This window comes from Roseomonas sp. CECT 9278 (assembly GCF_918698155.1).
Classification (GTDB): Bacteria; Pseudomonadota; Alphaproteobacteria; order Acetobacterales; family Acetobacteraceae; genus Neoroseomonas.
The window spans coordinates 56,538-112,519 of the sequence record NZ_CAKKLX010000005.1; the positions used below are offsets into that span (position 1 = coordinate 56,538).

54 protein-coding genes and 1 pseudogene (2 of these 55 cut by a window edge) are annotated in these 55,982 nt (G+C 68.5%); 22 read left to right on the forward strand and 33 right to left on the reverse strand.

Annotation, left to right across the window (positions count from 1 at the left end; genetic code table 11):
* Both LQ222_RS04870 and LQ222_RS04875 read right to left on the reverse strand, forming a co-directional pair.
* A pseudogene (locus tag LQ222_RS04870) lies at positions 1–559 on the reverse strand (tripartite tricarboxylate transporter substrate binding protein) (it extends 394 nt beyond the left edge of the window).
* Positions 560–1,113: 554 nt separating this feature from the next.
* Positions 1,114–2,052, reverse strand: a complete 939-nt coding sequence (locus LQ222_RS04875; RefSeq protein ID WP_308071556.1) for a LysR substrate-binding domain-containing protein — start codon at positions 2,050–2,052, stop codon at positions 1,114–1,116.
* A gap of 97 nt (positions 2,053–2,149) precedes the next feature.
* On the opposite strand from LQ222_RS04875, the gene LQ222_RS04880 reads away from it, so the two are divergent.
* The 17 genes from LQ222_RS04880 (at position 2,150) to LQ222_RS04965 (ending at position 18,208) form a co-directional block, all read left to right on the forward strand.
* On the forward strand, positions 2,150–3,178 hold the full coding sequence (locus LQ222_RS04880) for an ABC transporter substrate-binding protein (protein ID WP_230164871.1): 1,029 nt from the start codon (positions 2,150–2,152) through the stop codon (positions 3,176–3,178).
* Positions 3,179–3,181: 3 nt separating this feature from the next.
* Positions 3,182–4,174: an ABC transporter ATP-binding protein gene (locus LQ222_RS04885; protein ID WP_230164872.1), complete on the forward strand. Its 993-nt coding sequence runs from the start codon at positions 3,182–3,184 to the stop codon at positions 4,172–4,174.
* Entirely contained in the window at positions 4,171–5,025 is an 855-nt protein-coding gene (locus LQ222_RS04890; RefSeq protein ID WP_230164873.1) for an ABC transporter permease, read from the forward strand. Before LQ222_RS04885 ends, LQ222_RS04890 begins: the two co-directional genes overlap by 4 nt.
* On the forward strand, positions 5,022–5,819 hold the full coding sequence (locus LQ222_RS04895) for an ABC transporter permease (protein WP_230164874.1): 798 nt from the start codon (positions 5,022–5,024) through the stop codon (positions 5,817–5,819). Before LQ222_RS04890 ends, LQ222_RS04895 begins: the two co-directional genes overlap by 4 nt.
* Before the next feature lie 2 nt (positions 5,820–5,821).
* Complete coding sequence (locus tag LQ222_RS04900; RefSeq protein WP_230164876.1) at positions 5,822–6,112, forward strand: (2Fe-2S)-binding protein; 291 nt, start codon at positions 5,822–5,824, stop codon at positions 6,110–6,112.
* Positions 6,109–7,476 carry an NAD(P)/FAD-dependent oxidoreductase gene (locus tag LQ222_RS26185; RefSeq protein ID WP_256443995.1) on the forward strand — a complete coding sequence of 456 codons (1,368 nt, stop codon included), beginning with the start codon at positions 6,109–6,111 and terminating at the stop codon, positions 7,474–7,476. The genes LQ222_RS04900 and LQ222_RS26185 overlap by 4 nt, the downstream gene beginning before the upstream one ends.
* Positions 7,473–8,600: an FAD-binding oxidoreductase gene (locus tag LQ222_RS04915; protein ID WP_230164878.1), complete on the forward strand. Its 1,128-nt coding sequence runs from the start codon at positions 7,473–7,475 to the stop codon at positions 8,598–8,600. The genes LQ222_RS26185 and LQ222_RS04915 overlap by 4 nt, the downstream gene beginning before the upstream one ends.
* Positions 8,601–8,680: 80 nt before the next feature.
* Positions 8,681–9,166, forward strand: coding sequence for a restriction endonuclease (locus tag LQ222_RS04920; protein WP_256444003.1), 486 nt, complete (start codon positions 8,681–8,683; stop codon positions 9,164–9,166).
* Positions 9,114–10,514 carry a phage integrase central domain-containing protein gene (locus LQ222_RS04925; protein WP_230164880.1) on the forward strand — a complete coding sequence of 467 codons (1,401 nt, stop codon included), beginning with the start codon at positions 9,114–9,116 and terminating at the stop codon, positions 10,512–10,514. The genes LQ222_RS04920 and LQ222_RS04925 overlap by 53 nt, the downstream gene beginning before the upstream one ends.
* A complete protein-coding gene (locus LQ222_RS04930; RefSeq protein WP_230164881.1) occupies positions 10,511–11,191 on the forward strand; it encodes a hypothetical protein in 681 nt (226 codons plus the stop codon). The genes LQ222_RS04925 and LQ222_RS04930 overlap by 4 nt, the downstream gene beginning before the upstream one ends.
* A gap of 90 nt (positions 11,192–11,281) precedes the next feature.
* Entirely contained in the window at positions 11,282–11,488 is a 207-nt protein-coding gene (locus LQ222_RS04935) for an excisionase family DNA-binding protein (RefSeq protein ID WP_230164882.1), read from the forward strand.
* 126 nt (positions 11,489–11,614) lie between these two features.
* Positions 11,615–13,945: a phage/plasmid primase, P4 family gene (locus LQ222_RS04940; RefSeq protein ID WP_230164883.1), complete on the forward strand. Its 2,331-nt coding sequence runs from the start codon at positions 11,615–11,617 to the stop codon at positions 13,943–13,945.
* A 432-nt stretch (positions 13,946–14,377) separates the two neighbouring features.
* Positions 14,378–14,782, forward strand: coding sequence for a hypothetical protein (locus tag LQ222_RS04945; protein ID WP_230164884.1), 405 nt, complete (start codon positions 14,378–14,380; stop codon positions 14,780–14,782).
* 154 nt (positions 14,783–14,936) lie between these two features.
* On the forward strand, positions 14,937–15,686 hold the full coding sequence (locus LQ222_RS04950) for a hypothetical protein (protein ID WP_230164886.1): 750 nt from the start codon (positions 14,937–14,939) through the stop codon (positions 15,684–15,686).
* 110 nt (positions 15,687–15,796) lie between these two features.
* On the forward strand, positions 15,797–16,306 hold the full coding sequence (locus tag LQ222_RS04955; protein ID WP_230164887.1) for a hypothetical protein: 510 nt from the start codon (positions 15,797–15,799) through the stop codon (positions 16,304–16,306).
* A gap of 273 nt (positions 16,307–16,579) precedes the next feature.
* Positions 16,580–17,263 carry a hypothetical protein gene (locus LQ222_RS04960; protein ID WP_230164888.1) on the forward strand — a complete coding sequence of 228 codons (684 nt, stop codon included), beginning with the start codon at positions 16,580–16,582 and terminating at the stop codon, positions 17,261–17,263.
* Between the two features lie 204 nt (positions 17,264–17,467).
* Positions 17,468–18,208: a hypothetical protein gene (locus LQ222_RS04965; protein ID WP_230164889.1), complete on the forward strand. Its 741-nt coding sequence runs from the start codon at positions 17,468–17,470 to the stop codon at positions 18,206–18,208.
* Between the two features lie 25 nt (positions 18,209–18,233).
* Here the strand turns inward: LQ222_RS04965 and LQ222_RS04970 are convergent, their stop codons facing one another.
* The 3 genes from LQ222_RS04970 to LQ222_RS04980 all read right to left on the reverse strand — a co-directional run bounded on the left by LQ222_RS04970 (position 18,234) and on the right by LQ222_RS04980 (position 22,561).
* A complete protein-coding gene (locus tag LQ222_RS04970; RefSeq protein WP_230164890.1) occupies positions 18,234–18,668 on the reverse strand; it encodes a hypothetical protein in 435 nt (144 codons plus the stop codon).
* A 42-nt stretch (positions 18,669–18,710) separates the two neighbouring features.
* Positions 18,711–19,997: a hypothetical protein gene (locus LQ222_RS04975; RefSeq protein ID WP_230164891.1), complete on the reverse strand. Its 1,287-nt coding sequence runs from the start codon at positions 19,995–19,997 to the stop codon at positions 18,711–18,713.
* 74 nt (positions 19,998–20,071) lie between these two features.
* Positions 20,072–22,561, reverse strand: a complete 2,490-nt coding sequence (locus tag LQ222_RS04980; protein WP_230164892.1) for an N-6 DNA methylase — start codon at positions 22,559–22,561, stop codon at positions 20,072–20,074.
* Between the two features lie 444 nt (positions 22,562–23,005).
* On the opposite strand from LQ222_RS04980, the gene LQ222_RS04985 reads away from it, so the two are divergent.
* The 3 genes from LQ222_RS04985 to LQ222_RS04995 all read left to right on the forward strand — a co-directional run bounded on the left by LQ222_RS04985 (position 23,006) and on the right by LQ222_RS04995 (position 28,220).
* Complete coding sequence (locus LQ222_RS04985) at positions 23,006–23,302, forward strand: hypothetical protein (RefSeq protein WP_230164893.1); 297 nt, start codon at positions 23,006–23,008, stop codon at positions 23,300–23,302.
* A complete protein-coding gene (locus LQ222_RS04990; RefSeq protein WP_230164895.1) occupies positions 23,299–23,721 on the forward strand; it encodes a type II toxin-antitoxin system VapC family toxin in 423 nt (140 codons plus the stop codon). The genes LQ222_RS04985 and LQ222_RS04990 overlap by 4 nt, the downstream gene beginning before the upstream one ends.
* 104 nt (positions 23,722–23,825) lie before the next feature.
* Entirely contained in the window at positions 23,826–28,220 is a 4,395-nt protein-coding gene (locus LQ222_RS04995; RefSeq protein ID WP_230164897.1) for a hypothetical protein, read from the forward strand.
* A gap of 261 nt (positions 28,221–28,481) precedes the next feature.
* On the opposite strand, the gene LQ222_RS05000 is transcribed toward LQ222_RS04995, so the two are convergent.
* The 9 genes from LQ222_RS05000 to LQ222_RS05040 form a co-directional block, all read right to left on the reverse strand.
* Complete coding sequence (locus tag LQ222_RS05000) at positions 28,482–29,216, reverse strand: hypothetical protein (RefSeq protein WP_230164898.1); 735 nt, start codon at positions 29,214–29,216, stop codon at positions 28,482–28,484.
* 219 nt (positions 29,217–29,435) lie between these two features.
* A complete protein-coding gene (locus tag LQ222_RS05005) occupies positions 29,436–31,265 on the reverse strand; it encodes a glycoside hydrolase family 55 protein (protein WP_230164899.1) in 1,830 nt (609 codons plus the stop codon).
* 12 nt (positions 31,266–31,277) lie between these two features.
* Positions 31,278–33,299 carry a phage tail protein gene (locus tag LQ222_RS05010; protein WP_230164900.1) on the reverse strand — a complete coding sequence of 674 codons (2,022 nt, stop codon included), beginning with the start codon at positions 33,297–33,299 and terminating at the stop codon, positions 31,278–31,280.
* 14 nt (positions 33,300–33,313) lie between these two features.
* On the reverse strand, positions 33,314–33,670 hold the full coding sequence (locus tag LQ222_RS05015) for a DUF6950 family protein (RefSeq protein WP_230164901.1): 357 nt from the start codon (positions 33,668–33,670) through the stop codon (positions 33,314–33,316).
* Positions 33,667–34,233: a hypothetical protein gene (locus tag LQ222_RS05020; protein ID WP_230164902.1), complete on the reverse strand. Its 567-nt coding sequence runs from the start codon at positions 34,231–34,233 to the stop codon at positions 33,667–33,669. Before LQ222_RS05020 ends, LQ222_RS05015 begins: the two co-directional genes overlap by 4 nt.
* 2 nt (positions 34,234–34,235) lie before the next feature.
* Entirely contained in the window at positions 34,236–34,922 is a 687-nt protein-coding gene (locus tag LQ222_RS05025) for a hypothetical protein (protein ID WP_230164903.1), read from the reverse strand.
* A 4-nt stretch (positions 34,923–34,926) separates the two neighbouring features.
* A complete protein-coding gene (locus LQ222_RS05030; RefSeq protein ID WP_230164904.1) occupies positions 34,927–37,083 on the reverse strand; it encodes a tape measure protein in 2,157 nt (718 codons plus the stop codon).
* A gap of 29 nt (positions 37,084–37,112) precedes the next feature.
* A complete protein-coding gene (locus LQ222_RS05035) occupies positions 37,113–37,265 on the reverse strand; it encodes a hypothetical protein (protein ID WP_230164905.1) in 153 nt (50 codons plus the stop codon).
* Between the two features lie 164 nt (positions 37,266–37,429).
* Positions 37,430–37,807: a hypothetical protein gene (locus LQ222_RS05040; protein ID WP_186773480.1), complete on the reverse strand. Its 378-nt coding sequence runs from the start codon at positions 37,805–37,807 to the stop codon at positions 37,430–37,432.
* 124 nt (positions 37,808–37,931) lie between these two features.
* Here LQ222_RS05040 and LQ222_RS05045 point away from each other — a divergent pair, with 124 nt between their 5' ends.
* Positions 37,932–39,452 carry an ATP-binding protein gene (locus LQ222_RS05045; RefSeq protein ID WP_230164906.1) on the forward strand — a complete coding sequence of 507 codons (1,521 nt, stop codon included), beginning with the start codon at positions 37,932–37,934 and terminating at the stop codon, positions 39,450–39,452.
* Positions 39,439–40,140: an HNH endonuclease gene (locus LQ222_RS05050; RefSeq protein ID WP_230164907.1), complete on the forward strand. Its 702-nt coding sequence runs from the start codon at positions 39,439–39,441 to the stop codon at positions 40,138–40,140. Before LQ222_RS05045 ends, LQ222_RS05050 begins: the two co-directional genes overlap by 14 nt.
* A gap of 89 nt (positions 40,141–40,229) precedes the next feature.
* Here the strand turns inward: LQ222_RS05050 and LQ222_RS05055 are convergent, their stop codons facing one another.
* The 19 genes from LQ222_RS05055 to LQ222_RS05145 all read right to left on the reverse strand — a co-directional run.
* Positions 40,230–41,183, reverse strand: coding sequence for a phage tail tube protein (locus LQ222_RS05055; RefSeq protein WP_230164908.1), 954 nt, complete (start codon positions 41,181–41,183; stop codon positions 40,230–40,232).
* A gap of 21 nt (positions 41,184–41,204) precedes the next feature.
* The gene (locus LQ222_RS05060) at positions 41,205–41,651 is read right to left on the reverse strand and encodes a hypothetical protein (RefSeq protein WP_230164909.1); all 447 of its coding nucleotides are present in this window, start codon (positions 41,649–41,651) and stop codon (positions 41,205–41,207) included.
* Complete coding sequence (locus LQ222_RS05065; RefSeq protein ID WP_230164910.1) at positions 41,648–42,373, reverse strand: DUF6441 family protein; 726 nt, start codon at positions 42,371–42,373, stop codon at positions 41,648–41,650. The genes LQ222_RS05060 and LQ222_RS05065 overlap by 4 nt, the downstream gene beginning before the upstream one ends.
* Positions 42,374–42,376: 3 nt before the next feature.
* Positions 42,377–42,676 (reverse strand): hypothetical protein, encoded by a 300-nt coding sequence (locus LQ222_RS05070; RefSeq protein WP_092963389.1) that lies wholly within the window; start codon positions 42,674–42,676, stop codon positions 42,377–42,379.
* Positions 42,677–42,687: 11 nt separating this feature from the next.
* Positions 42,688–42,996 (reverse strand): hypothetical protein, encoded by a 309-nt coding sequence (locus tag LQ222_RS05075; RefSeq protein ID WP_230164912.1) that lies wholly within the window; start codon positions 42,994–42,996, stop codon positions 42,688–42,690.
* Complete coding sequence (locus LQ222_RS05080; protein WP_230164913.1) at positions 42,993–43,631, reverse strand: structural protein; 639 nt, start codon at positions 43,629–43,631, stop codon at positions 42,993–42,995. The genes LQ222_RS05075 and LQ222_RS05080 overlap by 4 nt, the downstream gene beginning before the upstream one ends.
* Positions 43,628–43,975, reverse strand: a complete 348-nt coding sequence (locus LQ222_RS05085; RefSeq protein WP_216840513.1) for a DUF2190 family protein — start codon at positions 43,973–43,975, stop codon at positions 43,628–43,630. The genes LQ222_RS05080 and LQ222_RS05085 overlap by 4 nt, the downstream gene beginning before the upstream one ends.
* A gap of 81 nt (positions 43,976–44,056) precedes the next feature.
* Positions 44,057–46,162: a prohead protease/major capsid protein fusion protein gene (locus tag LQ222_RS05090; RefSeq protein WP_230164915.1), complete on the reverse strand. Its 2,106-nt coding sequence runs from the start codon at positions 46,160–46,162 to the stop codon at positions 44,057–44,059.
* A gap of 22 nt (positions 46,163–46,184) precedes the next feature.
* The gene (locus LQ222_RS05095; protein WP_230164916.1) at positions 46,185–47,678 is read right to left on the reverse strand and encodes a ubiquitin-activating E1 FCCH domain-containing protein; all 1,494 of its coding nucleotides are present in this window, start codon (positions 47,676–47,678) and stop codon (positions 46,185–46,187) included.
* The gene (locus tag LQ222_RS05100) at positions 47,675–49,168 is read right to left on the reverse strand and encodes a phage portal protein (protein WP_230164918.1); all 1,494 of its coding nucleotides are present in this window, start codon (positions 49,166–49,168) and stop codon (positions 47,675–47,677) included. Before LQ222_RS05100 ends, LQ222_RS05095 begins: the two co-directional genes overlap by 4 nt.
* Complete coding sequence (locus LQ222_RS05105) at positions 49,168–49,404, reverse strand: phage head-tail joining protein (RefSeq protein WP_230164919.1); 237 nt, start codon at positions 49,402–49,404, stop codon at positions 49,168–49,170. The genes LQ222_RS05100 and LQ222_RS05105 overlap by 1 nt, the downstream gene beginning before the upstream one ends.
* Positions 49,405–49,417: 13 nt before the next feature.
* Positions 49,418–51,331, reverse strand: a complete 1,914-nt coding sequence (locus tag LQ222_RS05110; protein ID WP_230164920.1) for a phage terminase large subunit family protein — start codon at positions 51,329–51,331, stop codon at positions 49,418–49,420.
* Between the two features lie 25 nt (positions 51,332–51,356).
* On the reverse strand, positions 51,357–51,872 hold the full coding sequence (locus LQ222_RS05115) for a hypothetical protein (RefSeq protein WP_230164921.1): 516 nt from the start codon (positions 51,870–51,872) through the stop codon (positions 51,357–51,359).
* A gap of 42 nt (positions 51,873–51,914) precedes the next feature.
* A complete protein-coding gene (locus LQ222_RS05120; protein WP_230164922.1) occupies positions 51,915–52,196 on the reverse strand; it encodes a hypothetical protein in 282 nt (93 codons plus the stop codon).
* A complete protein-coding gene (locus LQ222_RS05125; RefSeq protein ID WP_230164923.1) occupies positions 52,196–52,396 on the reverse strand; it encodes a hypothetical protein in 201 nt (66 codons plus the stop codon). The genes LQ222_RS05120 and LQ222_RS05125 overlap by 1 nt, the downstream gene beginning before the upstream one ends.
* A gap of 145 nt (positions 52,397–52,541) precedes the next feature.
* Positions 52,542–53,399, reverse strand: a complete 858-nt coding sequence (locus LQ222_RS05130; protein WP_230164924.1) for a DUF3489 domain-containing protein — start codon at positions 53,397–53,399, stop codon at positions 52,542–52,544.
* Between the two features lie 95 nt (positions 53,400–53,494).
* A complete protein-coding gene (locus tag LQ222_RS05135) occupies positions 53,495–53,731 on the reverse strand; it encodes a hypothetical protein (protein ID WP_230164926.1) in 237 nt (78 codons plus the stop codon).
* A gap of 100 nt (positions 53,732–53,831) precedes the next feature.
* Positions 53,832–55,100, reverse strand: coding sequence for a site-specific DNA-methyltransferase (locus LQ222_RS05140; protein WP_230164928.1), 1,269 nt, complete (start codon positions 55,098–55,100; stop codon positions 53,832–53,834).
* Positions 55,090–55,982, reverse strand: partial view of a site-specific DNA-methyltransferase gene (locus LQ222_RS05145; RefSeq protein WP_230164929.1) — the 3' portion only. It continues 574 nt past the right edge of the window; 893 of the gene's 1,467 nt are visible here — the last part of the coding sequence; its start codon lies beyond the right edge, outside the window; it ends in the stop codon at positions 55,090–55,092. The genes LQ222_RS05140 and LQ222_RS05145 overlap by 11 nt, the downstream gene beginning before the upstream one ends.

Here is a 55,982-nt window from a genome sequence, read left to right on the forward strand (position 1 = left end):
GCAGCGTCTGCCCCGCGCCCTGGAACGGCACCGCGGTCAGGTCGAGCCCGAGCCGCTGCCAGACGCGCTGGACGCCGAGATGCATGACGCCGCCCATGCCCTCGTTGCCCCAGGTGTATTGGCCGGGATTGGCGCGAATGCGCTCCACCATCTCGGTCAGGTTCGAGGCCGGGAAATCCGGGCGGGCGCAGATCGCGAAGGGCGAATAGCCCACGCGCAGCACCGGCGTGTAGCTGTCGAGCCGGTAGCGCGCGCCCAGCGTGTGCGGCGCCGCGGTCAGCGGGGTGTTCCAGACGAAGCCGAGCGTATGGCCGTCAGGCCTGGAATCGATGACGAACTGCGTGCCGATCGTGCCGCTGCCGCCGGGGCGGTTCTCGACGATGATCGGCTGGCCGAGCGACGAGCCGATGAGCTCGACCAGCTTTCGCGCGAAGATGTCGGTGCCGCCGCCAGGATTGACCGGGACGATGATGCGGATGGGACGATCCGGGAAGGTCTGCGCGGCTGCGGGCAAGGCCGCGAGCGCGAACAGGCAGGCGATGACGGTGCGGATGAGCATCTGGACCCCCTTGCGTTCAACCGTGCCGTGGCGTCGGCGGATTTAAATTCCGCCTGTAAGCAACCATACGAGCGCGGCGCGCGGTTGGAAAGGGGCGGCCTCGGGCGCGGCCTGCCAGCATCCCCGCACCGCGGTGCTCCGTTGCCCAGTACGGACTTCGGGCAATGGGGAGTGTCGCGCCAAGGCGAGCGACGGCCGCGGTGAACCACCGCCTTGTACCTGAGGCCTTCGTTATCCGTAGGAAAACGCCCAGGCCAGGAGCTCCGGCGAATACCGCCGCTGGAGAACGATGGTTCGCCTTCTTCGCGTCCGGCCAGTCAACAGGTCCGCCCCGAAAACCCCAGGAACCCTGCCACTCAGCGCGGCGGTCAGTCAGGCGGAGAGTGCGGTTCGCATGGGAACTGGCGGCGGGAGTGCTGCCGGATTCAAACCGTCGCGGGCTTTCTCGGGGTCTGCCAGGCGGCAGCCTGCTCGGTGCGGGAACGGGACAGGCACCAGGCCCCGCGGTCATCCACCTGCGCGACGTCCGGCGCGACCGGAGAACATCGTCCCCATCATCGTCGCCGCCAGCTGCTGCTCGCGGCCTCGGCAGCGGCGTGCGCCGGCATCGCGGCGCTGATCGCCGCACTTATCCGCTTGGCCCATCGCCAGGCATTGTCATGTGCGGCCGCATAGACGGCGAAGGCGAAGGGCAGGCCTGGCTCGAAGCCGATCGTGGCGCCCCCTGCCCGACGATGCGCGCTGGCGGTCATGGGGTCCGCCACCGCCACGCCAAGCCCGCGCAGCACCAGCTGCGACGCGGAGAGCGATTGCTGGGTCTCCGCCACCAGCCGCGGTTCCACGCCCGCATCGGCGAAGGTGCGATCCGTTCCCAGCCGCGTCATTGACCCCGCGCCGAGGGCGATGAACGGAACCGCCTCGCACTCCGCAGCCTGCACCGGCCTCGCGCGTCCTGCCCAGGGATGTCCCGCCGGCAGCAGCAATTCGCAGACTGCCTCAAACCGTGCGACCTCCCGGCCGACCGCCATGGCGGCAGGGATCATCGCGATCGCAATGTCGCATTGCCGCTCCAGCAACTGTCCAAGGACATGCTGCGAGGCGCCGATCTGCAGGCGCAGGACGGGCGCACCCTTCGCCGCGGCCAGCCCTGCGAGGGCATCCGGCAGCAATGTGAGGCCCAATGCCGGGATCGCCGCGATGGTCACGGCGCCGGCCTGGCTCGCCGCGATCTGCCGCGCTCGGCGTACCACCTCATCGAGGCCGCGGAAGGAGCGCTCGACCTCGCCGAACAACTCCAAGGCCTCGGGCCTCGCGGTCAATCGGGGGCCGCGCCGCTCGAACAGGGCGATGCCGAGCCGGCCTTCCATCTCCGCCACCAGCCGGCTCACCGAGGGCTGCGCCACGTTCAGCATCGCCGCGGCGCGGGAAATGCTGCCGGTCAGGATCACCGCGCGGAAGGCTTCCACCATGCGGTGCGTGAGGGTGCCGGCCATGCCTTAATATAGAAATTTCGTATGATAGGCACAATTGATGATAGTTTTTTTATGCATTCGCGTCTGCTTTCCTCGGGCCTCCTGACGAGAGGCATCGATGAAGACCCTTGCAGCGCTCCTTCTCACGGTCCTGATCGCCGGCCAGGCCCAGGCGCAACAGCGCATCCTGTATTTCGCAGGCTATGGCGGCAGCACCGAAGGCACCCTGCGCCAGCGCATCCTGCCGTCCTTCGAGCGCGCCCATGGCGTGGAGATCCGCTATGTCGCCGGTGCCTCGGCCGCGAACCTCGCGCGGTTGCAGGCGCAGCGCGGCAATCCCGAGATCGATGTCGCGCTGCTCGATGACGGACCGATGGAACAGGCTGCGGCGCTTGGCCTGTGCACGGATGTCGAGCCATCGATCGAACGCGACAGCCTCTATCCGCTCGCCCGCCTCGCCGGGGGCCGCGCTGTCGGGCTGGGCCTGGTGTCGACCGGCATCGCCTACAACACGCAGGTCTTCGCGCGCGAAGGCTGGCCTGCGCCCACATCCTGGAACGACCTGGGCGATGCACGCTTCCGCCGGCGCCTGCTGGTGCCATCGATCACCAACACCTACGGGCTGCACACGCTGCTGATGCTGGCGCGCGCGGCCGGCGGCGACGAGGGGCGTATCGAGCCCGGCTTCACCGCGATGACGCGCACGGTCGCGCCCAATGTGCTGTCCTTCGAGACGTCGTCGGCCAAGATCTCCGAACTGTTCCAGACTGGCGCGGTCAGCATCGGCGTCTGGGGCAACGGGCGCGTGCACGCCTTGGCCGGCGCCGGCTTCCCCATCGCCTTCGTCGTGCCGGCCGAGGGCGCGGTCGCCCTGCAGACCGCGCTCTGCCCTGTCAGCGGCAGCGACGTGCCGGACCTGGCGCAGGCGCTGATCCGACACCTGCTCTCGCCGGCATCGCAGGCCATCCTGGCGGCGGAAGCCGGCTGGGGCCCCACCAACCGCGCCACGACCCTCACGCCGCCGATCGCCGGGCAGGTCATCTATGGCCCCGAGGCGGTGCAGCGGCTGATCGCGCCGGACTGGGCCGCCATCAACGCGGCGCGCGCAGAATGGACCCGGCGCTGGACGCGCACGGTGGAGCGCTGACCCATGCCTGAGGTCGCGCTGGAGAACCTCACGCGCCGCTATGGCGCGCAACTCGTGGTGGACCGGGTGAACCTGCTGGTCGCCGAAGGCGAGTTTCTTTGCCTGCTCGGCCCGAGCGGCTGCGGCAAGACCACCACCCTGCAGATGGTCGCGGGCTTCGTGGAACCGACCCTGGGCACGGTTCGGCTGGCCGGGCGTGACGTCTCGCAGGTGCCCCCGGCGCGCCGCGGCCTTGGCGTCGTGTTCCAGTCCTATGCCCTGTTCCCGCACATGAGCGTGGCGGAGAACGTCGCCTTCGGACTGGCGATGCGCCGCGTGCCGCGCGCTGAAGCCGCTTCGCGCGTCGCCGATGCCCTGGCCATGGTTCGCCTGTCCGGCATGGAGCAGCGCTATCCGCGCCAGCTTTCAGGCGGGCAGCAGCAGCGGGTGGCCCTGGCCCGCGCGCTGGTGATCCGCCCGCAGGCGCTGTTGCTGGATGAACCGCTGTCCAACCTCGACGCCAAGCTGCGCGACGAGATGCAGCTCGAGTTGCGGCGCATCCATCGGGACGCCGGCATCACGGCCATCATGGTCACCCACGACCAGGGCGAAGCGATGGCCCTTGCCGACCGCATCGCCATCATGAATGCCGGGGTGATCGAGCAGGTCGGACCGCCCGAGGCGGTCTATGACCAACCCGCCACCGCCTTTGTCGCCGGCTTCCTCGGCCGCACCAACCTGCTGGACGCGGCGATGCTGCGCGGCATCGCGCCGGCCGGCACGGCGCCGCGCTGGTCGTTGCGGCCGGAGCGGCTTCGCATCACCGCGCCCGGTGAAGGGCAGCTCGCCGGGCGGGTGAGCACGCGTGTCTTCCAGGGCAGCCAGACGCTGTACGAACTCGACACGCCGTTGGGTGCGCTGTTCTGCGTGCAGGGCGCGGGCAGCGGCGGCGCGAGCGAAGGCCAGGCGGTCGGCATCGCTTTCGACGCCGCCGATCTGCGGCCGCTCGCGGCATGACCACGACGTGGCGGTTCTGGTTGCTCAGCGGCCCGGCACTGACCTTCTATGCGCTGGTGCTGCTGGTGCCGCTCGGGCTGACCGCGCTGCTCAGCCTGCAGACGGCGGACCCCGCGACCGGCGCCGGCGCACCGCTCGGCCTGCACAACTATGCCGAGGTCCTGAGCGACTCCTACTTTCTCGAGATCTTCGTGCGGACCCTCGCGCTCGCGCTCGTGACGACGATCGCGTGCCTGCTGCTGGGGGTGCCGGAGGCGATCATCCTGCACCGGATGCGCGCGCCCTGGCGCGGACTGTTCCTGCTGGTGATCCTGGGCCCGCTGCTCATTGCGGTGGTGGTGCGCACGCTGGGCTGGGCGCTGGTGTTCGGCCCGCAGGGCGTGCTCGGCGCCGCCGGCGTCGCCCTGGGCTGGAGCCGCGAACCGGTCTCGCTGATGTACACCAGCGCCGGCGTGACCATCGCGCTGGTGCATGTGCTGGTGCCGTTCATGGTGGTCGCGGTCTGGGCCGCGCTGCAACGCGGCGACGCGCAGGCGGAACACGCCGCAGCCTCGCTCGGCGCGGGCGGCTTCACGATCTTTCGGCGCATCCTGCTGCCGCGGATCGTGCCGGGCATCGCCTCGGGCTCGGTTGTCGTGTTCTCGCTCGCGGCGACGGCCTTCGCCACGCCCGCAATCATCGGCGGTCGCCGCCTGAAGGTGGCGGCCACGGCCGCGCAGGATGAATTCCTCGCGACGCTGAACTGGCCGCTCGGGGCCGCCATCGCCGTCATCCTGCTGGTCGGCAATCTCGGCATCCTGCTGGCCTACGACCGCCTGGTCAAACGCCGCTTCGCGGAGAGCTTCCGATGATCCGCAACGGCCCCGTCGCGCTCCTGTTCCACGCGGTGTTCATCGGCTTCATGCTTGCGCCGCTTGTGCTGGTCTGCGTGGTTTCCTTCACCGACCGGGCGTTTCTCTCGCTGCCATCCTGGCCGCCATCGCTGCGCTGGTACCATGCGCTGGCGGAGAATGCCGACTTCATCCGCGCCTTCCGGACCAGCCTGTGGCTGGGCCTGGCCTCAGCAACGCTGGCGGTGGTGCTCAGCGTGCCGGCGGCGATGGCCATCGCGCGGCATCCGGCGCGCGGCGCCGAGCCGGTGCGCGCATTCCTGCTCTCGCCGCTGCTGGTGCCGCATGTCGTGCTGGGCGTCGCCTTCCTGCGCTTCTTCAGCGGCGCCGGCATCAACGGAACATTCGTCGCGCTTCTGGTGGCGCATGTGCTGATCATCCTGCCCTACGCGCTGCAACTCGTCCTCGCGGCCGCGTATGGCGTCGATCCGCGGCTGGGGCAGGCGGCGGTGTCGCTGGGCGCCCAACCGCTGCAGGTGTTCCGGCGCGTGACCCTGCCGCTACTCATGCCGGGCATCGCCAGCGGCTGGCTGCTCGCCTTCCTGCATTCCTTCGATGAGCTGACGATGACCGTCTTCCTGGCTGACCCTGGCACGACCACCCTGCCGGTGCGGCTGTATCTGCACATCGAGGAGACGATCGACCCGCTGGTCACGGCGGCATCGAGCCTTCTCATCATCGGCGCGCTGGTGCTGATGGCGCTGCTGGACCGGCTCTATGGGCTCGACCGGCTGCTCGCCGGCAAGGGGCGCTAGGGATGGCCTTCAGGCTTGCCGCCGGCGCCGATGCCCAGCCGATGATCGAAGTCACGCTGGACGGCGCCCCATGCCAGGCGCGCGCCACCTGGACCGTCGCCGACCTGCTGCTCGCGGCGGGCGTCACACCGTACCGGCGCAGCGCCGTCTCCGGCGCGGCGCGCGCGCCCTTCTGCATGATGGGCAGCTGCTTCGACTGCCTCGTGACGATCGATGGCGTGCCTGACAGCCAGGGCTGCCTGCGCCGCCTCGCGCCCGGCATGCGCATCGAACGGCAGGCGGGACCGGCATGAGACGGCACGATGTCATCGTCATCGGCGCCGGGCCGGCGGGGCTGGCGGCGGCGGCGAGCGCCGCGAACCGCGGCCTCGATGTGCTGGTGCTGGACGAGCAGCCCGGGCCTGGCGGCCAGGTGCACCGGGCGGCGCTGTCCAGCCCTTTGCCATGGCTTGCGGCGAAGGCCGCGCCGGCGCGCGCCCTGCGCGACGAAGCCGAGGCGGCCGGGGCGCATTTCGTGCACGGCGCTTCCGTCTGGGCCGCTACCGCCGACTTCCGGATCGGCTGGGAGACGCCGGAAGGCCACGGCCAGGCATCGGCCGGCGCGATCGTGCTGGCCTGTGGCGCCTATGAACGACCATGGCCGTTTCCTGGCTGGACCTTGCCCGGCGTAATGGGCGCCGGCGCGGCGCAGGCGACCCTGAAGCAGGCGGGCCTCGGCGCGGATGGCGCGGTGCTGGCCGGGAGTGGCCCGCTGCTCCACCTGCTGGCCGCACAGTACCTGCGCGCCGGGTTCCGCCCCGCGGCGCTGCTGGACACGGCGCCGTCGGGCCGTTGGCGCGCCAGCCTGCGGCATTTGGGCAGGGCATTGCTGGCCGGTGGCGCGCCGTTGCTGGCCGAGGGCCTGGGTCTGCTGGCGGCGGCGTCGCGGCGCCGCGTGCCGTGGCTGCGAGGCGTCAGCGACCTGCGCGCCGAGGGCAACGGGCGGTTGGAATGGGTGCGGTTTCGCCATGGCGGCGGGGCGCGATCGCTGCCGGCGTCGCACCTCTTCGTGAATCAGGGGGTCGTGCCGCAGACCGGCCTGGCGGAGCTGTTGGGCTGCCCGATGCAATGGGACTCCGGTGATCAGGCCTGGCGACCGCAGGTGGATGAATGGGGCGCGAGCCCGCTGCCCGGCGTGTTCGTCGCGGGCGACGCGGCGGGCATTGGTGGTGCCGATGCTGCGGTGCCACGCGGCCGGCTGGCTGGCCTCGCGGTGGCCGCGCGGCTGGGGCGGGGCGACCCGCCGGCGGAGCCGACGCACCGGCTGCGCCGGCAGTTGCGCGCAGCGATGGCCGCGCGTCCCTTCCTGAATGCATGGTTCGCACCCATCGCCGAGGCACCGCCCGACGAGACGCTGTTGTGCCGCTGCGAGGAGGTCAGGCTGGCGGAATTGCGCGCCGCACTGCACGCACAGCCGCACCCGCCCAAGGATGCGAATGCGCTGAAGAGCCTGACGCGCTGCGGCATGGGCCGGTGCCAGGGGCGCGGCTGCGGCGCCGCGCTGGCGGCGGTGATGGCGCAGGTCGCGGCGGTCGGGCCTGACGACATCGTGCCGCTTCGCCGGCGGCTGCCATTGAAGCCGGTGCGGGCGAGTACGCTGATGGCCTGGCCATCATGAGCACGACGGCGGATGTCGCAATCGTGGGCGGCGGCATCCAGGGCTGCGCCACCGCTTTCTTCCTGGCGCGGATGGGTGTGCGCGCCGCGGTGCTGGAGAAGGACTATGTCGGCCGGCACGCCTCGGGCGTGAATGCGGGCGGCGTTCGCACGCTGGGCCGGCATATGGCGGAAGTGCCCCTGGCGCTGGCGTCACGCCGCCTGTGGGAAGAGTTGCCGGCGCTGCTGGAGGACGACCTCGGTTTCCAGGTCACCGGACAGTTGCGCGTGGCCGAGACGCCGGCCGAACTGCACGCCCTGCGCGCGCGCGTGCAGGCCCTCCATGAAGCGGGCTACCAGCATGAGACGCTGGTCGATGCCGCAGCCCTGCGCGAATTGGCGCCGGCCCTGGCGCCGCATTGCCTGGGCGCCATTCATGTGCCGACCGATGGCCATGCCGAGCCCTACCGCACGACGCGCGCATTCCGGCTGCGTGCGGAGGCGCTCGGGGCGCGCATCATGGAGGGCGTGGCGGTCATCGGCATGCGGCGGGCGGCGGGTTGCTGGCGTATCACGCTGGGCGACGGCCGCCGCCTCGAGGCGCCGATGGTCCTGAACTGCGCCGGTGCCTGGGCGGACCAGGTGGGCACGATGCTGGGCGATGCGCTGCCGATCGAGGCGAATGGCTCGATGCAGATGGTCTCGGCACGGATGCCGCGCTTCCTCGGGCCGGTGGTGGGTTTCGCCGGTCGTTCGCTCTCGGCCAAGCAATTCGCCAACGGCACCGTGGTGATGGGTGGCGGGCGGCGCAGCCCGGTGCTGCGCGACACCAACGAGAGCACGCTCGACCTCGGCGGCCTTGCCACGGCCATGCGCGATGCGGCGGCGGTGATCCCGCCGATGGCACAGGCCAGCATCGTCCGCTTCTGGTCGGGCATCGAGGGCTTCACCCCGGACCGCATCCCCATCATCGGGCCAGGCTCGCAGGAGGGCGTATTCCATGCCGCCGGGTTTTCCGCGCACGGGTTCCAACTGGGGCCGATCATCGGGCAGATCATGGCCGACAGCCTGACCGGACGCGGCAGCAACCTGCCGATCGCGCCCTTCGCGCTGGCGCGCTTCAGCGGCGCCGCAGCCGATGGGTGACAATGTCGGCGAACGCGACCGGCGCGCTTAGCGCGTGGCCTGCTGCCGGTTTGGTGGCCATGGGCTAAGGCGGATCACGTCTGAATGCTGCCGAGCAACTCGGAAGGTCCGGTGACGGCGGCGTCGATGGCGTGATCAATGAGGACGTCCTCGGCCTCGATCGGGTCTATGTCCCGGCCAAGCGGCACGCGCCTGGCAGCACCATCGGGCGCTGGAGAGCGATTTGCGGCCGTCTCCGCATCCGGCCAGTCAACAGGTCTGTCGCAAAAGCGCCAGGAAACCTGCCACTCAGCGGGGCGTCCGGTCAGGCGGAGAGCGCGGCTCGTATGGGAACTGGCGGACAGGGTGTCTTTAGAAGTCACGTTCGTCCCCACACGCGCAGCTTCGCTATACGCAAGGTTTTCCTTGCCTTTTGCCCGCCGGCCGTTCGAGACTCTCCGCCATGGTTCGCCACAAGCCAACCCCATTTGTGGGGACGACTGTGGGGACGAACGAGTATGGCGGAGGGTTTTCATGGGCAATCTGACAGCGAAGGACGTCGAGCACGCCAAGCCCGGCAGGCATAGCGACGGGGGCGGGCTGATACTCGACGTGAAGGACAGCGGCCGGGCCTATTGGACGCTGCGATACCAGCGCGACGGAAAGCGGCGCGATCTGGTGCTCGGCATTGCCGACCGTGGCGGCAAGGCGAAGGCGAAAGCCGGCGCTGATCCGAATGCCGGCGGTAAGGCAATCGGCACACGCCAAGTCCTGACGCTCGGGGCAGCGCGTGCAGCGGCGGCGGTTGAACGCGAACGGGCCAAGGACAGGGCCGCGCCTGATCCTGTGGACGCCCGGAAAGCCGAGCGCGCCGCGAAGGACACCCCCGCGCCGGACACGTCCGCTGCGCCGGAGGATCACACCTTCCGTGCCGTCGCGGAAGCGTTCCTCGCAACGAAGGCGAAGGGCTGGAAGGGCGGCGAGGAAAGCAAGCACGGCGCGCAATGGGCAACGACACTCGAAACCTACGCTTACCCGGTGATCGGCGCGAAGGACGTGGCGGACATCACCGATGAAGACGTTCGCCGCATCCTCGATCCCATCTGGCACACCATCCCCGAGACTGCCTCGCGCGTCCGCGGCCGAATGGAAAACGTGCTCGATGTGGCGCGGGCCAAGAAGTGGCGCCTAGGTGACAACCCCGCTGCATGGAAGCATCTAAAGGCGCTCGGCATGACCGCAGCGCGGAACGGGAAGGCGGCAGGGCACTTCCCGTCGCTGCCATGGCAACAGATGCCGGCCTTCGTCCATGCGCTGCGCCAGCGCGAAGGGGTATCTGCACAAGCGGTGCTCTTCGCGATCCTGACCGCAGCGCGATCCGGGGAAGTGCGCGGTATGCGCTGGTCCGAAGTGCGCACGATCCACGTGGACGAACTCGGCCGCGATTGCGTGGTGTGGCATGTGCCGGCGGATCGCATGAAGGCGAAGAAGACGCATCGTGTCGCGCTGTCCGCCGCCGCGCTCGTGCTCTTGGACGAAATGCGGAAGATCAGCGACGATCCGAAGGCCCTCGTATTCCCTGGCAAGCGCGAAAGCGCGGCGCTCTCGGATATGTCTCTGTCCATGCTGGCCCGCGGCATGTGCAGCGACGGCTTGAAGGAAGGCGAACCGCCGCGCTGGCGTGATCCGAACACCGATGAAGCGATTACTGTGCATGGGATGCGCAGCAGCTTCCGCGTTTGGGCCGCCGAGACTGAAAAGAGCGATGCCGCCGCCGAGGCAGCACTCGCACATACGATCCGCGACAAGGTGGTGGCTGCCTACAAGCGCACTGATTACCTCGCGCAGCGTGTCGCACTCATGGACGCATGGGCCGCGCATTGCATGGGCGCGCCGAGCGCAGCGACGGCGACCACGCGGCGGCAGGCGGCATGAAGATGGACGCAGCGTCGAGTGAACAACGGGATGCGGAAGTTCGCGCCCTGTGCGGCGCCTATGGCGAGCTTCTGGACAACCTCACGGCCGCGGCCCGTGACATGGAAGGCAGCGACAGGCTTGCCGCCGCGGCCCGCGCCTTGGCCGCTGTTGCGCGCTTCGTCCAGGGTGACAAAACCGCGTTCGCTGTCGGCGCGCATCTTCCCCTGATAGAACTGGTAAAGGCATTGCACGATCTGCGACACGGATCGCAGCCGGCGCTGTTCGCAGCGAAGCCTATAGTGGAGAACCGACCAGCCGACACGGTTTCTGCGCTCGTGCGGGGCCAATCCGCCGCCGCCATGATGATCCTTGAGGATGCAGGATTGGCGGCAGGCCGCGCCGCTGCATTCGTCGCCAGCGAACTCGCGCATCATCGGATCATGCAGCCGGACGGCAAGCGAACAGGGGAAGCGATTGCTGCCTCTCTGGTGCGGCGCTGGCGCGATGACGTGAAGCAGGGGAAGGCAAGCCGGCTTGTCGTTCAATCTGCCCATGCGGTCCTAGATGCCGAAGCGCGCCGTCAGGATGGCGAAGGACGCGGCGAGCCGGGTAAGCCGGCGACAATCGAACGCGCCGAGATGCGTGCAAAGGTGCTGATCGCATCGCTTGCCACGTGGTTCGCGCCTTCCCGTTAACCCCCGCTACCCACGGGAAGGCTTGCACGCAGAACTTCGCCGGCATCCGAAGCCGGTCGCCGCGATGCGGGGCCATCCATGGAGGTAGCCATGCACACCGCCCAATATGCGGCCCTCAAGGAACCGCTCACGCTCACGGTGAAGCAGACGCGCGGAACCCTGAACGTGGGCAACACGACCGTCTGGAAGCTGATCAAGGAAGGCAAGCTGACCGCGGTGAAGGTCGCCGGGCGGACGCTGATCACCTATGCCAGCGTCAAGGCCCTGGTGACGCCGCAGCACGCCGACGCTGCCTGAAAAGAAACGCCGGCCCGCTGCGAACGGGACCGGCGAGGTAGGCAGTAGTCTCTTCCGGAACAGAGATAGCGCGCCCTCGCCCCCGCTTCAACGCGCGGCTGGCCCTGCATGAAGGGGGCCTTGCCCGTGACCGACGATATCGAAACCGTGCGCGTGCTGCGCGCGAACCTTTGGCGGCAGGGGTTCCGGCCCGTCGCCGTGTGCAATCCTGACGATCCGGGGAACTCGCCTGGAAAGCGGCCGGTGGGCCGCGCGTGGCAGGAACGCGCGCGACAGGTTCCTCCCGAGGCCGCAGTCGTGCCGCCCGCGCCCGATGCGCTCAATACCGGCATCCTGTGCGACGGACTGCGCGCCATCGACATTGATTGCGACGATGCGGCGATAGCCGCCGCGATCCGCGCCGAAGCCGAGCGGCGGTTCGGCGGGACACTGACGCGCACAAGGTCGAGCAGCCCGCGCGTGCTCCTGCTGTATCGAGCCGACGAAGGCGAGCCGAGCAAGCGCATTCTGGACGGTGTGCGCGGCAAGGTGGAAGTGCTCGGCCACGGCAACCAGTTCGTGACATTCGGACGGCACGCCACGGGCGCCGTGCTGGAATGGGAACCACTCGGCCCGGACCTGTTGCCCACAACGGCACTTCCTTCCGTGTCGGAAGAGGCACTGACGGGCTTCCTCGCGGCCGTCGCGTCCCTGATCGGCGCTGATCCCGCAATGGCTGCGCCGCGAGCGCAGCGGGAGCGCGCAGAGAACGCCCGCGAGATGCTTGTTGAACCCGACACCCCCGGCGCAATCGAGGCAGCGCGCGAGCGAATTACCCGCACCCCTGGCGCCGTCCAGGGCACACAAAGCGATGCCGCTTACAAGCTAGCCTGTGCGGTGCGGGAGCTTGGCGTCAGTCTGCACACGACGTGGCAACTCATGGTCGAAGGATGGGCGGACCGATGCTCCCCGCCGATCATGCCGGACGATCTTCTACAGCGTGTCGAGAATGCCTTTGCGCACGCGCAGAACCCCGGCGGATCGAAGCACCCGACCGTCATGTATGCAGGCGTCCATGTTGACCCGCCGCCCCCTCCGCCTGCCGTGCCTCCGGCGCCCGAGATGCACAATCCTGCCACGACCGAGGAAGCCCTCGCACGGCGCTTCACCGAACAGGAAGGCGAACGGCTGCGATACGTCGCGGCCTGGAACAGATGGATGGTGTGGGATGGCACGTGCTGGCGTCGAGAGGATACGAAACTCGCCTTCGACATTGCACGCCGCATCTGCCGCACCGAGGCCGAGCACTGCCGGGACAGCGGGCAGGCGGCGGCGCTGTTGAAGTCCAGCACCGTCGCGGCCGTCGAGAGGTTTGCCCAGGCTGATCGCCAGCACGCCGCGACGGTCGATCAGTGGGATGCGGACCCGTGGTTGCTGAACACGCCTGCCGGCATCGTTGATCTGCGGACCGGAGATGTGGGGCCGCACGATCCCGCCGCCTGCATGACGAAGATCACGGCCGCTGCGCCTGCCGGCGAGTGCCCCACGTGGTTGCGGTTTCTCGACAGGATCACGGGCGGCGATGCCGAGCTACAGGGGTTTCTGGCGCGCATGGCGGGATATGCCCTCACAGGCAGCACGCGCGAGCACGCGCTGTTCTTCCTGTATGGCACGGGAGGCAACGGCAAGGGCGTGTTCCTCAACACGCTGTCCAATCTCTTCGGCGCCTACGCCAAAACTGCCCCTATCGAGACGTTCACCGCCAGCGCGACGGATCGGCATCCAACCGATATGGCGATGCTGCAAGGTGCGCGGCTGGTAGCTGCACAGGAAACCGAGGTTGATCGGCGATGGGCGGAAAGCCGCATCAAGGCCCTGACGGGCGGCGATCCGATCAGCGCGCGCTTCATGCGTCAGGACTTCTTCGAGTTCACACCACAGTTCAAACTGGTAATCGCCGGCAACCACAAGCCCGGATTGCGCGCCGTGGACGAAGCGATGCGGCGGCGGCTGCACATGATCCCCTTTGCCGTGACCATCCCGGCCGGGGAGCGCGATCAGGGGCTTTCTGACAGGCTGCGCGCCGAGTGGGGCGGCATCCTGGCATGGGCCATCGCGGGCTGCATGGAGTGGCAGCGGATCGGGCTTGCGCCGCCTGCCATCGTTCGAGAGGCGACAGACGCATACCTCGCGGCGGAGGATACGCTCGGCCTGTGGTTGGCGGAATGCTGCGCCGTGGCGCCGGACCGCTATGCGCTCACGTCCACGCTGTTCGGTTCGTGGTCCGAATGGGCCAAGCGGGCCGGTGTGGCGCCCGGCACGACGATGGCGTTCAGCCAAGCCCTGGACGGCCGCGGGTTCACGTGGAAGCGGCAGGGCGGGACCGGGAAATACGGGTATCAGGGCCTCGAAATCAGATTGCACGGGATGGCGGTCGAAACACCCCCGATCCCGGCGTCTTTCCAGTCCAAGGCATAGATGTGAGGACCGTGAGGGGGTCTCTATTATAGACGCTTCGCGCGTGTAGCGTCGATTATAAGGAAGTCCTCACACCCCTCACATTGGACAAATGTCTAATATCTACGTCTGTATGCTTGGACAGATTGTCCAATATGGATGATGGCGATCATGTTTGCACGCGAACGAATGAGCACGGCCAATATCTAGGCCGTTTGGACAATACGTCTCAAGTAATGTTGTGAGCCTCGATGCGCGAAGTCTCTGGACTTTACTTATTCAAACCCGTATATGGTGGGTCATGATCCGTTTTGGCTCCATATGTAGGCCCCGCGGCACGACACGTGCGCTGCGGCCTATCCCGCGCTGCCCGGCACCCCGGCAGCGGTGCTTCGCGTCTGCGCGCATGGCAGTCGGGCCTGATCTATGGCGCCCGTGGCAAGGCAGCGTGTCGTGACCGGCGCACCGCCCTTCACACCGCCGCCGCCGATCCCCGGCAGGCGTGGCCCTGGACGGCCGAGAGGATCGAAGAACCGGACCACGGTTGCGCGTGAACAAGCCCTTGCCGCCGCGATGGGCGCCGTCGAGTTCGGCGAGGTATCAGATAGCCTCGCGCTACTGCGCGCCGTCATGCGCTCGCCTGCCGTGCCCCTCGCCGAACGTCTCCGCTGCGCGCTCGCGCTGGCGCCGTTCGACGCGCCCAAGGTGGCGCCGCAGCAACCGACCAAGGAACCCGACGCCAACCTTGCGCAGCGGCTTAACGATGCCTTCCGGCGCTGCGGCAGGGGCGGAGCATCGGCGGCGCCGGCTGGCCTGACAGCCGAGCAACAGGCCGAGCTTGAGGCCCTATTGCGATGACCGGCGCCCGGCCTGTCCGCACCCCATTCTACGCGGTTCGGATGACGTCCCGTCCGCCAGTAGTGCGACAGAACGTCAACATTTTCAACGCTTCGCCGCGCGTGGGGCCGCCTGTCCCCACATTTTTTCCCCACGTTTTGAAATGGAGGCACCCATGACCGACGCAATCCAGGCTTCGGCCACCCGTCAACGGGAGGTCGCACATATCGCCGCGGCACACTTCCGGGACCAGCTTTTCGCCGCGCGCGCGAGGCTGGCGGAGGTCGGTATCGGTTCTGTCGAACGTCGCCGGGTTCGCGAGCGCATCGCGCAGCTTGAGGCGGACATCGCCGACGCGGAAGACGAAGTGAAGCGACTGACACCGGCGGTAGAGGCGGAGGTCCGGCAGGCGGAATACGACGGTGCCTTGCGGGACCACAACGCCGCGCTCGCCAACTGCGATGCTACGCTGGCCGCGCAGTCGCGCCAGCTAAATCGCGAGATTGATCGGCTGGTGATGAACGTCGGCATTCTGGCACGGAACTGCGCCGGCACCGCGGCCATGGCACGACTGAATGTCAGCCCTAACGCGGTCCATCAACCCGTGCCCCTGCCGGAGAGGTTCGTCTCCATCCTGATCGGCAGGCTTTGCGCCGCCGGACATCTCGACGCGGATACGATGATGCCGAGCCGCTACGCCATGTCTGAACTCTCGCCTTTGGAGATGATCGCCAAGGACAGCCCGGAGGCAGCGGTCGCCGAGCTTCAACAGGCCATTGCGTCCAATCCGCCGCGCAGCCCTGCGGCGCTGGCGCGGGAGGCTGCCCAGCGTGATGCCCAGCGCAAGCAGCGTGAGGCCGAGCTACGGAAGCCCCTGCCGAAGTTGCCTGCCCCCGCGCCCATGCGCTTCGGCGCCGGCCGGTAGGTGCTGCGCGGCGCGCCATGCCGTCAGGCGCGCCCTGTCGCGGAGGCCCCGCCCGTCCGGAACCGGGCGGGGCTGCGCGCGGTGCAATCCAATCTTCGGAGGATCAACCCATGTCCAACTACCATCGCCAGCGCGTGCCACAGGATAACGTGGCGCAGATGTTCGACCGGATGCAGCCGCGCACCCAGGATGCCGCCCGGCACTTCCTGCTTGACGGCATCATGCAGCTATTCGAGGCGGTATCCGCAATGCGCGTGAAGGTGGACGCCATGCCGCACGTGCGCCTGTCGGACATCGGCGCGGCATCCGCGGCGCGGGAAGCCTACGCTGCGATCAGCGCCGCAGTGCGCGACTACAACGCTATGTGCCAGCGGGCCGCGGATTACCGGCGCACGCCCGGCCTTCCTGCCGACTGGTCCCGATGGGCCGATCATCGGCTTCGCGAAGCCCATGGGCACATCATGGATGCACAAGCACGGTGCGCGCGTGTCGCTGGTCTTCCGAGCCTGCCGCCCGGCCCGCCGAGCCTCATGGACACGTGCGCCACTCCGGCGCGCCAGCACGCTCCGGCGGCATCTGTTCAAGGCGACGTCCTGTCCATGGCGAGTATGCTTCGATGATGGGCGCCATGCACGATACGCCCGCGCCGGTCACGCGCGAGCCGAGCCGGTCGGGACGCGGCGGCGCATTCATTGGGTGGCGGATTCGCCTGTATCTGCACCGCCACGGGCTGCTTGACGTGATGCGCCTGCCCGATCCCGGACCGAACACCGCCCGCGCGCTGCAACGCGCGATAGCAGCCAATGCCCCGGCCGAACTGCCGAAGGGGCAGCCGCGCCCTGGACGGCCACGCGGAAGGCCGCGCAAGTCTCACACGATAGAGGGGCAACCCCATGTCCGATGACTTCGCCGCTGCGGCCTCCCGCATGTATCCGACGCATGGCCCGGCGCCCGCGCCCGCGCCGTCCGCTACACCGGCCGGAGAGGCACGCCAGCCCGCCGCCGCCGAGCCTGCCGCCAGCCCCGCCCCGGACGGTGCGCAGCCTGCCACGCCGCGCGAGCCGTGGTCACGATGGGGCGAGCAACCCCCGGCCCTGCCTACGCAGCCCGATGGAGTGCCGCCAGAGCCGCCGGCAATCGAGGGGGCGGCACGTCTCTACGCTGCGCCGATCCGCGCCGAGGAAGTTCAGCGCATCATGGATGTCCCGGCCGATGAAGCCGAAGCGGACGCCATGGGGTTCCGCGTGGACGATGCAGCCCGGACAGAACGTCGCGAAGCAGCCGGCGCGATGGCGGAGGCGCAGCTATCGAGCGCCGAAGCAGCGGCGGCTTGGGCATGGGGGCAGCGTGCGGCGCATCCGAGCTACCAGCCGCCGACGCGCGAAGCTGGCGAGGCCGCGTTGCGCAAGGCATGGGGGGCGGACTACGCCAAGAACCTCGCCACTGCACAGGCGTTCATGCGCCCGCTGTATGAGCGCAGCCCGGCTATCAAGGCGCACGTGCTCGGCACGGGGCTGGCGAACGATCCCGGCTACGTCATGGCGGTGTTCCGTGCTGCCCAGCGTCGAGCACGGTAGCCGCCCGGCTCGGCTTGCTTTGCCGGTTCGGCTCGCGCCGTGCCGCCGTGCTCGGCCGGGCTCGACCCCCACCCCCGGCCTTCACGCGGCAGGGCGGGGGTGGGGGGCCGCCGACACCGCCCCCGCCAAACCAGCCCACCCCACTCGCACAAATTGCACACCTTCCACGCCCATTCCCTGCCCCACCACGACACCACGTCCATCATGAACAAAGCGCTCGAAACGTCCGACGCGCCGCCGGCATCGCAACGCCTGGTTGGACAAAATTGCAGCGTGCGCGGGGTGCATATTCTGCACGACGATCCCGAGATGCAGGCGGCCCGGCGCCCATGGTGCCCGGCGCGTGCGCTGGCGCGTGACCGGCGGCGGATCGCGGTGCATGAGGCGGGGCACTACGTCATCGCCAGTCATCTCGGGTTCCGCCACGTCTTCGCAGTGATCTGGCAAGGCGAGGATGCGCCGCACCCGGCGCGGGACATCTGGCGCGGCATGTGCAGCCGTCTCCGCGTTGACCGGCATGGGCGGCCCGTGGAAGACGGCATTATGCTTGGTTGCGCCGGCTTGGTGGCGGAAGTGGCGTGGTGCGAGATGGCGAAGGGCGGCGCGCTCCGCCGCATTGCCGAATATCTGCGCGAGCCGGACAGCATGTCGCGGTCCGATTGGACAACGTGCCACGCGCCGCCCGGTGATCCGGCTCCGGCATTGATCCAAGCCGCCGAGCACGTCGCCGCGCTGCTGACGCCACGGGGCGGCACTCTATGGCCCGAACTGCGCGGCGTGGCGCGGGTGCTCATGCGGCAAGGCTTCATCGCGTCCAGTGCCCTTGCGCACATGCACTACCTTTGCTGGCACAGGCCCCACGTGGGGAGTGCGGCAGCGCCGGGCCTCGCCGAAGTCTCGGGGGCTATCGACGCGATGAAGGTGGCGACAGACGCCCGGCCCTAGATGCCAAGGCTACGCTGCCCATGGATCATGGAAGGCAGCCCAAGCGACGCGCTTCGCGGACGGTGAACGGGCCAAGGCCACAAACGCCCATGATCTGCATCTCTATGCGCATTGCGACCGAGGAAATGATCGGATCGAACGGCATCATCTCCCCGAAGCTCATGGTGCAGGCGGCAGGGGAGCGGGTGCGGAACGCCACATCGTCACACCGCGCGCGATCTGCGGATTGCTGCCGCAGCGATGCACGGTGCTGTTCCAGGGCAGCGGCATACTCCGCCGCGTATTCGGCGCGAGCCTGTGCATCGAAGCGGCGCAAGTCTTCGTCGCTCAAGCGCGATACAGCGAATGCACGCATGGTGTTGTAGTCTGCGCGCGGCGAGTTGCCTGCGAGAACGAAGAGACCGATCACCACCACGCCGGCCGCTGCCAATCCGAAAGCTACAGCCCGCCCCGAAACCATGCGCCCGCCGCTCCGCGTCATTCTAAAGCAAAGTGGCGGGCATCACGCGACCGCCGCTGCCTGTTCTACCTCTTCGCCATATACCGCAACCTCGAACTCGGCGGCGGCCCTTGAGCGAAGGCCCGCCGCGTCGCGGCGCATCTCGGCGGCTTTCGTGCGTGCCGCATTAAGCGCCGACACAAGGTCACGCTGCACGGAAAGCGGAGGAAGCGGAAAGGTCAATGACATGAGCGCAGGCTTCGATACGTTCTTCATCATGCCGGACTCAGTCGAGAACTCTGCCTCGATCTGCGCGCGCACGGAGCGAAGGCGAAGCACACTCACGACGAACTGCGGAAAGATCGGCGAAGGCTCTCGAAACACGACACGGAAAATCTTATCGCAAACCATGAGTTTGTCGCGTGTGACATCAACATACGCCGCAGCACCAACGAGGCGTGCGTCTCCGCTGGCGCGTGCGATGAGGACGTCGCCTGCACGAGTTTCAAGAGCGGGCCGAGGCGCAAGCGCACTCGGCAATGCCTTGTTGGCTGCATCTCGATAGATACCAGAAGAAACAGCGCTCACCTTCAAAACGCCCCACTCGGCCGGCGAAGCGGGGTGTTCGTGGCACCTGGGGCTCCAGCCATTGGCCAAGTCGCGCACAACGTCGCCGAGCTTAACGAGCGGGTGAGCAACCGTAGCGGCGCCATCAACCGAACGCCGTAGGATCGCTTCATGGCTCCATCGGTCCAAGTCTTTGAAGTGTGCGACGAAGACGCGACGATCCGGAAGCGCGGGAGGCGGCCCGTAGCCTAAAGCCGCCTCGAATGCTGCCATTGCGTCAGCTTCCATTTTGTCAGCATCGGCGGCGAGCAAAGAGGCGTCGGCAAGCAGCCCGTCGAATGCGTTCACCATGCGCTGCTGTTCGGCAATCGCCGGCAACGGCACACGAAGATCAAGAAAGGCTTCGGGCGTGATCCGCTTCCGCCCGCTTGTCCCGGTCGCCTTTGCGCGCAGCGCGTCGAGGAAGTGGCCCGTCCTCAGAACACGCTGCACAAAACGACCGTCGAGCACGTCCGGATCGGGGACGAAGACGGGAAACTCCGGGGTCACAACGGCTTTCGTGATCGTCTCGGGAACAACGCCGATGGCGCCGCTACGGGCATCAATCTTCGAAAACACCACGTCACCCGGATAGGCGGCGAACATGCTGCCCTTGTAGGACGCTTCACGATCCCGAACAGAAATGCCGCCGTTAAGGTGCACAGTGATCGGCGAGCAATCCGCGTATCCGGCCGCGCCGAGCACCGGCTCTCGACGTGGCGACATGATGTCGCGCAGCGGCATCGTGGAATGGTGCGACGCGCGCGCCGCGGTCGCCTCAGGCGCGATCCATGGTTCCAAGTCCCTCCACTGCCGGATCAGGCAGCGAAGGGCAGGGGAAAATCCGGCGCATCCTCCGGCGTGGCACCGGCTGCAAGCCATGCCTCGAATGCACGATAGGCGGCGAGCACATTTGCCAATTCGTTCGGCACCGTCTCGCCCGTCTCCCCCGACGATGTGATGCCGACAGAACGCGGCGCAGCAACGAAGACAGGGTAATCGAAGGCTTCGCGCACGGCGGTCCACACGGCCGCATTGTGGGCATCATCAATGGCGCGGATGGCGGCGCGGAGTTCGGTGAACAAGGCATCGGACTTCGCCACCACATCGGCCGTGCACGCGGCCGTGTAGTCCCGCTTAAGCGACGTCGCCTGCTTCGCATTCTTCGGATCGGCGGCGCCCTGCCACCGCGGCTTCGTCAGGCGTGTTGCACCGATACCGCGCGGGTAGTCTGGTGCGGCGCCCGCCTGCCACACAGGCATAGTGCGATCAATGCCGAGCGCGGCAAGTTCGGCGAGGATGCGCGCCGCGTCGGCATCGTCGCCTGAGATGATGCGCCGGCCTAGCTTGGCGCACACCTTGTCGCGTTCGGCGTTGAAGCTGGCGTCGTGCTTGGCGTGCGCTGCTGTCCAGGCGTCTTCCCAAGCCGCCTGATCTTCGGCGGTGAACTTGGCGAGGAACAGAAGAGACGCCTTTACCGTCGCGTCCGCCGAGCGAAACGTCTCTTCGGGCAGGCTCACCACGGCACGAATGCGGGCCTTGCCTTCCGTCCAGCGCCGCAACCACGCGAGGGACGGATTGTTGAGGTTGCCATCGGGCAGCACGATGCCCATGCGCCCGCCAGGGGACAGCAGGTCTAGGCAGCGTTCAACAAAGACGATCTCGGTTGCGCGGTTCGCTTTGCCCCGGCCGATCTCGAATAGGTCAAGGATGTTCGTGTTGTTCGTCGCGGCCGTCTTCACCCGCGCATGGCTTGCTTCCCAATCTGCGCCGTAGCGCGCGAGGGAGCGCGCGCGATATGCCGCATCGTCTGGCACGCGCGTCTCTTCACTGCCGCCGACTTTTTGATCATTGCCGACATTCGAGCCGAAGGGCGGGTTCGTGATGACGATATCGAACCGCTCGCCGAAGATGCCGTTTATGTCCACAAGGCCATCGTGGTAGTGAATGCCGCCGTGCCCGTCGCCGTGCATGATCATGTTCATCTTCGCCGTGCGCGCTGCGCGCGGTTCGGCATCGCAGCCGAAGATACAGTTCCAGGCGAGGCGGCCGAGCCGCGTGTCAACGGGCTGGTTTTCGTCGGTAGAGGGAAGCAATTCTTCGTTGAGCTTGAGGAAGGCGGCTTCGATCCGCTCGGCCTCTTCGTCCGGCGGCAGGCCAAGAGCTTCGATTTCAGCGCGGGCCTTGTCCTTCTGCGCCTGGATGGATGCGACGATTTCGGCGCGGACATGTTCGAAGGTGCGGATCAGGAAGCCCCCTGAACCGGCGGCAGGATCGCAGATGAGTTCGCCCTCGCGCGGCGCCAGCGCGTCCACCATGAAGTTCACCACGGGCCGCGGGGTGAAAAACTGTCCAAGCTCGCCACGGAAGGTGTTGCCAAGGAAGCGTTCGAAGGCGAGGCCCTTGATATCGTCACTCGTCTTCGAAAGGTCGAACCGCTCAAGCTTTTTCACGATGCGACGGAAGGTCTCTTCGGAAATCTCAAGCCGATCCGTCTCGGCGAAGAGGTCATCGGCGCGGTAGTAGGCGCGCGTTTGCTCAAACAGCCCTTCATGCACGGGTGCATCGGTCGGAAGCCGAGTGCTTGCGCGACGGTCAATGAAGTCAACCGTGAACGTGCCATGTGAGCCGGAGCGTTCGACATACATTTTGACGAAGAGGATTTTCGAGATGGTGTCGAAGGCGCGGCCGGGGTCCATCTTGTGCACGTCGCGCAAGATGCTGTGGCATTCAAACAGTAGGTCTTGAAACTCTTTCCGGTTGAAGGCGCGGAGTTGGCTCCGGATTTGCTCAAGCCGCTTGGCATCGCCCCAATCAGCCGCTTTGGGGATTTCGTTGATCTGGACAAAATCGCCCGGCGCGCCCGGCACGAGCTTGAAGACGGCAGTGAAGCGGCGGTTGTGTGCGACAAAGAACTCGCACCCTGCCGAGCGCGTGTAGCTCTCGCCCTGAAAATAGTCAGGAAGCGCGATGTCCACACTTTCAGACTTGCACTCGATGACAAGGACCGGCGTGAGGTTTTTGGCTTTCTTGTCGGCGCTTTCCCAGATGACGATATCAGCGCGGGGGCTTTTGTGGCCAGCCTGTATCCGGCGCTCTTGGTCCATCTGCGCGAGGGAGTAGCCGTAGTTTTCGATCAGTTGTCGGACGAAGTGTTGCCTGACGATTTCCTCAGGCTTTCCCGTCGCGGATCGCCACTCGCCCTTGAGCGGTATCCACACCCAATCCCCTTCGCGGTGCAGCGCGTCCGCCTCGGTCGGGAAGGGCGTGGTGGGTGCCTTCGGCTTCTTGGCGTGCGCCTTCGTCATGCGGCTGTCTCCGTGCTGAGTGTAGTGCCGCGAGTGGGGGCGCCCGCCTGCATCCAGGCACAATGATGCAACGAGACTGCCAAGAGGGACACCCTGGACAGGGTGCTAAGACAGTCTGTCGATGTTGCTCCGCGCGGCATGGGCGCGGCCTGAGCGTGTGGCCAATCTGCCACGCTTGGGGCGTGATCTCCGCGTGCCCATTCCCCACATCTGGCGACAGTGTGGGGAGGATTGTGGGGACGATCCGAGCCTAGGCTTCAAATTACCAAATGAAATCAGGTACTTAGGACGATATTCTGGCGGAGGAAGTGCGCCTCGGTACAGGCGGTCTCTAGGCTGGAGCCTTGGAGAACGGCGCCCACGTGAGGGGGGAGCGGCAACGTTTCCCTTGAGTCATGCCGGCCTTTCCGGATATGTTACCGGAAACCACTGTTGGGGCGCTCCATGCCTGTCAAATCCACACCCAAGGCGCCATCCGCAGTCGCCGAGCATCGGCGCCGCCTGCGCAGACGCGGCCTGCTGCGCGTTGAGGTGCAGGTGCGCGGCGAGGATGCGCCTCTTGTCCGGGCAGTGGCGGCGGCGCTTGCCGACCCCGACCAGGCCGGCGAGGCGCGCGCCCTGCTTCGTCGCCGCTTCGGGCCGGAGCCGACCCGCAGTCTGAAGGACCTGCTCGCCGCGGCCCCGCTGGACGACATCGACCTTACGCGGTCCCGCGATACCGGACGTGCGATCGATCTGTGACTTGGCTCGTCGACACCAACATCATCTCCGAGATCCGAAAGGGGGCGCGCTGCCATCCTGGCGTTGCAGCTTGGTGGGCAAGTGTCGAGGACCGCGAGCTGTTCCTCAGCGTGCTGACGCTCGGCGAAATCCGCCGCGGGATCGAGGGCGTCCAACACCGAGATCCGGCAAAGGCGGCCGCGCTGGAACGCTGGCTTCGCGAAGTGGTCGACGCCTTCGGGGCTCGCATCATCGGCGTCGATCTGGCTGTGGCCGACGCCTGGGGGAAGATGTCGGCAGCGCGATCCGTACCGGTTATCGATGCCCTGCTTGCCGCGACGGCGCAGGTGCACGATCTCGTTCTGGTGACCCGCAATACGGCGGATGTAAGCGGGCTCGGGGTGCAAACTTTGAACCCTTTTGACGCGGCGCAGGCTTAGGGACAGCTAACGAATGTCGGACCGCGGACCAGACTGGTGGGGTGAAGAACAATCTCCCGCAAGCGCACAGCGCCAGCACCACTACCTGAGCATCGTATCCGTACATGAGTGACGACTCTTCGTTCGGCTTTGTTGATCTTGACCGCTCGTTTCACGAGCTTTCGGATTACGCTCGGGAAAGCGATGATGTTGACGTGTCGCAGGCTTTCCGGCGGGGGCCATCGATTACGTGGGCTGATCTGAAAATGGAGCGGCGGGTGGTGCTGCTCGCCGAGGCAGGTGCAGGAAAGACGGAAGAGATTCGCTACGCGGCGACGCGATGGCGCACCGCCGGCGACCACGCCTTCTTCCTGCGACTTGAGCACGTCGCCGATGACCTGGACGCGGCGTTCGAGGTTGGTGACCTCGATGGCTTTGAGCGATGGAAAAACTCGCAGGACGAAGGATGGGTCCTCTTGGACTCCGTGGACGAGGCCCGCTTACGCGGCCCGAGCGACTTCGAACGAGCGGTCCGGAAGTTTGCGACAAAGGTTCGTGGTGCAGAGGACAGGCTCCACCTCCTGATCACGAGCCGCATCTCGGCGTGGCGGCCCAAGACGGACTTGGAGTTCTGTGAGCGGCTCCTCCCGCCGCCCGCCGGAGGCCGTGTCGCCGAAGCGGCGCGGACCGAGGGAGTAGCGTCGGGTTCGCCACCAGACATAGTAACGACGCCAGAAGAAAATGGCGGGCGCTCGCGGTTCCGGATTGTAACTATCGACGATCTCGACTCCGCACGCATTGCGAAATTCGCGCAAGCTGGCGGCATCACCAACCTCGACTTGTTCCTAAACGCAATCGAACGGAAAGACGCCTGGGCGTACACTCGGCGTCCGCAGGATCTGGCCGAACTTATCGATTTCTGGCGTACGAACGGCCGAATCGGCAGTCGGCTCGATCTCGTCAAGAGCAGTGTGGCGCGAAGGTTAGAGGAGCGAGACCAGACCCGTGCCGAGTGGCAGCCACTCACCGCGGATCGCGTCCATGCCGCTGCCGCGCAGATCGCCGCTGCCTGCATCCTCGCCCACGAGGCCACGATCCAAGTGCCCGATGGGGCAGCCAGTAACTCCGGCCTACGACTAGATGCCGTGCTCCCCGAATGGAACACGCGGGAACTTGGCGCCTTACTCTCCAGGCCGCTCTTCGACGAGGCGATCTACGGCTCGGTAAGGTTCCACCATCGCGAGGCGCGCGAATACCTCGCAGCGGCGTGGTTCGGCGGTCTCCTCCGCCGCGAAACGTCAAGGGCCAAAATCGAGGCCCTTTTCTTTAGGCGGCAATACGACCTTGAGGTCATCACCCCGACGCTGAGGCCAGTCCTGCCCTGGCTTGCCCTGCTCGACGACCGGATCAGGGAGCGACTGCTTCGGGTCGCGCCAGAGGTGTTGTTCGAGGGCGGCGATCCGACCCAGCTCCCCAAGCCGACCCGCGAAGCGATTCTGCGCGCATGCTGCCAGGGCTTGGCTGCAATAAGCACACCTCGGACGTTTGCCGATTACGCGACGGTCCAGCGCTTTGCCGCCCCAGACCTCGTCGATGCGATCAGGGAGCTCCTGCAAGCCCACGGCGCTAGCGAGGAAGTTCTCTCCTTCCTCTGCCGCATGATCTGGATTGGCCCGCTGCCTGACCTGCGACCGGAGGCAAGAGCACTTGCGTCAAGAACCGATGGGTCGCGATATACTCGGGTCGTCGCCGTTCGCGCCCTCGAGGCCATCGGTGCATCCGCTGACCTGCGGGAGATCCGAAGCCAAATCCTGACCGAGGGCGTGCCCGTCGATCGGAGCCTCCTCGCCGAACTTGTGACCGCGACCCTCTCCGCGGCAGACGACGTGGAATGGCTGGTCGCAACATTAAGGGCCGCGGCCGTGCCGCAACGGCATACCGTCGACCGCCTAGTCGACGCGCTCAAGGGACGGATCGAGCGCGCCTCGCCCCCGCTCCTACAGGCGCTAGCCGCTGCCTTCGGCGACTTCCTAGGGGAGGCGCCGCATATCGACGCGTCCTACTGCCCGGTTTCGAAGACTTGGGCATGGCTCGCGGTACCCGCCGTCGAGGTGCTCGCCAGGCTAGCCGAACGACGGGACACGACACTCCTTGAAGAAGCGACCCTGGCCCTCCTCCGCCGGCTGGGCTTGGTGAAGCACCACCACCACGATATGCATGAAAGTAGATCCGAACTGGGGGAGCTGGTGAAGAAGTGGGACGCCCTCAATCGGAGTCTGTTCTGGCATGAGGTCGCGGCCTCCCGACGCCCGCGTCGTGGAGAAGCCCCAGAGACCGTCAGGCACTTCCGAGACGTCTGGCCGAGCACCGGGTTCTCGGTCATCAGCGAGAAAGACTTTGACTACTTTGTCGACCAGATGGCTGCACGCCCCCTGGAAGACGACCGCGCTGTGGCTCTCACAGTCGCCCTTGCTCTCTTTAACGACGCGGACCGCCCGGAACTATGGCGCGAACGGTTGGCCGCGGCGACCGACGGCAATGCGCTGCTGGAAAGCATGCTCGCTGCGTTCTTCAATCCGCCACCGGAGACCGAACAGGCTCGGAAGTGGCGCAAGGAGGATGCGGCGTGGAAGCGGAAGGACGAGAAACGTCGCCTGGAAGAGGTCCGCAACAGGCAGGCATGGCGGGAGGCGCTGCAAAGAAACGTAGAACGCATCCGCGATCCAGGTTTCACCGATCCCTCCGGCGTGTCGCAGGACCAGTGGTACCTCTTGAATCACTTGCGGAAGGACGAAGACAGATCGGGACGGTGGACGGACGGCAACTGGGAAGCGCTGATCGAGGAGTTTGGGACAGCGGTCGCCGAGGCATTCAGGGATGGTGCCAAGGGGTTCTGGCGACGGTACGACCCGCGCCCCCGCTCAGATGGAGGAACCCCGAACTCAACCCCTGCCGCGCATATCTTCGGATTGGCCGGTTTAGCTATTGAGGCTCGCGACAGCGAGGCTTGGGCAAAAGAACTGTCTCAAGACGAGGCAAAGCGGGCGACGCGGTATGCTGTGGGCGAGCTCAACGGCTTCCCGCCGTGGTTGCCAGGTCTATTCACCGCTCATCCAGACGCTGTGCTCAGCGTCATTCTGGGCGAGATTGATCACCAGGCCAGGACCGAGAAGGCCGACGAACCCTTCCACTATGTCCTCGACGACGTGGCGTGGTCGGGTATGTGGTGCTGGGACGCTTTGGGGCCCCTCGTGGTGTCCTTACTGAGCACGGTGGCCCCTCGCAGCGCGGACTCTTTGCAGAAGCTCCTGATCATCGTCCATGGCTCGACGGTGTCGGACCAAGTCATAGCGGACCTCGCCACGCGCGGGATCGATGAGTGCGCCTCGATGGAGTGCCGTGCCGTGTGGTTCGCCTCGTTGATCGGTGCCGATCCGGAGCAGGGCATCCCAAAGCTTCGCGCATATCTCGGCGGACTGAACGACCCGGCAGATCGCACCCGCTTTGCGATGCACGCCGTCACCCACCTCGTCGGTGGACGGAGGGACGGAGGGATCAAGCCTCGTCAGAACTTCATCAGCGCCCAGCATCTTGGCGACCTTTACGCGCTGATGCACGAGCACATCCGGCGGCGTGAGGACATCGACCGCATCGGTGGCGGTGTCTACTCCCCGGAGCTGCGTGACGATGCGCAAGATGCCCGGGAGGGTCTCCTTGGTTTGCTCGACCGCATACCTGGCAAGGCGACGTTTCTTGCCCTTTCGAGGCTCGCGGATGCACATCCCGAGGAGAGCCTGCGGCCATATCTCATGCAGCGCGCAAGGCGCAGAGCCGAGGCCGATGGTGACCTTTCGCCGTGGAAGGCAGCCCAGGTTCGTGAGTTCGCTGAATCCCTCGAACGCACGCCGCGCGATCACCGCGAACTGGCCGACCTCGTCCTGCTGCGCTTCCTCGATCTAAAGGCCGAATTGGAAGGAGGCGACGAAAGCCTTGCCCCTGTCCTCCTCAGAATCACAGAGGAGACCGAGATGCGGAACTTTCTCGCGCGGGAACTGCGGTCGCGCGCGCGCGGACGCTACGACGTTCCGCAGGAGTCGGAACTGGCAGATGGCAAACGGCCGGACCTGCGCTTTCACGGCAACGGCTTTGACGCGCCTGTGCCCGCCGAGTTGAAGCTGGCTGACCGGTGGACAGGACCAAAGCTTCTGGAGCGGTTGGAGAACCAGCTCTGTGGGGACTACCTCCGAGACCCTCGATCCCGCCGCGGCTTATTCGTGCTTGTACACAACGGGACCGAGAAGGCTTGGACTGTGGCGGATGGGAGCCGCGTCGACTTCGATGGCCTTGTTGAGGCGCTGACGGCCCAATGGCGGCTAATCGCTCCAAACTTTCCAGAGGTCGATGATGTGCAGGTGGTGGGCATCAACCTTCCGCTGCGCGCTCGGCCGTCGAGCAACGGCGTCCTGGCAACGGGGCCAAAGAGCAGGAAAGGTGGCACGAACGGGTCGCTCCAGAAGTGAGAACAGAGAGGTCAGTCCGCGAGGAGTGTGGGTGTTGCCTGCGACAGCCCGCACAAATGTAGCGCCGCTTTGGCGATCGCCCATCGAAGTCCATGGTCCCGATCTGCGAGAACACCGGATATCTTCGGACGCCAACATGGCCGTTGCCATGCTGACCGCTGGCGTCGCCGCGGAGACGTTCCGTGCCATCACGCGCACGGTGGGGCCACGATCGCAGTCACGTCGGCCAGCGCGTCGCCATTGGCGCCAGGCTGGAAATCTCTACCAGCGCGGCTCCGGCTCATAGGCCAGCTTCTGCAGCACTTTGTTCGCGTCGCCACGTCCGAGATAGGTTCCTACCACCACACCTTGATCCTCGAACGAGGCGATGCGGTGGAGTTTCCAGCGCTTGTCCTTGCCCTGCTCAATCCGGAAAGCACGCCCATTCCGGCGGCAGTAGAGGGCCCGCGAACGATCCACGGGCGTCCACCCGCAATCCGCTCCGCTCAGAAATCTCTGCTCCAGGCGCACGCGCTCATCTTCGCGGTGCTGCCGATAGCGCTCCTCGTGCTCCCGCCGGAGCCGTTCCTCCTCTTGCTCGATATGCTCCTGCAAGGTCCCGATGATCGCCGACATCTCGGTCCCGGCGACTTTCTCAGCCTCGTAGATGGCGAGGCAGCCGGACTTCAGATCATCATTGGGATAATGGGAGTACGCTTCCTCCCAGATTGCGCGGAGGCGCTGCTTCACATCGGTCGGCGTCAGAGCCGGGCCTGGCAAGGTGTTCAGGAACGCCAGCAAGTCCTCGACAGGGATCCAGCACGCCGCGGCAGCCTTGACCACATCCTCTCTTCGGCCCTCCCACTTCGTCCAAACAGAGCCGGCTCGATCGACGACCTGGAGAATTTCCTTGGCCAGCGTGTGCACGCTATGCGGATCGCGCAGGTGCCGCAGGGATGGGCTCTTCACATAATCGAAGAGCTTGGCCTTCACTGCGTATAGCCGATCGTTCTCCATGCCTTGGTCTTTCTTCACTCTGGCCGGAACTGGAGCGCTCCCCGTTTCGGCCGAGCATCCGCCAATGAGACCGCAATGAGAAGCTCGGGCGACTTGTGTCGCCCGAAAACCCCGCTCCTTGACCGTCTTTTTTTACAGGCTGTTGCAGCAGGAGGCGCACAGCATCACGGTAGCGATGCGCCGAATCGTCGTTGGCGTTTAGCGAGAACGGCAAGGTCCTCAAGGCACCCGCCGCTTCGCCACCCCCACCGACAGCGTCGCCGCGGCCAAGTCGAACGTCGCCGCGGAGATGTTCCGTGCCATCACCCGCACCGTGTTGTTCGACCAGACCGCAGCGTCGAGCTCTATGAACCGCGTCGACGACACCAGCGACGCCTCCGCCAGGTCGCCCGCCCGCGCCCCGTTCACGGTGACATCGATCAGCGACGTCGCCCCCGGCGCCAGGCTCGGCAAATCCCAGCTGACCTCCGCCGCGAACTCCCGCTGCCCCGACTGTGGCAGCAGCGGCGTGCCGTTCAGCACGGCGGGTGCCGCCTCCGGCAGCCCGTACAGCCGCAGCGACTGCAGGTCGATCGGCCCATCGAAGCCGATCACCCCCACCTGCGCATAGGCCACCGACGCCCCCACGCGGATGGTTTGCCGCCGATTGAAGTTCGCGTCATCCATCGGCGCGCCGGCGTTCCAGCCCTTGGCCGGCCCGTTCCACTGCATGGTGGTGATCGAGGCCAGCACATCACCCGCGATGTCCTCGCGGACATTCCCCGCGCCGTCGAACACCCGCACGAACAGCCGCCCGCCCGAGGCGCCACTCGTCAGCCAATGCGCCAGCGCGAATTCCTTGGCCTGGGATGTATCGAGCATCCACCCCAGCCCCCGGTTCGCCGCCAGCGTCACCGCGCGATCGGTCGGCGTCAGGTCGGTCAGCCCGTTGAAGCAGAAATCCGCCATGAAGGTCGCGGTAGTGGTCGAGGTCGCGATGGTGATCAGCCCCTCCACACCCACCTCCGTCGCCGACTGCCGGAACGCCGCGGCGCGGGTGTTGGGCACGCCGGCCAAAAACCGCTGAAACCGCGACGCCGGCGCGCGGTGCCGGTTGATCACCGCATTGCCGCAGCGGTTCGCCGTGGCCGTGTAGTCGATGCCGACCAGGTAGGTGTTGGTCCAGGCGATGTCGTACTCGCAGTCCTGGGCGCCGGCCGTGTGGCGCGCTGCCATCGGCGAGCACGCCTCCATGCGCATATTGCGCGCGATGATGGCAGAGCCTGAGGTCTGGTTCAGGAAGGGGATGGCGATGTTGCTGCCGGCCTGGCGCAGCTCGAAGTTCGGCGCGTCAAAGACGTGGCGGTTGTGGTTGGTGTAGGCGCCCGCCTCGTTGCCGAACCGCACCCCAAAGCGATCCTGGCTCGCGTTCACCCCGGTCGCCTGGGCGAAGTGGCCGCCATAGTAGCGGATGGAGGTGTTCCAGGCCGTGGCCGTCGCGCACCAGATGTCGAGGCCGATGCGGTTATTGACGATGCGCCCGAGCGTGAAGGTGCTGTCCTCGACGCCGCGGCCATCGCCGAGCGTGCGCATGCCGATGGTGAAGCCTTCCACCCGGCGCAGCTCGATCTGGCTCGCATCGACGTTGCGCACGGTGATGCCGATGTCCGCCTCGGAGGACCAGTCGGACAGTGTCTGCCGGATGACGTTCAGCCCGGTGTAGAGCTTCTCCGCGTTCCGAATGGTGCCGCCATCGCCGAGCACGAGCACGGAGGTGGGCGCCGTGCCCGTGTAGCGGATGGTGCCCTGCATGATCAGCCCTCGGGCCCCGCCTGGCAGGGTGACGGTACCGGAGACGTTCCAGGTGCCGGGCGGGATCATCGCGAATTTCTGGTCCGCGCCGGCCCGATCGAAGGCCGCTTGGATGGCGGTGCGATCATCGGCCACGCCATCGCCGAGCCCGCCGAAATCGTTCGGCAGCACCGCCTCGCGGTCGCGGAGGTACTTGGCGAAGTCGCTCTTGTTGAGGTTGGCGTTGAGGACCAGCAGGTCATCGATGCGGGCCGGCATGGCATTCTCCGATCAGAGGGCGGTGGCGGTGACCGGGCCGGCGAAGGCCGAGACGTTGCCCTCGGCCGAGACGCTGCGCAGCCAGTACCAGCGGGTCTGGCCGGTGGTGAGGCCGGTGCGATCCCACGGCAGTGCGGTCGGCTCGCTGGCGAGCTTGGTCGCGGCGGCCAGGCTGGCGCTGCTGGCTTCGAACACCTGCAGCCGCACCCCGTCCGCGGGGAAACCGCCCGACAGCCGCACGCCGCCGGCAATGCCGGTCGCGGCCAGGCCCGAGGCGGCGGCCGGCACCAGTGCCTCGCGCCAGCCCGACACCGCCCCGCTGCGCGCCTGCGCCCGGACACGGAAAGCGGTGGGCTCCGCCGTTGGGATGGCGACCGCGGTGGCGCCAAAGCCGCCCGCATACCCCTGCCAGACGGCGACCGAGGCCGGACGGAACTCGATCTCGTAGCCCGCGAGATAGGCCGAGCCCACCGCCGGCCAGGAGACGGCGGTGGCTGTGAAGGTCGTCCCGGGCGGCGTCTCCACCAGGATGGTGGCCGGCGCCGCGATCACGCCCGGATTCGGCAGCACCACGGAGGGGTTCTGGCCCGTCGCACGCTCGTCGGTCGCCGGGTTCCATGCCCAGACGGCGGGATCCTCCTCGGCCAGTTGTAGGTTCACCCCACCATCCGGCGCCAGCGCCCAGCCGGTCACCCGCGCCGGGAATGGCGTCAGGCGTTCGAGGGCCACCGTCACCCCATCCCAGGGCCGCAGCCGCAGCGCCGAGAGGTTGGCCTGCATCGCCACCTCGCGCTGGCGGCGGTTGCGCTCCAGTTCAATTTTCATCAGGCGCTGGACCATGGAGGCCGAGGTGGTGAGCGGGAACTCCATGTCCCGGTAGATCGCCTCGCCGCCATCCTCGGTGACGTAGTTGCTGGCCAGCAGCGGCGGCGCATCGGTGGGCTGCCAGGCCGCAGCCGGCTCGACATAGACGGCGCGCACCCCGTTGAAGAGATCCCGCCGCGGACGCGAGCCCACGATGGTGACGTCGCCGCGCAAATCATCCGAGGTGAGCGTCGCCGCCGGCAACGCCGGTGCGCCGGCATGGATGTAGAAGCGCCCGCCCGAGACCACGAGCGCGCCCGCCATCGCGGCCACCAGCTTGCGAGTGATGGCGATCTTGCCCTCGCCGAGGGTGACTGCACCATTGACGGTGTAGCGGCGCTCTGCGGTGCCATCGCGCCGACCCATGATCTCGTCGCAGATGTTGGCCGCCGCCATGAGCGCGGGGAGATCGATGTCCGCCCAGGCGGCGCGCCACCCAAAGGGCGAGGTCAGGTACCAGGCCAGGCAGAGTGCCGGGTTGTCGGACCAGCCGGTGGCGCCGGTGCGCGGATCGAGGATGGTGTCCGCACCCTCGACGATGGCCGAGAGGCTGGGCGCGCCGGAGGGGAAGGCCTCGGGCCGCAGCTTGAGGCGCACGGCGAGATAGGCGCGACCCTGGCCACGATGCGCGGCGGTCCACTGGCCACCGGTGTCGGCGACGAGATTGGCATTGGCGGCCTGGCCGGGATCGCCCAGCGCGCGATCGATGCGCAGCAGGCCGGCGAACTTCGCATCGGTGGAGGCGGTGCCGTTCAGAAAGACCTCGCCGACGGCGCGGACGCGATGCGCGGCCAGCACCACGACAACGTGCAGGAAGCCATCGGCACGGCCCTCGTCGTCGGTGGCGGAATGCAGGAACACGACCGGGCCCGAGGTGCGGCATCGGCCAAAGACGATCTGGTGCTCGGTGATGGGCTGGCGGAAGGACTGGGTGCGGCCGGCGCCGGGCGTGCGGGGATCGAAGCCCGAGCCGGGCCCGGTGTCCGTCCCTGGGGTGACGTTGGCGCTGCGGGCGGCGGAGGGCGACTTGGGGCGGAAGACCGCGGCACCCACGGCGGACACCACCAGGGCGGCGCCGGCGGCCGCCACGGCGCCCAGGACGCCGCCGCCGATGACGGCGGAGGCGGCGGCACCCGCGGCGGCGGCAATGAAGGGGATGGCGACGGGCATGGTCTGTCAGTCCCTCACCAGCCGATGCGCCACGCCACGGCGCAGGTCGTGATCGGCACGCGCAGCAGGCCCGCGGGTCCGACGAAGGCGGCGCGGCCGGCGTCGAGCACGACGCCGAGGCGGTCGGGATCAGTGGCCAGTACCACGTCGCCGGCCCGCGCGAAGGCCACCGGCACGCGCGGGTAGCCGGCAGTGTCGGCCATCGCGGCGAGCGTGGAGCGGTGCTGCCAGGCGGGTCGCTGCCCCGTGCAGGCCACCACCGCCGCCGTGGCAAAGCGCCCGCAGTTCCAGCGCGCCGCGTCGAAGGGCCGATGCTCAGCCGCGGTGATGAGCGCCGCCAGCCGCTCCGGCCAGTCAGGCAGCCGGTTCACTGGTTCGGCAGCCGGATCTCCGCCTCCTGGAGCGCAGGCACGAACTCGAAGAAGCGGTCGCCGGGATACTCGGCCTGCTGGTCGGCATCGGTGTAGCGCCGCACCTCCGCGCGCTCGAGGTCCACCAGCCGGCTCTCGCAGGCCAGCGCCACGGAGGGCTCGGCGCCGTCCGTCACCTCCATCGTGTCCATCAGCCCCGCCCAGAGCGGGAACGGGTCCGCCACGAAGGCGCCCTGCGCATCGAGCAGCGCGCCCCACAGCGTGACGGGCCGGAGCCGGTAGCTGCGCTCGGCCAGCGCGATATCCACCACCTCCTGCGGCACCGGCGACAGCGCGAGGGTGAGACGGACGGCGCGCAACTCCACCGTCTCCTCCACATCCGAGATGGCGCCGATGCTGCCGGCGCCCTCGAACACCTTCCCGGCCCAATCCAGCGGGCCGAGCCCGGTCCAGACGCGAAAGGGACCGGTGGCGAAGTCGAGCTCGACCAGCACCACCGGCGTGGCGATCGGCGCGGTCGCGGCGGCAGCAGCCTGGTTGCTGAGGCGTGGGGTACCGGACATGGCTACAGCGCCTCCTCCAAGCGGATGGTGACGGCGGCGAAGGGACCAGGCCGCGTCGGATTGGCTGCCTCGTCATCCGAGACCAGCCGCATCGGCACGCTGGGCAGGGAGAGGATCAGCGGCTCGCCCACCACCACCGCGGCGCGCAGCGGCGGGGCGATGGCGATGGTGGCGGTGCCGGCGCCCGAGGCGGCGACCGCGGCGGTGGCGATGTAGAGCCGGCCGCCCAGCCCGATGTAGTCGCCGGCGCCGACGGCCACCGTGCTCGGCCACCAACCCTGGGTCACGACGGACAGCGCGCCACGCGGCGCCCCGGCCGCCAGCGAGGGATTGCCGGATCCCACCACCAGCCCCGTCCCGTCCGTGAAGATCGTCGCGTCCGAGAATGAATACGGCCCGGTCGGCACGTCGCCCTGGCTGCGCGGATCGCCGGTGCGGTACTCCCGCCGCCAGTCCCAGATGCGGACGGTGTTGGCGGAGCCCGCCAGTGCGGCCAGCAGCCCGTCCATCACCCCGGCCTGCACCCGGCCCAGCGGTTCGAAGCTGGCCTCCGCCACCCAACGCGCGCCCTCGCGCCGCAGCACCTGCGTGGCGCGGGTGACGGGGGAGACAAAGCGCAGGGTGTTGTGCTGCAGGTAGAAGCTGAGGCGGCTCGGGCGCAACACCGCCGGCCAGGCGTATTCCGTCATGGCCCTATCCCCGCACGATGGAGGTGGCGCTGCCGCCGCGGCGGATGGCGTCGAGCGTCGCCGCACTGGCCTGCCGCACGATCTGCGCCGACAGCACCCGCAGCCGCGCCTCGACACCGGCGTCGGCGCCGCGCGCATCGATGGTGATGCTCTGGTTGATCACCGGCCCGCCCGGCGCCATGCCGTTGGGCAGCACCGTGCCTGCGGAGCGCGGCACGAACCATTCGGGGCCGCGCTCGCCCACGATGTAGGGCTGGCCGCCCGCAACCGGCCCGCCCTCGGCGCGGAACAGCCCGCCCAGCGCCGAGCCGATCCCCGAGAAGATCGAGCCGAAGTCAAAGCCACTGAGGCTGGAGGTCACCGCCGTGCCGAGCGGCTCGGTGATGGTGCGCCGGACCACGATGCGGGCGATGTCCTGCAGAATGCCCTGCAGCACCTTGGAGAAACTCTCGCCCTTGATGATCGCGTCCTCGAAGGCGGAGGAGAAGGTCAGGCCCAGCTCGCGCGCCGTGTTGCTGGTGCGCTCCGTCGCCTGCTGGACGCGCTGCTGGCTGCGCTCCAGCTCCTCCAGCGCGGCATTGGCCTCGCGCGAAATGGTCTCGTCGGGGATCGGCTGGCCGATGCGCTCGGAGCGCTCCACCAGCCGGCCGAGGGTTTCGAGGCGGCGGGTGTAGCGCTCCTGCGCGTTCTCGTTGTTCTGGATCAGCCGCTCACGCTCGCGGATGATGTCGTTGATCTCGCGCTCGGCCTCGCGGTCCGGGCGCGGGATGGCGGCCACGCGGCGGGTGGTGCCCTCGATGCGGCGCAGCGCCTCGTCTCGCTCGCGCAGCGCCAGTGTTTCGAGGCGGGTGCGGTCGGCGGCAGTGATGCCGCCCGCGGCCTCGGCCTCACGCAGGCGGCGGACGCGGTCGTCGTATTCGCTGTTGATCCGGAAGCGGTCGTCGAGTGCCTTGCGCAGTTCCTCGGCGTCCGCGGCGGTGCGGCGGCGGCGCGCCTCGGCGGCCTGGCCAGCCGCAGCCTCCTGCTCGGTGCGCTGGCGCTCGCCCGCAGCCTGCTCGCCGCGGGTGATCTCCTCCTGGAGTTCCTGGTACTGCCGCCGCAATTCCTCCAGCCGGGCGGCGCGATCCACGCCGGCCTGCTGCTGCGCGGTGCCGACCAACCCGCCCTGGATGCTGCCGCGGCGCGGCTGCGAGCGCAGGCTGTCGCGGCCGTCGCTCTCGGCCTCGAGGCGGGCGATCTGGGCGCGCAGCGCCTCGGCCTGGGCGCGGCGGTCGGCCTCCTGCTCGCTGGGCAGCAGCAGGCCGGAGCCGCGCCGCACGCCGTCCAGAACGCGGGCGGCGCCGGAGAGGGCACGCGCCAGGGTGTTGGACAGGCCGATCGCCTGATCGAGCCGCGCCAAAAACTGATCGGCGGAGGAGGTCAGCTGACCGAAGGCGCGGCCGACCGTGAGCGGGGCACGCTCAAACTCGCCGTTCAGCCGCTCGACGGCGCGCAGCAGCGCCGGGAAGACCGTGTCGGCGGTGAGCTTGCCCTCGGAGCCGAGCTTGCGCAGTTCGCCGATGGAGACGCCGAGCTCGCGCGCCAGCGCCTGCGCCAGGGTGGGCAAGCCCTCCAGGATCGAGCGCAACTCGTCGCCCTGCAGCGTGCCGGACGCCAGCGCCTGGGCGAGCTGCTGTGTGCTGGAGGCGATCTCTTGCTGCGAGGCACCGGAGGCGATGGCAATGCGCTGGAGGCCGCCGACCAGCGCGGCGACCTGGTCGGAGGTGGCGCCGATCTCGCGGGCGGCGATCGAGAAGCGGGCGAAGGCGTCCACGCTCTCGCGGACGGCGACGCCGGTCTGCAGGCTGTCGCGATAGAGGCGGTCGTAGATCTCGCCGGCGCGCTCGACGGACCCGAGCGCGGTGTTCAGCCGGCCCATGGACTGGGTGAGCGCGTCGCCGGCCACCACCACCGCGCGCAGCCCGGCAGCGAGGCCGGCGATCTGCACGCCGCGGACGGCGACATCGAGCAGGTCCAGCGCGCGGGAGGCACGGTCGGCGCCGCCCTGGATCCGCTCCAGGGACCGCTGGCCGGTCTCGCCGACCTCGCGCAGTTCCTGCTTGACGCGGGCGGCATCGTCCAGCGACAGCCGGACCGAGACGCGGCGCGTGCTATCCGCCATGCGTCATGCCTCCTGCGTTGGTCGGGTGGTCAGGGGCCGGGGGGATCAGTGCGCCGCGCGGCACTGCCGGCGGCGAGGCCCATCCGCATCGCCAGCAGCAGTTCGGCTGCGGCCCAGCCGGAGGCGCCCATCTCGCGGGCAGTGGCGAGCGCGGCCGGCATGTCGAGATCAAGGCCGGCCATCGTCGCCGTGGCGCAGGTGGTGCCCGCGGCCCAGACGGCGGCGCCCTCAACGCTGGAGGGTGCGTGGGCGGCGTAGGGGCAGGCGAGGCCGCAGTCGCGATCGAGCGCCGCGCAGCCGCGGCAGTAGTCAGGGCCCTGGCCGAAGTGCCATTCGGCCCGAGCCCTCAGCCGTTTCCCTCCAGGGCCACGGCAGCGACCGGGCCGGTGGCGCGGTCCCAGAAGGCGGCGGCCATCTCGTCCATGTCCATCAGTCGTTCGACGGCCTCCGGCGACAGCGGTAGCGGCTTGCCGGCAGCGTCGCCCACGCCCTCCCAGGCCGTAACGGCGTGGCGGGCCAGCGCCTTGACCAGGAAGGCGAAGGCCAGGCCGCGTGCCATGTCGGGGTCGAGGTCTTCAGATGCAGCCCGCAGTGCGCCGAGGCGTCGGGCGGAGCCGGCCTGGGCCGCGGCCATGACGGCGGTGGTGACGGGGCGGATTTCCACGCGGACGCCGCGGGGAAGGTCGAGCCAGTACGGCTCGACCGGAAGGTCGAGGGTAAGCATGGAGGTCTCCATATGTAGGACTTTGGTGGGCAACCCGGGGCAGCACCGCGGCCTGAGCCGAGATGACCGGGGCTGAGCCTCGCCATCGGCATTCGTGCTTTAATTGAGCCGGTGATGCATTTAGATGGTCAGCATTACGAAGGGGAATCGGGTGGGAGGGTTCGAATTTTTGGAGGCGGTCGCCTCGCGCGTTGCCGTGCCTCTGGACGGCAAGTCCGAACAGGGCTGGATGAATCGGCCGGTCCGCATCGACACGCCACCAACCACTGTGCGGAGCGCTAACCGGGTGACAGCGGTGATCGGCCGCAACGGTACCGGCAAATCCCACATGCTCGCGTCCATAGTGGAGACATTCGTCAAGCTGGAGGCGCTTCAGGAAGGACGGTTGCGCGTGCGGGGCGGCCTGCCACTCGAGCGACTGCGATGGCGCTTTGGGAGCGACGAGTTTCTCGTCACCTCCAGCGACGGCCGACATCGCGTGGAGGTAAACGGTCGCGAGGTAGTCGGAACGCGACCAACGTTACCATCGCGCCTGGTGGCACTCACAATTACTCCATTCGACAAATTTCCGGTGACAAGGACCACCACTGACGCGACGAAGACCGTCTATCGCTACCTCGGCCTGCGCGACCGCACGGGACGTGCGTCGATGGAGAACTTATTGTTCAGGTCGTTGGCGGGCCTGTTCGAATCCTCTGACAACGAGGCGCTCAAGCGAGCTCGAATCAGCCGAGCCTTCGACTTCCTGGGACTCAAGTCGAGGCTAACCATCGTCTATCGGATGCGCATCGCGCGCGAGGTGATGCGGGCGGCAAACGCCGAAGAGCCGATCGCAAACGCTGAGGTTATTCGCGACAAGACCCGACTGCGGCGGGTCCATGAAGCGATCGAGCGTGGCGAACTGGACGAGTACAAGCTCGCTGCAGCGCTCCGCCGTGCCGGCCGCATCGCGCAGGGAGATCGCATCCGGCTGGATGCATCTTTCGAGGGAGGCAGCGGGCGGAGTGACGACTTCGATGCGCTCCTGCCGCTCCGCATGGTCGGCTTCGTTCAGTTGAGCGCAGTGGAGGTCGAGCATACGGATGGACCGGTTACGGACCTCAAACGGGCCAGTTCAGGGCAGCTCAGTATGGCGACCGCTATTCTTGCGCTTGCGGCGGTCATGCGGGACGACAGTCTTGTACTAATCGACGAGCCGGAGTTGAGTCTCCATCCAGAGTGGCAGGTCCGATACATTAGCTTACTGCTTGAGACGTTCTCGTCCTATCGAGGATGTCATTTCGTTATTGCTACGCATTCTCCGCTGGTCGTCGCGGAGCTTCCGGCGAACGCAACCCTCGTATCTCTTGACGACCCGGACGTACCTTCGGCTCCCGAACTCGCAGGCCAGTCGTCCGACGTACTCCTCGCTGAGGCGTTCGGCTTGCCTGAGCGGAACAACCTTCACCTACGCGATCTTCTCGTCTCCGCCTTGCGTGCGGCCGCGGACGGCGAAGCCGGTAGCGATAGGTTCAGGGGTCAAGTCGAGCACCTCGAAAAGGTGACGGCCCGGCTACCACCAAGCGATGGTATCCGCGTCGTCCTACGAAGCTTGTCGGATACGGCCAGCGCTGCTTCAAACGAGGCCCCCCTTGAAGCCGGTTGAATACTCGGGCGCGAACGCGGCCATCGTGAATGCCTTCGACGGCAGCGCCCCCGCGGACCAGTCAGGGGCCTACTGGTCCGCAGAAGAGATTAAACCGGTCAAGAGTGCGATTAAAACGCACTACATCGCAGAGCAAAACAGGCGCTGCTGCTACTGCGACCGTGATCTCGCAACAGACCACCACGGTGTATGGGATTGCGAACACGTCATTCCAAAGAAGACGCATCCACAATGGCTATTTAAACCACAAAATCTTGCCGCAGCCTGCAAAGACTGCAATCAGGCGAAGGGTGATGATCCCGTTTTAAAGAACAAATCCCGAGTGAGTTTCCCTGTAAATTCTTCAGATTATACTATTGTTCATCCACACTTTGATAAATACCACGAACACATTCGTTGGATTGGGCTGGTTCCGCGGCCGAATGGGTCGGAAAAGGGAAAGTTGACAATCTACATGTGCGATCTGCTTAGATTCGCGGCATCGGAGGCAGGCATGAAGTCGAGCCCCGCAGATAAGCGCTACGATCAGTTGGTCGGCGACCTTTTGGCCCGCCCCGGCCCGGACGATGCGCGGATGATCCTTGCGGCGCTGAGTGCCGACCTCGAAGCGCGCGCGACTAAGGTCGCCGCGACAGTCGAGGTAGCAGAATCTTTTGACGAGAATGCAGGCGCGACTTCAGGCGCTTGATGCACCCGTCACAGATTGGCTCGCGCAACGTTATTCGAAATTTGTTGCCGCCTATTGCTGCTGCCCTTGAGCTGCGTTTCGCTTTGGATCTATGCGTAGTCGGTCCCCGCCTGCTGGTTCCGCAGCACCGCGGTCATCATCCGCGTGGCCGTCGCGTTGAACGCGGCCCGGAAATCGAAGCTGGCCTCGACGCCGGCCGGTCCTTCGATCGGCGTCTTGGCGAGCGCCAGATATACCTCGTGGAGCGTGATCGTCAGGCTGCGGTTGGCATCGATGGTGAAGGCCATAGCGAATTCCGCCGATGTACCAGCCTGCGCCTGGGCGAGCAGCGTGGTGTTCTCGAAGCGCACGGTGATCTGGCCCGTGCAGCGCGCAATACCGGGATCCACGCCCTCGACGCGGCGATCGGCGCGGATGGTGCGCACCGCCTCCATGCCATTGGCGTAGGTGAGCCGTGCGCCGGTGACCTGCGCCAGGGCCACGGTGCTGCGCGTAATACTGCCCTGGGCCTTGTTGAAGGCGGTGTAGGCCGCGCTGGTTGGTGTGCCACCTGACGTGGCGCCGGTGCGCACGGAGCCCTGACCCATGAGCCCGAAGGTCGCCGTTGCCGCGCCGGTCGGGGTGAAGTCCAGTTCCAGCGTGTCGGCGCGGACGCCGGTGCAGACGTCGAAGCTCGGCACATCCGGGTAGCCGATCTCCATCGCGTTGCTGGGCAGCGAGGCCGCGCCCGAGGCGAAGGTGTGGATGAAGTTCGTTGTGCCGGTGGTGGTCGGCGCGCCGAGCAGCAGCCGCAGCCAGTGCCCGATGTTGATCAGATCGACCGGCACTACGGCCTGGCCGGCGACCGTCACGGTGTCGAGGAAGGGGGCCGCCGGATCCCGGTTGCTGCCCACGCCGATGACATCGGCATCCAGCAGCGGCTGCTCGGCGCCGAGATCGCAGGACAGGAAGGGCATGCGCCGCCAGTTGCTGCCGGGGGCGGTGCCATAGGTGGTCTCGGGCAGCATGAGCAGGCGGCAATTCGCGCCGATGGCACGGGGCATGGGCGTTCTCCTGGAATGGGATCAGGCCAGCGGCGAGCCGGCGACGGTGAACCAGAGGGTGACGGGAATGGCGGCGGCCCGCGCCGCGGCCGCGCCTTCGAACTCGACATCTTCGAATGACGCGCTGCCGGGCTGTGCCCACTCCACAGCGCCGCCGAGCGTGCGGTTGGCGGTGATCGCCGCGGCGACATCCACCAGCAGCGCGTCGAGCAGAGTGTTGCGCGAAGCCGGTGTGGCACCGGCGACGGTGATCTCGACCTCCGCACGATGCTCGATCTGCCAGGCCAGCGGGGAGAGGATGGGCTTCTCCTCCACCGTCTCGCCATCGCGGACGACGATCAGTCCGCCAGTGGGGATGCGCTGCGGGATTGTCTCGCCGCGCAGCACGGTCGGCGCCGGATTTCGGACGGCCAGCGACGTCACAAGCCGACTGTGCAGCGCCGCGATGGCAGTCTCGCGCGCGCTCATGCTGCCCGTCCGCTCTCGCGTTCCCAGGCCGCCACGAAGCGGCCCGGCAGGCGTCGTAGGCCGCGCTCGGCGGCGCCGCGCACGTCGAGCCGCTTGGCGAGCTTCACCTGGGGCAGCAGCAGGAACATCGGCACCATCCCCTGCGCGAGCAGCCCGCGGGCCCAGGCCTCGCGACCCCTGCGATTGGCGGTGCCCACCTCGGTCACGCCACCCGCCACCAGCCGGGTCCGCCGCCGTCGACCGGTCTGCTCCCCCTGGCGCAACGGCAGGCACCAGACGAAGCCGCGACCGGACTTGAAGGGCCGGAGGAACGCCTGGCCGGAGGCGACCATCTGCGTCGGCGTAACCCGCATGCCCTTCTCGCCGCGGCCGCGCCGCCCTCTGGCGGCATTGAAGCCGGTCGGGATGGCCAGGAACTTCCCGCCGCCCTTGGCGCGGATCAGCGCGCCCCGCTCGAAGGCATCGATCACGTTCGGCACCTTGGTGAACACCAGCCCCGCCGGCCGCAGCGACTGCCCGCTCCGCGGGAAGATCATTGACCGCCAGGCATTGGCGATTCCGCGCGCGTTGCCCGAGAGGGCGGTGGTGACCTGCCGGCGCAGTTCGGCCTTCACCTGATCGGTCTCGGCACGGATGGCGGTCATGGCGGCGCGCTCACCGGCCCGCACCTCGTCCGCCAGCACCTTGCGAAGATCACCGACGATGCTGGCACCGAGGCGCATGGATCAGCGCCCGCCGAACTTGCGGCTGAGGATCCGCAGCAGCAGGTCGTGCAGCGCGGCATAGCCGAGCGTCCCGGCCAGCCACGCAACCGCGAAGAGCCACCAGCCATCGAGCTCGAAGGCATGCGCGATGAGCCAGGCACCGGTGCCGAGGCTGCCGCCGGCCAGCGCGTGCAGCAGATAGGCGCGGGTCAGCAGTGGCCGGTCGGTGGACGAGAAGCGGGCCATCGCACCGAGCGCACCCAGGGCGCCGGCGAGCAGCGCCTCGCCGACAATGCCGCCGATGCGTTCGGGGTCGATCATGACGGGCGCTCCTATCGGCGGCAGAAGACGCGCCAGGCGATGCCGGCGGCGTCGCGCTCGGCGTGCTGGACGGTCAGGGTGTCGGCGCCGAGGGTGAAGGTGTCGTCGGCCTCGACTGCGGGCAGCACGGCGATGGCGACGGTCAGGACATCGCTGGCCTGAATGACGCTGGTGCCGAAGGCATCGCCGAGCCGGTCCGGCACCGAGCGCACCACGCGGAGTAGGACCGGCGCTCCGGTCCCGCCCGCGCGGTACGTCGCATCCGCGCCGATGTTCGGATCCGCGGCCAGCGCGTCCATAGCCGCGGCGAAGGCGCTCACGCTGGCTGCCGCAGCCGCCAGGCGAGCACGCCGACCACCGCGGCGGCGATGACCGCGATGGCGACGGCCGGCGCCAGCGTGCCCAGCGCCTGGATGGCTGGTGCCGCCTGCGCCACCGCGGTGGCGATGCCCGCTGCGCCCACGAGGACCGCACCACGCCCGGTGCCGGTGATGGCTGCCACCTCCCGCAACGTCACCGGCGGCGCGGGCGGGACCCCGGCCAGGGTGAGCGCGCGGTCGATCACCGCGGCCGGATAGGTCAGGCCAGCGCATTCATGGTGAATGATGGCCTCGACCAGCGGGCGCAGGTGATCGTGCCGATGCAGGTCGATCGCCTCGTCCGGCCCCACGCCGATCCGCCGCGCCACCACCGCGATATAGGCCGCGGTGTCATTCTCCACCTTGGGCGCCCAGCGCTCGATGATCGCGCGTGGCGTGCGCAGCTTGTGCCGGTCCTGATAGGTGACCAGCAGCGCCGCAAGCGCCCGGATGCCGAATTCATGGCTGGTGAAGCGGCAGAAGCGTCCGTCCGCGGGTGGGTCGGCGAGGCCCTGCCATTTGTTGGCCGGGACATGCTCGATGTTGCCGGGATTGCGGTTGCGATAGCCCCGCGTGGCCTTCGGATCGATGCTCACGTGCCGATCGCCGGCACGCGGTTGAGCCAGACGCGGACGGTGGTGTCCGCGGCCAGCGCCGCCAGGCTGGCGATGCCGACCTGGAAATTGCCCGTGGCGGTGGTGGTGATGCGCCGGTTGGTGTTGTCCCAGAAGACCCGGGCGCCGGCGGTGATGGCGAGTGCCGGCTCCTTGGTGATATCGAACACACCCTGGGTGGCGGCCTCGATGATGGCGTTCTGCGCGCCATCGACGGCGGCGACGCCGAAGAGTGCGCCGACCAGGACGCCCTGGCCGGAGAGGATGCCGCCCGCGTAGGGGACGGCGATGGCCAGGCTGTTGCCCGGCTGGACGTAGTTGCGCATGGGGATGGGAGCTCCAGAAACGCAGAAGGCGCCCGGTGGGGCGCCCTCTGCATAGGTTCACGATGGAAGGAGGAGCCGGGATCAGGTGCCCGGGTTGAACCAGGCGCCGCGCCAGTCGATGGCGCCGACCCCGAAGTCGAAGATCACCGAGACCTCGACGCCATCCACGCCCTGGACGTTGCCGGTGGTGACCTGCGGCCCCTCAGCACCGTTGAGGTAGCCGTAGACGTAGACCGGCGCCGCGAAGGGATCGGAGAACAGGTACCAGCGGTTGGCGGGGATCAGCGGCTCGACCAGCGGCTGGACGAAGCCGGCATAGACGTTCGCGTTCGAGGTCTGCGTCGCGGCGACGCTAACCGTCAGCTGCCGCGCCGCGAGCTCCTGGTTCGGCCCGACCAGCAGGCGCATCTGCGCGCCCACCGCGATGGGCAGGCCGTCGAGCGTCCGCTGCCGCATCACTGCGGCACGGCCGAGCGCCAGGTTCGGCAGGTCGAGCAGCGTGCCGGCGCCGGCCTTGTTGGCGCGGGCCGCGGCCGTCCCGAAGACCGCGGCATTGCCGGTGATGAGCGTCGGGCCATCGCCGTTGGCGCTGTTCACCAGCGCATAGGCCGTGGCGTTCTCGAAATCGGCGACGCGTCGGCCGATCATGGAGGCGAAGTCGGTGAAGGCGCCGAGGTCGTCGTTGACCAGCATCTGCCGCGTCACACGGATGCGGCGCGCGAAGGTCTGCAGGAACACGAGCTCCTGGCTTTCCGACATCGTGCCGGCCTGGATCTCGCCATTCTCGGACAGCGCCACGAGGTTGGGGAAATCCCCCACGCGCAGGTGGCGGTGCGGCTTGAAGTCCCGAAAATCGCGGCGGAGGAACAGCGTGCGATAGGTCGGCTGCGCCGGGGCATAGGCCGCGAGCAGCATCTTGTTGGCCGCGGCCGAGAGCAGGGCCGGGAAGTCGCTGGTGGTGTGGAAGGCGCGCTCGGCCAGGATGGTCGGGTTGCGGGGGATGTTCCGCTCGCCGCGGGCGCGGAGCAGTTCGCCCATCATGTCGGAGGGGCGCCAGCCCATGAATTCGACGTGGCGGCCGGCGCCGGGGCCCGTGCTGGGCGCCTGGTAGCCGGGCATGGAGCGGGCGGCGAGCGCCTCGGCCATGGCGTCGAGCAGGCTGGCCGGGTCGTCCTGGCCGGGGCCGGTCTCCGGGCGCGCCGGCAGGGAGGGGCGCGGCGCGCTCTGGGCGAAGGCGTCCCAGAGGCGACCGCGCAGCACCTCGGGCGAGATGCGGTCGCGGATGGCGGCCTCGCGCATGGCATCGAGCATGTCGGGGGTCACCAGGCCGCGGGCGGCGGCCAGCACCGGCTCATAGGCGGCGATCCGCTCGACGGCGGCGCGGTCCGCCTCGGCGCGGATGGCCTCGAGATCGGGCGGGGTCGGCGCGGCGCGGGTGGGTTCCGGCGGGGCGGTGGTGGTCACGGGGCTCTCCTGGTGCGGGGTGCTGGGCGGCGCGGGCGGCGCCGGCGCGGGATCCGGCGAAGCCGGCGTCGTCTCGGGCATGGGTGGTTCCTCGGGGATGGTCAGGGCGGGTTCGATGGCGGTGGCGGGGGTGCCCTGATCCCCCTCGCCACGGATCACGGCCAAGCCGTCCACCGGCACCGGCACGATCGAGATCTCGTAGGGCTCCCAATCCACGGCACGGTGGATCGTCTGGCCGGTGGCGGCATCGGGCCGGGGTTCGTAGCGATGCACCCGGTAGCCAACGCTCACAGATTGCAGCGTGCCATCGGCCACGCGCTGCCAGACCGGCTCGACGTCGTCGGCGCCGCTGAACTGGAGCGTGGCGTAGCCGCGACCGGCCTCGAGGCGGGCCGCGGTGACACGGCCCAGGACATCGCGGGTGCCGGCGCGGCGGTGGGTGTCCAGCACCGGCGCGCGGCCCGAGCGCAGCGCGCCCATGCGCACCGCCTCCGGCCGCATGTCGAGCTCCTCGATGATGGGACCGAGCGGGGGCACGAAGTTCCGCGCGCGGGCGCCGGTGGACCACACCACCTCGACGGTGCGCGCGGCACGGTCGACGGTAACGGGCGCGGCCAGGGCGCGGCAGGCGGCGATCGACTGCCCAGCGATGGGCAGTCGATCGAGCAATGGCGTGGCCTCCGGTGCAGGGGAGCCCCCGCCCAGGTCGATCGGCTCTGTCATGGGATGCTCCTGGGGCGGCGCCTTACGGCGCGGCGAAGCCCTGCGCGTTGACGTAGACCTGCGCGCCGGTGGTGATGCAGGCGACGTTCATCGCCGTGGCCGCGGTGCCGCGCAGCGGCGTCGGGAAGGTGATCTCGACCGGCGCCGGCATCGCTGCCGCCAGCAACTGCCGCCAGATCACCGTCGCCCCATCCTTGATCACCACCTCGGTCGCCACCGTCGGATGCGCGTTGCGGAGGTCGATCGAGGTCACGTAGTTGCGGATGCCGGCCGCAGCCGCCGCCCGGAGCACCACGTCGGTGGTAGTGATGATCCCGCCCGCCGCGGCCGCGGTCTGCCAGTCGGCCTCGGGGATGGCGTAGGGCTTGGTGACCAGCGCGCCGATTAGCGTCGCCAGCAGATCCACACCACGCGCTGTCGTGACGGCAATCGGGTTGGCCGAGTAGCCAGTGGCGGCCAGCACCGGCACGGCGCCGGCCGTGTTGCGCGCCTGGCCACCCACCGGCGTGACCGCCGGCGGGATGGTGCTGAGCACGTTCACGCCCAGCCCCTGGCCAGCGACCGACTGGCCGCGGCCGGCGGTGATCTCCGTCGTCAGCTCGGCATAGTCGGCGATGGTGACGAACTGGACCCTGATGTCGGTGTTCGAGGCCGGCGCCAGGTTACGGCTGACCGAGGCCCAGCCGGTGTTCAGATAGGCGCCGGTGAAGGTTGATCCCACCAGGTCAAAGCTGTTCGCGTCGATGACCGTGATGGTGAAGCTGCCATTCGCCCCGGGCACGCCCGACACGTCCGCCACCGTGACCACATCGTTCGTCGCGAAGCCATGAGCGGCGCGGGTGATGCGCACTGCGCCGCCGCCGTTGTTGGCCACCGCCGAGATGCCGTTGATGACCTGCCGGTTCCGCACCCGGACCCGGAACCGATACAACGCATTCGGCTCGGGAATCTGCTGGTGGCGAACATAGGAGTTCGAGCGCGCTGCCGTGGTGTCGAGCAGCCGGCCGTGGAAGTAGCACTCGTCGTTGGTCGGCTCGATCTCCAGCACGGACCAGCCCGCGGGCGCCGTGGTGGGAATGGTGCTGCCGGAGGCGCTGCCGAGGCGCGGGGCGCCCTCGCTGCCCACCTCGTAGTTGGCGAGCGTTGGGCTGGCGCCATCCAGCCGCCAGGCCGCGGCGCTGCGCCCATCCGGCTGGGCGGTGGTGGGATCGATGCTGACGAGCTCGAGCCACACCGACTGGCCGACGATGCGCTGGCTCATGTTCACCGCCACCATGACCCGGAGCGGGATGGTGAAGGTGGTGCGGCTGGTGAGCGTCAGCTCATCGTCGAGCGTGGTGCCGGTGGAGATGGTCACCGCGCCGTCGGCGACGGTGTGGGTGATGCCGCCGCCGGTGGCCGCGATCTCCCACCGCGCCGGGTTGATCTCGGTGCCGTTGAAGCTGTCGCGGAACTTCTTCTGCATGCTCTTGATCTTGAGCATGTCGTCGGTCCAGTCGTACGCGCCTGCGATCATGGGGATGCTCCTGGATTGGGGGCAGCGCCCGCATCCGCACGCGGCGAAGCAGCGCCGGTGGCGGCGATCTCGATAGCGGCGAGCTGGGCCGCATCCTGTGCGGCGCCGGACTTCGCGACGCGGCGCGGATCGCTGTCGAGCGAGAGGCCGGCCTCGTCGAGCAGGGCATTGGCCTCGCGGATCATCTCGACCACCTGGCGGAAGTCGTAGCCGAAGGCGCCGACCGCCTCGGGCTGCGGCACGAAGCCGGCGCGCACTTGCGCGATGAGGGCCGTGGTGTCCTTGAGCGGGTCGATCATCTCGTGCGCCGGCGGGACGTGGGACAGGCCGTCGGGCACCTCCGCGCCCCACAGCCCGAGCAGCGCGCCCTGGGCGTGGAAGCGATCCGCAATCGGCCGCACCAGCATCGGGATCAGCATGCCGTACTGGACCTGCTCGCAGAGGCGGCGGAACTCGATTTTGCCGGCGCGAAGGCTGGAGTAGTTCGCCTGGGTGAGATCACCGGCCACCTGGTCGTAGGTCAGGCCGGTGCCGACCGCCGACGCCTCCAGCGCGCGCCGCGCGAAGGCGGCGTGGCTGCCGCCGCCGGACGGATTCACCACCTCGACGCTGCCCATGCCGCGGCGATAGAGAATCATACCCGGCTCGAAGCTCTCGACCGTGCGGCCCTGGGCATCGCGCAGCAGGCCCGACGCCGGACCGGTCATGGCGTCGTCGCCATCCTCGGAAACCACCGCAGCGAGGCAGGCCTCGATCTTAGCCTTCATCAGCAGCGCGGCCTCGTAATCGCCGAGATCGCGCAGCCGCGTTAGCACCGGCGCCAGCCACGAGACGTCGCGCAGCTGGCCGGGCCGACGCTTGCGGTAGATGTGCAGTACGTCGCGAGCCGGGACGCGCTGGCTGCTGAGCCAGGTGGCACCCCCCGGCAGCACCCAGGACGCGCCGGGATGCACGCGGTGCAGCCAGTACCCGACCGGCTCCCCGGCCTCGCCGAGGCCGATGCCCTGCAGGGTGGGGACGCCGTCGATGACGCCCTGGCGGGCGGCGTCGAGATGGTCGCTCTCCAGGACCTGGAGGCGGAGACCGATCGGATTCGCTGGCGTGATGTCGGCCGGCAGCATGCGGACGAAGCACTCGCCGCTCTCGACCACGGCGCGCATCACCAGGGCCTGGAGGCCATAGAGGTCGAGCCGGCCCTCGGCGTCACACGCCGTGCTGTCGGACCAGCGGCGCCAGGCCTCGGCGTGGGCCTTGTCGGGCCAGCGGGTGGTGATGCCGGCGCCGACGGCATTGCCAGTCCAGAGATCGACGATGCGGGCGGCGTAGGGGTCGTTGCGCACGGCGTCGCGGGCCCGGCGCGCCACGGTGGGTGCGGCGGCACCAACCTCGGCGGTGGCGCTGCTGCCGGACGCGGCCCAGGAGGAGGCACGGCTGTCCTGCGCCGCGGCATAGCCGCGCAGCGCGTGCCATGCATCACGAAGGCGCCCCATCACCTGCTTCCCTCGCGAGAGAAGCTGGCGAGTGTGACGCTGGGCTGGCGGGCCGCAGTGTTCTCGGCGGCGTGAAGGACGGACAGGGCGCGGCCGAGCTCGTCCAGAGAGCGGTACTCCACCGTGCGCCCGTCGAAGGTCACGCGCGTGGTGCCGCCGGTGAAGGCGGCCGCCAGCACGGCGGCGCGCGTGCCAGCAGGCTGCGCCAGTGCCCAAGCGAGGACGATCGGGTGCATGGTCGTCCTCCTCTCAGCGAAGCCAGCCGGTGCGTGGCGTGAGCCAACCGCGCGGGCGCTGGGTGTCGGGCCCCGATGCCGGGGCAGTCAGGGACGGCGGTGGTGGGGGAGCGACATTCCCAGCGGAGGGAACCTCGCTCGGCCGCAGCGGCGCATCTGCCGCCTCATCCCGCAGCCGCGCCCAGAACTGCTCGCCATAACGATCGGCGCCGAGCAGCCAGAGTGCGGCGCGGGCCAGCACGGCGCAGTCCAGCGCCTCGTTCCGCTCGCGCAGCTTGGCCCATTCCTGCCGCGCAAAGCCGCGGCGATCCTTGGTGGTGCGCAGCTGCTCGGCGACCAGCTGCTTGATCCATTCGACGTCGATCGCGCGCGGCAGATGCACCCAACCGGGTGGCCATTCCTCCGCGTCGCCCCGGCCGAGCCAGAGGCGGCGATAGAGATCGGCCTTCCAGGTCGAGACGGACACGGTCCAGAGTTTCAGGCCGCGGCGCAGCTTCTGGCCGTTGACCAGCGCATCCACCGGCGTCGGGCCCTGCACGGGCTGCGCCCGGTTCCACCCGTCGATGCCCTTGGTCGGCGCGATCCGCGGATCCCGCAGGCGCCGGAGGTGGCCATACACGGCGGCGGTGTCGCGGCCGCCTGTGTCGACGCAGAGCCGGGCAATGCGCATCGCACCGCCGCCATGGCGTGGCCAGTCTCGCGCCAGCACCCGGGCCAACTCATCCCAGGGCTCGCGATCCCTCGGGCTGCCTGCAATCACCACGTGGTCCACGAGCCAGGACGAGAAGCCCTCCGCCCAGCCCCAGACGTCGCATTCCAGGCGATCGTCCTGCACGTCGACGCCCGCGGTGAGGACCAGCGCACCAGGCGGGACCACGCCCATGGCGAAATCCTCGCGGCGCTCGACGAGCCGCTCCCAATCCGGCGCCTCGCCCTGCTCCTGCCAGGTCTCGCCCAGGACCGTGTTCTTGAAGGTCTTGATGTCCTCGGGCTTGCCCTGGGCGGCCTCCCAATCCCGCGCGATCTGCTCCCAGGACAGCCACCCCACCGGGGAGTACAGCGCAGAGATATGGAAGCCGATGGTGTGCGGGTCCTGGCCCTCGGCCGTCGCGCGCCATTCCCCGCCGCCAAGCATGGCGGTCTTGTCGTGCTCCTGCATGGGGTGGTCGCAGGCGGTGCAGTGGTACCGCGCCGTCTCGGGCGCTCCCTTCTCCCAGAGCAGGCGCTCAAAGCGCAGCCACTGCATCTCCCCACACGCCGTGCACGGCACGAAGAAGCGCCGCTGGTCGGAGGCCAGGTACTCCCGCTCGATGCGGCTGCGCCCGGCGATCGTGGGCGTGCTGACCAGGAAGGCCTTGCGGCGCCAGCCGAAAGTGCGTGCCCGGGCCTCGGCTAGCGCGATCGGGTCACCCTCGCCGGCGACGTCGCCGGGATAGGCATCCACCTCGTCGAGGAACAGGAACCGCGCCGTCATCGAGCGCAGCCCGACTGCGCTGTTCGCCCCGGTCAGCACCAGGATGCCGCCGGGGAATTCCTTCGACAGCATGGTGTTGCCGCTGTCGCGGGCCCGGGCCGGCGCCACCCGCTCCCGCAGCGCCGGCGTTTCCTCCAGCAGCGGGTCGATGCGTTGGCGCGAGAAGCGCTTGGCCAGTTCCACGGTGGGCTGCACCGCCAGCGCGGGCGCCGGCACGTGGTGCATGATGTAGCCGAGCCAGTTGTTCCCGCTTTCGGTCGCGCCCACCTGCGCGCCCTTCATGAACACGACACGCCGGGCGGGATGCACCGCCGACAGCGCGTCCATCACGTCCTTCAGGTACGGCGTGCGGCTGGTGCGCCAGGGGCCGGGCTCGGCCGAAGCGCGGCTGCCGAGCATGCGATGGCGCTCGGCCCATTCCGAGACGGTGAGCTGCGGCGGCGGGCGAAGCATGGCACCGACACGCCGGCGCACATGCTCACGGCTGCGGAGACCGGTCCCCTCCGAGGCCTGCTGGATCGAAGCGATCGGCCGCCTCCGTCAGCAGGTCGTTGATGTGGCTCTGCAGGATGGTCTGCAGCAGATGCGGGTCGACGCTGATCTCGGCGGCGATCAGGCCGGAGACGCGCGCTGGCCAATTCAGCAGCGCGTCGCGCATCGTGCTGCCGATCTCGTCAAGTGCGGCATTGGCCTCGGTGACGTCGAGCAGGCGGCGCTTGGTCTCATCCAGCGAAAGCCGCTGCGCCTCCACCTTCAGCGCGAGCTGCGCCACCTTCAGCCGGGCGAAGGGCGTGCCTTCGGCGCCGGCACCACTGGCCAGGGGCGAGCGGACGGGATCGGCGGTCTCCACGAGGCGGCGGCGGGTCTTGTCGATGTCCCAACTGCCGTCCGGCTCGCGGGCGATGCGGCCGGACCGTTCGGCCTTGTGCATCGCGGTGTCGCTCAGCCCGATCCGGCGGGCGGCCTCACGGGTCGACGCGGTCAGCTCGGGCATGGCGGCGACCTCCCGCCGCGCGTGATGGCGATGCCGGCCTTGTCAGAGGGGACGAAGGGCGCTCTGGCGGGCGCCTTCAAAGGCGGTGATGGCAGCGGGCCAATTCAGCGTGGCCTCGTCCCCAAGCATCTGCACTGGCGCGAGGGTCACGCGGCGACGCGACCAATAGTTGCCGTCCAGCGTGGCAAGCCAACCCGCCAACCCCTGGGCGGAGAGCGCCGCGGCGGCGGCTTCGACTTCCGCCTCACTCGGCGGTGCGGCGCGGCCCATCGTCACGTGGCGGCCGTCCTGCGCTAAGATGATCCAGCGGCGTTCGGAGGGCATCAGCCCTCCTCCTTCTCGGTCTGCCAGGTGGCGTAGTCCACCGTGGCAAAGATCCCGCGCCCGTCGCTGGCGGTGCAGACCTGAATGGTGGCGCGGCCCACGCTGTCGGTGCTGCGCGGCGCGGTGGCGAGAAGCTGCTGCCAGGCGGCGCGGTCCTGCGGGCCTTCGGCAGTCTGGTGCGGGAGGATGGTGGTGATCATCGTCGTCTCCGTCTGGCGGGGCGGGGTGCCCTGCGCGTGACGGACGATTCGCGCTGTGTCGGAGCGCAGCCAACTCGATAAGGCGCCGGGAATCTGGATGATCCCCGGCGCTTCCGATCATGTTCAGGGGCGTGGCTGAGATGCTTCACTCCGCCAGAGCGTAGATGGTGAAGGAGCCCTTCGCGCCCGTCTTGTTCGGGCCGACCATCCGCTCGCGCGACTTCACCTCGACCGCGTGGCCCTTCTTCTTCAGCCCGGCGAAGAAGCCGCGGACCGTGTGCTGCGCCCAGCCCGTCGCCTCGGCGATCTGCGCGACCGTGGCGCCCTCTGGGCGGCGCAGCATGGCCAGCACCTGCTCCTGCTTCGTGCCCTCGCGCGGCTTGCGCGGCGCGGCGGGATCCCGCGCGACGCGGGCGGGCTTGCCGGCGAGCAGGGTGCGCAGGGCCTCCATCGGCGCGTCGAGGGCGCCGATCATGTCGCCCTCGCGGTTGGCCTCGTCATCCCAGGCGGCGAGCACCGCCGCGGCAGCGTCGCGCAGGCTGGTGCGCGGCGCGGCGGCGCGTGCCGCGAGGGCCTGGTCCAGCATCGCGATCTCCTCCGTCAGGGGCGCGGCCTGGGCGGCTTCGGCGACCTTGGCGTCCTGTGTCGCGGGCTCCGCGGCGGGCGCCACCGTGGGCGCCGTGTCGGGCACGCTGCCCTCGATGCCCGAGCAGTCGGGCTCGCCGGCCACCGCGTCGCCCTCGTTCGGGTCGATGCCGATGGCGCGCAGCCCCTCGTCGGTGATGCGCGCCACGATCCAGGTGCCGTCCTCATCCTGGCGCCAGCCGAGCCCGACATGCTCCCGCGGAGCGTTGATCTCGGTGAGCAGGTTGTTCTTGATCAGGCTGCGGAACACCGCGTTGCGGGCGGCAGCCGGGAGGTGCTTCGGCGCGCGGGCGAGGCCCATCTCGTGCTGCGCGGCGGCGCTGAGGATCACGCGCTGGCTGTCGGAAAGCTTGGTCATCGTGGTGGTCTCCGGTTCCGGGCGCCGGTCATCGGCCCCTACTGCCGGGAGCCCCGCCGGCGCTGCCGGTCGGGGCGGTGCGGGAGTGGTCCGCGTCAGGCTGCGTGTTCGCCGCGGCGGAAATGCTGGTCCGCGATGTCCTTCAGCTTCGCGGTGGCATCTGAAAGCCAGGCCGCTTCGCCCCAAAGCACCGTCTCGGGGTCCGCGCCGAAATGGTCCGCGCTGGCCTGGACGAGTTCGGCGAGGAGGGCGTCGAATTCCACCTTCTTCGCGAGGAAGGCTGCCAGGCTGTTTTCCTGGTTGCGGGCGGCGCGGGCTTCGCGGTCGGTCATCTTGGTCTCCGTCGTGGTGCAGGGCGGGGTGCTCTGCGTGTGACGGACCATTCGCGCTGTGCCGCGCACGAGCCAAGCAAGATGCAGCGGCGCGGAATTGCTATGTTTCGGCGGTCTGGATCACATCATGATCGACGATGCCGCGTGCCGACGCGACATCAGCGAAGATGCGATCATCGCCCTCCAGCACCGCCACCTCGCCGGTCGTGTCCTGCCAGCGCCGCACGATGACATCGGCATAGGCGGGGTCGATCTCCAGCAGCACGGCACGCCGCCCCGTGCGCTCCGCCGCGATCATCGTTGTGCCTGAGCCGCCAAAGCAGTCCAGCACCGTGTCACGCGGCTTGCTGCTGTTGCGGATGGCCCGCTCGACCAACGCCACCGGCTTCATCGTCGGATGCAGGTCGTTCCGCGCCGGCTTGTCGAAGTGCCAGACATTCCCCTGGTCGCGGGCGCCGCACCAATAATGCTGGCTGCCCTGGCGCCAGCCGTAGAGCATCGCCTCGAACTGCTGGTGGTAGTCGGCGCGGCCGAGCGCGAAAGTGTTCTTGGCCCAGATGATCGTGCTGGACCATTTGCCGCCGGCCTCCTGCCAGACCCGATGCAGCGTCGGCCATTCGGAGGAGGACATGCAGACGTAGCAGGCGCCCTTGGTGACCGAGAGCAGATTGGCCAGTGCAGGGCGGAGGAACTCGGGAAAGCCACCGCCAAGCGCATCATTGGCGATGGTCATCTTCGCCGCCGTGCCGCCCTCGTAGGCGACATTATAGGGCGGATCGACAAAGCCCATATCGGCCAGATGGCCGGCGCCAAGGGCGCGCTGCACGTCGACCAGCTTCGTCGCGTCGCCGCAGAGAAGACGGTGGTCGCCGCAGCGCCAGAGATCGCCGGTGCGCGTGACGGGCACCACGGGCGGCGGCGGTGCGTCATCGGCATCATCGCCAAGTCCAGCGTCGGCAGCTGCCAGCAGCCGGTCCAGTTCCATGCCGGAGAAGCCGAGTACGTCCAGGTCGACCACCGCCTCGTCGCGGATGCGGGCGATCTCGGCGGCCAGCAGCGCCTCGTCCCAGCCGGAGTTCAGGGCAATCTGGTTGTCGGCAAGCCGGAGCGCGCGGGCCTGCGCGGGAGAAAGATGGCCGAGCCGCAGCGCCGGCACGGAGGCGAGCCCGAGCTGCTTTGCCGCCATGACGCGACCATGGCCGGCGATGAGCACGCCCTCGGCGTCGACCAGCACCGGGTTCACAAAGCCGAACTCGGCAATGGAGGCGGCAATCTGCGCCACCTGCGACGGCGAATGCGTGCGCGCGTTCTCGGCATACGGGACCAGCCCCGCCACCGGCAGCGAGGAGACGACGAGATCAGGCTGCATCGGCCGTGACCTCCGTCCGCGCCGCGGCAACGGCGTCGTAGTCGCGGCCATCGTCCGCGAGCGTTACCGGCAGATCGGGGTGCAGCATCCGCCAGCGGGCGATCGCCAGATCCACATAGGCGGGCGCAAGCTCGATCGCGCGCACCCGGCGGTTGGTGCGCTGGCCGGCCAGGATGGTGGTGCCGGAGCCGCCGAAGGGTTCGAACACCACGTCGCCCTCATCGGTGTAGGTGCGCATGAGGAATTCCGGCAGCACCACCGGGAACACCGCGGGGTGCTCGGTCTCGATGCCGCGGCCCTTGTGACGGGTGAGGCGCAGCACGTTGTCAGGGATCCGGAAATCCTGCACCGGCAGGCCGGCATGCTGATATTCCGAGATGGTGCCGTCGGCGGCGCGCAACCCACTGCCCTTGTTCGGCGTGCCGGCCCATTTGCAGGGCACGATCTTGTTCGCCTGGCGGGCCTGGCGGTTGAAGTGGAAGACGAACTCGAAGGCCGGCGCGAGGCGGCCGTTCCAGTCGCCGGGCAAGCCGGGCCCCTGGTCCCAGGTGTAAAGGCCGAACCGGCGCCAACCGCGGGCGCGCATCCAGTCCAGCCAGCCCGACCAGTACGGCTGCCACTCATTGCCGCGATGGATCAGGCCAAGGTTGACCAGCACCTGGCCACCGGGGTGCATCGCCGCGTCGAGATGCTGGAACACGCCCTGCACCAGCGCGTCCCAATCGGTCACGCCACTGGTGGTGTAGTCGCGCTGATTTCCATAGGGCGGCGAGGTGAACAGCAGCGCGGCGCGTTCCTCGCCCATGACGCGCGCGACCGAGGCAGCGTCGGTGCTGTCGCCGCAGAGCAGGCGGTGCTCGCCCAGCAGCCACAGATCGCCGG

Excerpts from the sequence above, each read along its gene's own strand:
- LQ222_RS04935 (WP_230164882.1), top strand. The coding sequence starts at position 11,282 with ATGCACACCGCCCAATATGCGGCCCTCAAGGAACCGCTCACGCTCACG.
- LQ222_RS05100 (WP_230164918.1), bottom strand. The coding sequence starts at position 49,168 with ATGGGGCGCCTTCGTGATGCATGGCACGCGCTGCGCGGCTATGCCGCG.
- LQ222_RS04900 (WP_230164876.1), top strand. The coding sequence starts at position 5,822 with ATGGCCTTCAGGCTTGCCGCCGGCGCCGATGCCCAGCCGATGATCGAA.
- LQ222_RS05115 (WP_230164921.1), bottom strand. The coding sequence starts at position 51,872 with ATGCCCGAGCTGACCGCGTCGACCCGTGAGGCCGCCCGCCGGATCGGG.
- LQ222_RS04885 (WP_230164872.1), top strand. The coding sequence starts at position 3,182 with ATGCCTGAGGTCGCGCTGGAGAACCTCACGCGCCGCTATGGCGCGCAA.
- LQ222_RS05025 (WP_230164903.1), bottom strand. The coding sequence starts at position 34,922 with ATGACGGAATACGCCTGGCCGGCGGTGTTGCGCCCGAGCCGCCTCAGC.
- LQ222_RS05070 (WP_092963389.1), bottom strand. The coding sequence starts at position 42,676 with ATGATCGACCCCGAACGCATCGGCGGCATTGTCGGCGAGGCGCTGCTC.
- LQ222_RS04880 (WP_230164871.1), top strand. The coding sequence starts at position 2,150 with ATGAAGACCCTTGCAGCGCTCCTTCTCACGGTCCTGATCGCCGGCCAG.
- LQ222_RS04925 (WP_230164880.1), top strand. The coding sequence starts at position 9,114 with ATGGGCAATCTGACAGCGAAGGACGTCGAGCACGCCAAGCCCGGCAGG.
- LQ222_RS05135 (WP_230164926.1), bottom strand. The coding sequence starts at position 53,731 with ATGACCGACCGCGAAGCCCGCGCCGCCCGCAACCAGGAAAACAGCCTG.
- LQ222_RS05125 (WP_230164923.1), bottom strand. The coding sequence starts at position 52,396 with ATGATCACCACCATCCTCCCGCACCAGACTGCCGAAGGCCCGCAGGAC.
- LQ222_RS04890 (WP_230164873.1), top strand. The coding sequence starts at position 4,171 with ATGACCACGACGTGGCGGTTCTGGTTGCTCAGCGGCCCGGCACTGACC.
- LQ222_RS04965 (WP_230164889.1), top strand. The coding sequence starts at position 17,468 with ATGAACAAAGCGCTCGAAACGTCCGACGCGCCGCCGGCATCGCAACGC.
- LQ222_RS05020 (WP_230164902.1), bottom strand. The coding sequence starts at position 34,233 with ATGTCCGGTACCCCACGCCTCAGCAACCAGGCTGCTGCCGCCGCGACC.
- LQ222_RS05055 (WP_230164908.1), bottom strand. The coding sequence starts at position 41,183 with ATGCCCCGTGCCATCGGCGCGAATTGCCGCCTGCTCATGCTGCCCGAG.
- LQ222_RS05140 (WP_230164928.1), bottom strand. The coding sequence starts at position 55,100 with ATGCAGCCTGATCTCGTCGTCTCCTCGCTGCCGGTGGCGGGGCTGGTC.
- LQ222_RS04955 (WP_230164887.1), top strand. The coding sequence starts at position 15,797 with ATGTCCAACTACCATCGCCAGCGCGTGCCACAGGATAACGTGGCGCAG.
- LQ222_RS05090 (WP_230164915.1), bottom strand. The coding sequence starts at position 46,162 with ATGACAGAGCCGATCGACCTGGGCGGGGGCTCCCCTGCACCGGAGGCC.
- LQ222_RS05105 (WP_230164919.1), bottom strand. The coding sequence starts at position 49,404 with ATGCACCCGATCGTCCTCGCTTGGGCACTGGCGCAGCCTGCTGGCACG.
- LQ222_RS04970 (WP_230164890.1), bottom strand. The coding sequence starts at position 18,668 with ATGGTTTCGGGGCGGGCTGTAGCTTTCGGATTGGCAGCGGCCGGCGTG.
- LQ222_RS05040 (WP_186773480.1), bottom strand. The coding sequence starts at position 37,807 with ATGCTTACCCTCGACCTTCCGGTCGAGCCGTACTGGCTCGACCTTCCC.
- LQ222_RS05065 (WP_230164910.1), bottom strand. The coding sequence starts at position 42,373 with ATGCGCCTCGGTGCCAGCATCGTCGGTGATCTTCGCAAGGTGCTGGCG.
- LQ222_RS05005 (WP_230164899.1), bottom strand. The coding sequence starts at position 31,265 with ATGCCGGCCCGCATCGATGACCTGCTGGTCCTCAACGCCAACCTCAAC.
- LQ222_RS05085 (WP_216840513.1), bottom strand. The coding sequence starts at position 43,975 with ATGCGCAACTACGTCCAGCCGGGCAACAGCCTGGCCATCGCCGTCCCC.
- LQ222_RS04985 (WP_230164893.1), top strand. The coding sequence starts at position 23,006 with ATGCCTGTCAAATCCACACCCAAGGCGCCATCCGCAGTCGCCGAGCAT.
- LQ222_RS05130 (WP_230164924.1), bottom strand. The coding sequence starts at position 53,399 with ATGACCAAGCTTTCCGACAGCCAGCGCGTGATCCTCAGCGCCGCCGCG.
- LQ222_RS05095 (WP_230164916.1), bottom strand. The coding sequence starts at position 47,678 with ATGATCGCAGGCGCGTACGACTGGACCGACGACATGCTCAAGATCAAG.
- LQ222_RS26185 (WP_256443995.1), top strand. The coding sequence starts at position 6,109 with ATGAGACGGCACGATGTCATCGTCATCGGCGCCGGGCCGGCGGGGCTG.
- LQ222_RS04950 (WP_230164886.1), top strand. The coding sequence starts at position 14,937 with ATGACCGACGCAATCCAGGCTTCGGCCACCCGTCAACGGGAGGTCGCA.
- LQ222_RS05010 (WP_230164900.1), bottom strand. The coding sequence starts at position 33,299 with ATGCCCGTCGCCATCCCCTTCATTGCCGCCGCCGCGGGTGCCGCCGCC.
- LQ222_RS05045 (WP_230164906.1), top strand. The coding sequence starts at position 37,932 with ATGGTCAGCATTACGAAGGGGAATCGGGTGGGAGGGTTCGAATTTTTG.
- LQ222_RS04930 (WP_230164881.1), top strand. The coding sequence starts at position 10,511 with ATGAAGATGGACGCAGCGTCGAGTGAACAACGGGATGCGGAAGTTCGC.
- LQ222_RS05120 (WP_230164922.1), bottom strand. The coding sequence starts at position 52,196 with ATGCCCTCCGAACGCCGCTGGATCATCTTAGCGCAGGACGGCCGCCAC.
- LQ222_RS05060 (WP_230164909.1), bottom strand. The coding sequence starts at position 41,651 with ATGAGCGCGCGCGAGACTGCCATCGCGGCGCTGCACAGTCGGCTTGTG.
- LQ222_RS04975 (WP_230164891.1), bottom strand. The coding sequence starts at position 19,997 with ATGCCGCTGCGCGACATCATGTCGCCACGTCGAGAGCCGGTGCTCGGC.
- LQ222_RS04995 (WP_230164897.1), top strand. The coding sequence starts at position 23,826 with ATGAGTGACGACTCTTCGTTCGGCTTTGTTGATCTTGACCGCTCGTTT.
- LQ222_RS04895 (WP_230164874.1), top strand. The coding sequence starts at position 5,022 with ATGATCCGCAACGGCCCCGTCGCGCTCCTGTTCCACGCGGTGTTCATC.
- LQ222_RS05110 (WP_230164920.1), bottom strand. The coding sequence starts at position 51,331 with ATGCTTCGCCCGCCGCCGCAGCTCACCGTCTCGGAATGGGCCGAGCGC.
- LQ222_RS05035 (WP_230164905.1), bottom strand. The coding sequence starts at position 37,265 with ATGGCCGGCCTTGATCTCGACATGCCGGCCGCGCTCGCCACTGCCCGC.
- LQ222_RS05030 (WP_230164904.1), bottom strand. The coding sequence starts at position 37,083 with ATGGCGGATAGCACGCGCCGCGTCTCGGTCCGGCTGTCGCTGGACGAT.
- LQ222_RS04980 (WP_230164892.1), bottom strand. The coding sequence starts at position 22,561 with ATGACGAAGGCGCACGCCAAGAAGCCGAAGGCACCCACCACGCCCTTC.
- LQ222_RS04960 (WP_230164888.1), top strand. The coding sequence starts at position 16,580 with ATGTCCGATGACTTCGCCGCTGCGGCCTCCCGCATGTATCCGACGCAT.
- LQ222_RS05000 (WP_230164898.1), bottom strand. The coding sequence starts at position 29,216 with ATGGAGAACGATCGGCTATACGCAGTGAAGGCCAAGCTCTTCGATTAT.
- LQ222_RS04915 (WP_230164878.1), top strand. The coding sequence starts at position 7,473 with ATGAGCACGACGGCGGATGTCGCAATCGTGGGCGGCGGCATCCAGGGC.
- LQ222_RS04875 (WP_308071556.1), bottom strand. The coding sequence starts at position 2,052 with ATGGCCGGCACCCTCACGCACCGCATGGTGGAAGCCTTCCGCGCGGTG.